Raw genomic sequence first — 57,489 nt, 5'->3', positions numbered from 1 at the left:
TTGTTTTTCCGGGTGTTTCTTCTCCTGTCGGAAAGTTCGGGTGCTAATTTTTTAAAGAATTTTTTCATGTGAAAATAACTTGTTTTTTAATGGTCACATGGAATTCGCATATGGAGGTTTTCATGCCGTTTGATATAGTTTTCTTTATACTCATTTCATACATTCTACCACTTTCGGCTTTCGAGCGAGATCTTAGTAAACAGGATAAAAACGGTGATAATACTCAGGAAATACAATACATCGCGGGTGTCAATCACACCGCGGCTCATTGAAGAATAATGTGCCGAAATGCCCAGCGATTTAATGAAAAGGTCAAATTTTCCAAAGAAATTGAAGGAGTAAATAAACTCGAATCCCAAATAGGAAAAGCCACACAAAAGTAGGGCAAGTATAAACGAAACTATCTGATTATCAGTAAGAGAAGATGAAAACAGACCAATTGCAACGAAAGCAGCTCCCAAAAATAACAAACCGATATATGAGCCCCAGATGCTTCCTGAATCGAGATTGCCGACAGGAGATCCGAGAAGATACACTGAAAGGTAATAAACCAAGGTGGGGAGAAGGGAAAAAACTACCAGTATCAACCCTGCAAAATACTTTGCCAGTACCAACTGAAGGTCGGTAAGGGGTTTAGTAAGCAGCAGTTCAATAGTTCCGCTCTTTTTTTCGTCGGCAAACATACGCATGGTAATAGCCGGGATGAGAAACAAAAAAACAAAAGGAGCCAGCAGAAACAGTCCATCCAGGTTGGCGTACCCGTTGTCGGGAATGTTGAAGTCGAGTGGGAAAAACCAGAGAAATAGTCCGTTAACCAACAGAAAAACAATGATAACTATATAGCCGATAAACGAACTTAAAAAACTCCTTACTTCTTTACGCAGAAGTGTAAACATAGGAAAATGTATGATGGGTTTGCGAGCGCAAAAGTAATTATTTTTTATCAAACTCTATTCGTACCGGATCATTGATTTCCATTCCTAATAATCCTGCTGCATTGCCTTTATTCAGTGCTATTTCAAGATATCCGCCCGAATTAAACAATGCCACCATTTCTCCTTCTTTTTTTACATCGTCGTAGGTTTCGTGAATGGTAGTAAGGGTATAGGATGGATTGCGAAGGTAAATAGTAAAGGGACTATTCTGCCCCACAGTCCTGAATAAATCTGCTCCGATATTGGTTATCAGGTTTTCGTAAGCATCAATATAAATGATATGTCCTTTGATGATGCTGTTTTCCAACACTACAGGCTTAAATGGAAGCAGCTCCTGCGAAAAATCTTTAATTTCAAAACCCAATTCTTCGGCAGGCTTGCCTGAAGCGAGGTGTACTGCCACTTTGGCAAACACATCACGGGCTGAAAAGGTATAAAAACCGGTATCGGCAAAAACCCGGAGTTCAATTACCAGATCTGGTTTTTTATCAAAAATAAGTGAAAAAATACCCGTGTCGGCACTGATAAAATATTGATCCTCGGCTTTAACAACCAGATGAGAAATTTTTTTCGATTCTTCGGTATTGATTCCGATAATGTGTACCGTTCCTTTCGGAAAATCGCGATACACATTGCGGATAACAAAAGCCGCCTGTGATAGGTCGAAAGGAGTAACAGAATGGGTAATGTCAACAATACAGGCATCAGGCATATGCTTAAGTATATTGCCCTTTACAGCACCCACATAATGGTCATTAAGCCCCCAATCGCTTGTTAATGTGATAATTGACATGAATAAAACGGGTTAAAATCTGTTTTTATTTTCCACAAAAACACCTATTTTTGCACTTTCAAAAGTATAAAGAAATAGAAACACACTAAACGCAGCAATAAACTTTTTCAAATTTTACTGAAGATGGAGGAAATTATCAATTTGAGTGCATATAATCCCATTGATATTTACGGGGTTAATGATAAACACCTGCATCTGCTGAAATCTTTTTTCCCTAAACTGAAAATTGTAGCCCGAGGCGAAGAACTTAAAATTTGGGGCGAGGAAGAGGAAATAAAAGTATTTGTTGCCAAATTTAGCCTTCTTTTGTTGCATTTTGATAAATTTGGAAAACTCAGTGATGAAGATATTTTTCAGGTTTTACACAGTAATGGCGAAGAAACCATAGCAACTGCTGCCGAGGATAACCATATTTTGTTACATGGCAAAAATGGAATGCAAATCCGGTCGCGCACGCCTAATCAGCAAAAAATGGTGGAAAGTTGCACCGTCTGCGATTTGGTATTTGCCATAGGACCTGCCGGCACAGGAAAAACGTACACCGCAGTGGCATTGGCTGTAAAAGCTTTAAAAAACAGAGAAGTAAAACGGATTATCCTTACCCGTCCTGCAGTGGAGGCTGGCGAAAACCTTGGTTTTCTTCCCGGCGACCTGAAAGAGAAACTCGATCCTTACCTCCAGCCTTTGTACGATGCCTTGCGCGATATGCTTCCTACACAAAAATTGCTTACCTACCTTGAAGAAGGAACCATTGAAATTGCCCCTCTTGCTTTTATGCGGGGTCGCACACTCGATAATGCCTTCGTAATACTCGATGAAGCTCAAAATACTACTGAAAGTCAGTTGAAAATGTTCCTTACCCGTATGGGAAAATCTTCCCGTTTTGTGGTTACAGGAGATATTACCCAGATTGACCTTCCCAAAAACCAGTCGTCGGGGCTCATCCATGCCATGCAGATACTGAAAAATGTTGACGGTATTGCGTTTATCATGTTAGACGAAGGGGACGTGATCCGGCATAAATTAGTTACCCGAATCATTAAAGCCTATAATACAGAAACCCGTTAAAACCCGTAACCTATGCCCAATGCCATTGTAGATACCTGTTATAATTTTCCCGGACAAACCCATGTGTATCATGGAAAAGTACGCGATGTATATTCTATTCACGATGACTTGTTAGTAATGATAGCCACTGACAGGATTTCGGCATTCGATGTGGTACTGCCTGAAGGAATTCCTTACAAAGGGCAGGTACTGAATCAAATAGCGGCTAAATTTCTGGATATCACCAGCGATATCGTACCTAACTGGAAAATAGCTGTGCCTGACCCTATGGTTACTGTAGGCAGACTCTGCGAACCCTTTAAGGTAGAAATGGTAATACGTGGTTACCTTTCGGGGCATGCCTGGCGCGAATACAAAGCCGGTAAACGCAGAATTTGTGGCGAAATAATGCCCGAGGGGATGAAAGAAAATGACAAATTTCCGTCGCCGATCATCACACCTACCACCAAGGCATCCGTGGGACACGACGAGGACATCTCCAAAGAAGATATTATTAAACAAGGACTGGCAACAGTTGAGGATTACGAACAACTGGAAAAATACACGCAGGCACTTTTTAAAAGAGGAAGTGAAATTGCTGCTACTATGGGGCTTATTTTGGTGGATACCAAATATGAATTTGGAAAAACCCGTGGCGAAATCTTTCTCATAGATGAAATTCATACACCCGATTCGTCCCGGTATTTTTATCAGGATGGATATGCTGAACGCCAGAAAAACAACCATCCGCAACGCCAGCTTTCAAAAGAATTTGTGCGCGAATGGCTTATGAAAAACGGATTCGAAGGAAAAGAAGGACAAGCAGTTCCGGAAATGACCCCGGAATTTGTGCAATCGGTTTCCGAACGCTATATTGAATTGTTCGAAAATATTACGGGAGAAAATTTTGTAAAATCGGATGTAAGCAATGTTCCCGCACGGGTTGAAAAAAACATCCGTACATTTTTATCAGCATATTACCGCTAATCGAGTATTTTTTGTAAATCCTCAAGCTCTTCTACCTTGTCGGGGGCTTCCAATTGGATGTAAGATGCTATCAGGCTTTGTATCATTATCTTTACTATCTGCAGGTCATTGCTGGGATAAAAATACTTCCTTTTCGGAACAATATCTAGTTGCTTCAGATAAGTGTTCACCTCGTTGCGTGTAAACATTTCGCCCCTGTTGAAAGGGTTGATGTAAAAAAGTATCTCTCCGCTACCTTCTTCCATCATCCTGGAGGTAATTTCTCCTTTGGCACAGGCAAGTATGAAGTGTTCGGGTAACATCACTCCATATACCGGTATTTTAAGACTTCGGGCGATGATGCTGTATAAAATGCCCAGCGAAAGGGGGTTTCCTTTCCGTGTTTCGAGTAGGCGGTTGAGGTAAAGGCTATCGGGTGTTAACAGGTTTTCTAAGTTCCCGCTGAAATGGTGAAAGTCGTAAAATATTTTATTGAACACCTTGATTTTTTCGAAGGCAGTAAGATTATCGTTTAGTTCGAGCCAGACATCCTGTGTGATACGTCCTAATTGCCGGGTGATGTCAAATTCATCCAAATGTGGGTACTGGAAACGGGTAATCAACAGGTAAGCCTGCAACAGATTGTTTTCAGGGTTTTCTTTCCAAGTTTGAAAATCACTGAAAAGGGTGTTGTGCTGTATCTGCTTGATGATATCTTCTATACGATTCTGCAGGGTTTCATCGAAATTGTTTTCCCACGATTTTTCAAGATAAGGAATCACATCTTTTCCCAAAGAAACCACCTTTTCCATGATTTGCTCATAGACGATGGCATCAGGCTCGTCCAGCAGACTTACCAGTGCTTCAAATTCCTTATTTTCGGGGAGACTTGCCATACATCATTCAGTTAATCTTTCTAATACCAGGGTTATTAATTCATCCACTGCTTTATCATGGTGTGTACTAAACTGCATGGAAACCCGGTTTGCAACTACGGCACAAACTGTAAGTGCCTGGTGTCCTAAAATAGCCGACAAACCGTATAATGCGGAAGTCTCCATTTCAAAGTTAACAATACGTTGCCCTTTGTAAGAAAAGTTTTCAATATTGCGGTTCATTTCGGGGTAGGCAAGCGGGATGCGCAACACCCTTCCCTGCGGACCATAAAATCCGGAAGCCGTTGCAGTGATTCCGCTAATAAGTCCTTTGCCAATTTTTCTTTCAAGAAAAGTGGAGGCTTTTACAACATAGGGATAGGGCAGGTTTTCGTTCCAGCCGGTTTGCGCTGCAAAAGCATCGGCTATAGCTTTGTCGTTGATATTTTCGTTGTAATTGTAAAAGTTCAGTAAGCCGTCGAGCCCCAGCCCGTAGGAGGAGACGATAAACGAATCCACAGGGATGTCTGCCTGCAAAGCACCTGAAGTACCCAGCCTAATGATGTTCAGCGAAGTATGTGTTGCTTTGGGAATACGTTTTTTCAAATCAATATTCACGAGTGCATCCAGTTCGTTTATCACGATGTCCAAATTATCGGTCCCCATTCCGGTGGAAAGAACACTCAGGCGTTTGCCGTTATAACAACCGGTATGGGTAAGTAATTCACGGTTTTGTTTTTTAAATTCTATTTTTTGAAAGTGGCTGGAAATTTTTTCTACCCGTCCGGGATCGCCTACCACGATGATAGTATCGGCAATATTTTCAGGATGAATGGATAAATGGTATATGCTGCCGTCGGTATTGATAATTAATTCCGATTCTTTTATTTTTTCCATGTATTAATTATAATTTTGTTCACGTAAATAAAACGCAAAGCTACGCAATATTAAACATTCAAACGTTTATCTATGTTCAAAAAACTCATCAATTTACAAATTATTGTAAAGAAGTGATAACCCGGACAAAGAATTTTTTTTACTCATAATATGGAAGCAGAAATCATTAGTATAGGCGACGAATTGCTCATAGGGCAGGTGGTAAACACCAATGCCGCCTGGATGGCAGAACAACTTAACCTTATCGGAATAAAGGTAAAGCAGGTTACGGTGATAGCCGATGTGCGGCAGGCAATTTTGCAAACCCTTGCCGAAGCAACTAAAAGGGTTAGCATCGTGATGCTTACCGGCGGATTGGGTCCCACTAACGACGATATTACCAAACAAACCCTTTGCGAATATTTCGATACTCATCTTGTCGCTGATGAGGCTTCCTATAAAAATGTGGAAACTATATTTGCCATGCGTGGTTTTAGGGTTACGGAACTCAATCGCAAACAGGCGGAAGTACCTGCAAATTGTATTCCTATTGCCAATCTTAACGGCACTGCGCCCGGAATGTGGTTTGAAAAGAATGGAATTATTTATGTTTCCATGCCGGGAGTTCCTTTTGAAATGAAACTTATGATGAGTGATTACATTTTGCCCGAGCTGGCTAAACGGTTCACAAGCGGGGCTATAGTGCATAAAACCATTCTAACGCAGGGAATGGGCGAAAGTTTCCTTGCTGTTAAAATCCGACACTGGGAGGCAGCCTTGCCTTCTTACATCAAACTGGCATATCTTCCCCAGCCCGGTTTGGTCCGTTTGCGACTTACCGCAACCGGAAATGACAAAGAATCTCTTACCCGTGAAATAGAAAAACAAACATCCACATTGTTACAACTGATTCCCGACCTGGTTTTTGGCTTCGACGATGATACCCTCGAACATGTGGTTGGCAAATTATTAATGCAAAAGGGGAAAACCATTTCTACTGCCGAAAGCTGTACTGGTGGTTATGTAGCACACATGATTACAGGTGTTCCGGGAAGCTCTGCTTATTTTAAAGGTTCCGTAGTGGCGTATGCCAACGAGGTAAAGGAGCAACTTTTGGGTGTGCAACATCAAACCCTGTTACAATTTGGTGCCGTTAGCCAGCAATGCGTTATCGAAATGGCGGAAGGCGCAAGACACATATTTAACACTGATTATGCCATAGCTACCAGCGGCATATCCGGACCCGACGGAGGTACCATCGAAAAGCCTGTTGGAACTACCTGGATTGCTATTGCTACTCCGAAGACCACAATCAGCGAAAAATTTCTTTTCGGAGAACACCGCCAGCGTAATATCCACAAAACGGCTCTTCAGGCTCTCCAGATACTGAGAAAAGAGGTGGAGAAAGATTAAACCGTCGTCGTTTTTTTGTGCAATTCGGAATTTTTAGTTTTTGTTACTTCATCGCCAACGGCGAAATGTAACATACTGAAATATTGCAAGGATGGTTTGCAACCTTAGCCCGGACTCAGGTTATTAATGCGATAAAAATACAAACATTGATTTTGATACCATCTGAGTTTTATTGATTTTTGTTTTCGTATCCGCTTTTAAATACATAATTTTTATTCCCGCTTGCGGAATTACACCACGATTTAATCAGGGAGGGGCATTGTGCTCCGGGTGGAGTCTTACGAAGTGCGGGCACGGACGGTATTAAAGCCCTGTTTATTCGTTTTGTTTTTTATCTGTTGCAACATAATCATAGTTGGGTTCCCATAGTTCTATTTTGTTTCCTTCGATATCCATAATGTGAACAAATTTGCCATATTCATAGGTCTCAATTGTGTCAATAATGGTTATTCCTTCTTTTTTAAGTTGTTCAACAAGGCTAACCAAATTCTCGACTCTGTAATTAATCATAAAGTCTTTGGTTGAAGGGTCAAAATAATTATCCGTTTCTGAAAACGGACTCCATTGGGTAGAACCTTTTTGGGTTGGGTTGGTGCTTTCCTGCCATTCAAAACGTGCACCGTATGGGTCGGTGTCGAAGCCCAAATGTGTTTTATACCATTCTTTAATTTTACCAGGATCTTTACATTTAAAAAAGATACCGCCAATCCCTGTTACTTTTTTCATTTTGATGTTGTTGTCAGGTTGTTTTGTATTAATGTTGATGCTGGGTTGCTTTGTAATGATAGCCTTGAAATAGAAACCAGAACAAAATGATATTGCAAACCCCAAAATAATCAATGCCGTTTTTTTCATTGTAGTTAAGGGTTTAAGCTTGCTGTGTTTGTTGTCCCTGTTTGCAAGTAAATAGTATATATCACTGAAAAACTCAGGTTTCATTTGCAAAAATAAATTAATTCTGCATAAAGACTATCAAATGGCGATTTATTCCTTTGTAATCATGTTTGTTTTGCATTTATATCTCGATAGAAGTAACCATTTGCCGGTATTTTACGAACAGAAGTGTAAATTGCTCTTAGCCGCGACTTATTCAACAAATCATTCCGCATGAGTTAGCCCCGAAAGGGCGGAATAGTTTTTTATTGACGGAATTACAAATTCCGCTATGTTCCGAGCGGGATTGCAAATTCAGCCTGACGGGAAGATTTTAATTAGCTAATTAGTTAATTTGAAAATTTGGTGATTTGAAGATTTGAAAATGCTGCGGGAAGCAGAATTTAAAAACTAAGAAATAAGAAAGCAAAAATTTAAAAATTTTCTAAAGTTTAGAGTGGGGGTATCTGTTAAAATCATGGGAAAAGAGAGTGTATTAAAGTTTTGTTTTAAAAAAATGAAATTTCAGAATTTTTTGAAAGTATTTTAAAATAAAATTTGGTTATTAAAAAAATTATTATATTTGAAACGAAAATAAAATAAGAAGAAGCGTTACATAGATTATAGATCAACAAAAAAAAAGTAAGCCAGCCTGTTAAAGTAGCCCCTGGTAAGTTTGCAGGGAGAATCGTTTTTTGTTCTTTGTATTATTGTAAAGCTATTGGAAACGCTGATAAAGCTTACAGTAAGCCTGTGAAAACGTCCGGTACGCACCGTAAAACGCAAAGTATGCCATAAAAACATCCGGTAAGGGGTGTAAAACGTCCGGTAAGCGCTCAAAAGTCAACATACACGCCGAAAAACGTCCAGTGAGTACTGTAAATCTTCCATTGAGCACTGAAAAACATCCAGTAAGCACTGAAATTCTTCCAGAGACTACCGTAAAACATAATTTATGAGGTGTAAAACACTCCGTAAGCCCCCGGAGGGTCGCAAACAAAGGTTTTCGTGTCGCTGACAAAGGTTTTCGAGTGGCAAACAAAGGTTAGCGAGCGGTTAACTAAGGTTTTCATGTTTCCGGATAAGGTTTTCGTATTGCCGGCTAAAGTCGTGATGTCATCAGGAAAGCATTATCGTAAGCAAACAAAGGTTTTTGTTTACCCTGCTAATGTTTCCGGATGAACGGTAAACCGGTAAAATTCCCGAATCATCAGCTTAAATTCCCAATGCTTTACAAAAAATTTGAAAACTAATTGATTAGTACGATAATTATACATTAAAAACTATAAAAAATGAAGGCTATTACTATTGACAAGTGCCGTATGTTTATGGCAACTAACGGCGTTGCCGACGAAAACAGCGAGGTATTAAATACTATACCGGGCTTCCAGGACAAACATACCCAATTCAAAGGTATCCTTACGGAGATAAACGTAAAGTTGGATGCGGCAGATATAAAAATTATACCTGTAGGTCCCGACAAAAAAAGGCTGAAAGGCGAAATAACCGATGATGTATGCGAATATATGTCGTTTGCCGAAGGCTGGGCTACCATTAATAACGATGATGACCTGATAAACAGAATTCACTTTACACCCAGCGCTTTGCGGGAAACTGCCGATACCCTTTTTGTCAGTCGTTGCCGCCAGATAATTGGCATCATCGAAGAAATTACAGATAAACTGAAGGATTTTGGACTTACCTTAGAAATGCTTACCGCATTAAAAGAAAAGATCAAAACATTCGAAAAACTGATACCCAAAAGCCGCGAGAATATTGGCATCAAAAAGGTGGCTAACGTAAACTTAGATGCAGAAACCGATGCAGCGGATACCATACTGACAAAAATGGATGCACTGGTAGAAACCATCCGCCGCAAAAACCCGGATGTTTACACCAAATACAAAACGGCAAGGGTGATAGTGAATTCGGCAACAAGGAAACCGAAGAAGAAGGGTGAACCAGAAACGAAATAAGAAATTGCAGATTTTTAATTAGCTAATTAGTAAATTAGTTAATGTGCTAATGTGAAAATTTGAAGATTTGGAAAAAGCCAGTTAGAGAATTTAGGTATTTATAAAATTTGTGAGAGAAAAAACAATAGCTAAGTACGAAATAACTGGCTGGGGGTTACACAATCGTTATGCACCATTTAACAAGACAATAAAATAAGTAAAAAGTATGGAAGAGAATCCTTGGATAAATTTAATTCATTCAGAAGGAAATTATTATCTAGATATTGACCATGATAATATAATCCAGAATAATGATGACTATGAAAATGATTCGGAAAATGAGAATTATGTTGATTTAAGATATATACCTGAACCATTTATTGGAAATATTGAGGCACAAATTTATTTTTTATTAGCAAATCCTGGGAGAACAGCTGATAATGAAGAATTAGAATTAAATAATCTTGGAGAACATTTTATTGATGCCTCTATTAATAATTTAAACCACAATCTTAATAATTATCCATTTCTTTATTTGAATCCAGATTTTGAACATACAGAAGGCTATAGATGGTGGAATAGATGTTTAAATCCAATTATTACGCATTTAAACATTGATAGGCAATTATTTGCTTCAAGTTTCTTTGCAATTGAAATTTATGGATACCATACAAGACAATTTAACAGTAGATTTATTAATAATAATCTTTGGTTGACCTCCATTGATTATACAGTTAATCTCATTCGAAATGCGATTCATAAAAATAAACTGATTTTAATTAGTCGATCAGTTCGTAATTGGTTTAATTTAGTTGAAGATTTAAGGAATTATCAAAACTGCTATTTTGTTGCAAATAATAGACAAATGGAGATTAGCCAATATACTATTCCTCCAATAGTGATAAATGGAATAATGAATAGAATAAACGGTGCATAACAAACGCCGATATGCCAAGCGGGCAGCAGCAAGTCGCCAACAGTCTACCACGCAAGTTGGTTTTATCTCCGCTGAGCAGAATTTGTAATTTTGCAGAATAATAAAGCAAAAAGCATTGAGGGCAACATAAAATAAATGAAAACTAAAAATTACAAACTTTATTAAGTACCGAATGGGATTGAGAATTCTGATAAGCGGGGCGAACCGGAACCGAATTAAGAGATTGCAGATTTTGATTAGCTAATTTGAAAATGCGGTGATTTGAAGATTTGGAAAAAGCCAGTTAGAGAATTTAGGTATTTATAAAATTTGTGAGAGAAAAAACAATAGCTAAGTACGAAATAACTGGCATATGGGGGTTACACAATCGTTATGGGAAAGTTTAAAACCAAAACGGTCTGCGAAAGCCAAGGGGCTGACCACCCGGCTGAGCAGAATTTGTAATTCTGCTCGGAACAATGCGGAATTTGCAATTCCGCAGAATAATAAAGTAAAAAGCATTGAAGGCAATATAAAATAAATGAAAACTAAAAATTACAAACTTTATAAAGTACCGAATGGGATTGGGAATTCTGATAAGCGGGGCGGTGTGGCTCGACAGGAAAGCAACCCGCAATCCCGCTTATGAAACTGACATCAACCAGATAAGTACAAACACATGTACTTTGAGTACGCGGATAAAATTTCAACTTCTTATCTGTTTTTAATATGCTGATATTATTTTAACTTAATAAATTGTTTACGGATGAAAAAATTTTTGATTTTTTTTATTTTAACAGTATTGTTTTTCCCTGCCATTTCACAAAATGAAATTTATTTAGCCCGAAAGGATACTGTAATTAAATTTTATAAAATTAAAATTAAAAAAGCTGAGTTGAAATATACCGTTAAGAAAAAAGACAGACGCTATAAATCAATGCTGACCGATGAAGTAGATTACGTAAAAATGTATGGTAACATTTATGGCGTTTCGGATAAATATTTTTTGAAAATTGATAAGAAATTTTTTGAAAACGATACCAGCAAACATGCCGCAATTGATGCCTGTAAACATTACAATATGTACAAAAAAGCTGCTAAAGGAACTTTCTGGACATCTTTTGTTGCCGGTCCGGCTTTTGGGTTGATACCTGCTATAATAATAACAAAAAAAAGTCCTTTGGAAATAAATTTGAATATGCCTGATAATTCATATAAAAATAGTAAGTTATATCAGGAAACTTATAAGCTTCAGGCAAAAAGAATTAAAAACAGCAAGGTGTGGGAGTCGTATGGAAATGGGCTACTGATGGATTTGGAATTAGCCTCAGCCGTTATAGCATTATCCTATTTCGGATTATATCTGGCGACCACTGCTTTCTGATAGCGTATCGAAATAATGTTTTTATAAATAAGGTTTGAAATTCTCCGCTGAGCAGAATTTGCAATTCCGCAGAATAATAAAGTAAAAAGCATTGAAGGCAATATAAAATAAATGAAAACTAAAAATTACAAACTTTATAAAGTACCGAATGGGATTGGGAATTCTGATAAGCGGGGTGGTGTGGCTCGGCAGGAAAGCAACCCGCAATTCATTACGGCATATACACTCAAACGTTAGTCAGAATTTTAGTAAAACAGACAATTTTAAATAATAACCTAAAAACAGAGAGAAAATGAAAAAATTAGTAGCAGAATTTATCGGAACCTTATGGTTAGTACTTGGAGGTTGCGGAAGTGCCGTTTTAGCGGCAGCATATCCTGAATTGGGAATTGGATTTGTAGGTGTTGCAATAGCTTTTGGCTTAACTGTAGTGACAATGGCATATGCTATCGGACACATTTCAGGTTGCCACCTTAACCCCGCTGTTTCTATCGGACTTTGGATTGGTGGTCGTTTTGACAAGAAAGAGGTTCTTCCCTACATTGCGGCCCAAGTATTGGGAGCTATTGCCGGAGCTGGCATCCTTTACATTATTGCAAGTGGAAAGACAGGGTTTGAAATTGGTGGATTTGCCGCAAATGGCTATGGAGAACATTCACCTGGAGGATATAGTATGCTTGCTGCATTAGTAACAGAAATTGTAATGACTTTTATGTTTTTGATAATTATTCTAGGTGCGACACATTCAAAAGCGCCTAAAGGATTAGCGGGATTGGCAATCGGTTTAGGATTAACTCTTATTCACTTAATAAGCATTCCTGTAACAAATACTTCTGTAAATCCTGCAAGAAGTACTAGTCAAGCATTATTTGCAGGTGACTGGGCGTTAAGTCAATTATGGTTGTTTTGGGTTGCTCCAATTGTTGGTGCAATATTAGCTGGAATCGTTTATAAAATAATATCACCAGAAAAAGAATAAAAACAATGGCTAACAAGCGGTCAAGTGTAATTGGCAAATAGGCAGTCGCAAGCCGAAAAAGCACAACAATTGCCAACTACACTTACCGCCGGAACGTTATGCCATTTAAATGACAAAAACAAATGAAATGAATAAATCAACTGAAACTTCCCAAAAATTACCTGTGTGGTGGATATTCATTTTAGTCCCGATGGGTATAGTCCTGACAACAATTGCTTACGAATTTATTAGACCTGAAATTCTGGAATTTAAAAACTTTTTAGGAATTTCTCAGGGTCGAATATTTTCTTTATTGTTATATACATTTTCAACTGGAATTGCAGTATCCATATATTTTCTTTTGCTAAAGCATAAAGGATTGAACTTTCATAAGGCAGGTTACAGATACTCAATTTCTGGGAAAGGATTGATTTATTCTCTGGTTTGTGTATCAATTGCAATCTTCTGCTATCCATTAATAGAAAGTTTCCTCAAGTTGCTGCATATTTCTATGTATTGGGGGGGGGAAATTTCCTTTCCAGTACAACAAAAAGAAAATCAAGATATTTATTGGGGTGTTTTGACGGCAGTAATTCTTGCTCCGCTAACTGAAGACACTATTTTTCGCGGATATGTTGTAGAGATGTTTAAAGAGCGAATGGGTAAATGGGTTACAATTACTTTAAGTTCACTTATTTTTGCATTAGTTCATTTACAATTTTTTGGGCCTGGGCTGACAATTTATATGTTAGTTTGGTCAATTTTGACATGCTTTCTTTATGTAAAATTTAACAATATTTATCCAAGTTTGATTTTTCACGCTTTGAATAATATTTGGGCATATATATTTGTGCCAATGATTTTTAAATAAAAACAAACGGCATACAACAGCATCTACCCGGCTGAGCGGTACCGGTTTAACCAGGATTCTGCTCATCCCTTCCAATCAAACCAAAATTTTCCTATTTTTTTATGACCAAACCCGATCAACTAAAACAACTTCAGCAAATCCCCGGTGTAGGCCGATCCATTGCCAGCGACCTGTGGAATATCAATATCCGCAGTATTGACGATTTGAAAGGTAAATCGCCGGAAAAACTATACGAACTATCGAACCAAAAGGCAGGGATGGTACAGGACCGATGCCTGTTGTATGCGTTTCGCTGTGCCGTTTACTATGCAGAAACAGAGGAACACCAGCGGGAGAAGGAGAAACTGCTTTGGTGGAATTGGAAAGAGAAAAAATAAGCGCCTAAAGATTGAATCTACCCCATGTAAAACTAAAATAGGGACTGAAATTCAGCCCCTGTTGTGTTATAATTTAATTAAAAATCGTGTTCTATTGAAAACATTCCCGCACAGCCTCGGCAATGCCTTCGGCATCGAAACCACATTCGTGGTAAAGTTGTTCGGGAGTTCCCTGTTCGATAAAACGATCGGGGATGCCGAGGCGCCGAACCGGGACAGAATAGTGGTTACCGGCAGCAAATTCCATCACTGCGCTTCCCAGCCCGCCAATGATTGCGCCGTCTTCAATGGTTATCACCTTACTGAAATTTTGAAATACTTCGTGTAGCAATGCTTCGTCTATGGGCTTCAGGAAACGAATGTCGTAATGTGCCGGACGAATATTTTCTTTTTCAAGAGACTTCAGTGCTTCAGTAACGAAATTTCCGGGATGTCCTATGGATATTATGGCTGTTTTTTCTCCGTTTATCAGCTTTCTTCCTTTCCCGGTTTCTATTTCTTTAAAAGGAGTTTTCCATTCGGGCATTACGCCTCTTCCGCGCGGATAACGTATCACAAAGGTGCCTTTCCCATCCGTTTGGGCAGTAAATAGCATGTTGCGTAGTTCCTCTTCATTCATCGGAGCCGCTATTATCAGGTTGGGGATGGGGCGAAGGTAAGCCAAATCGAAACAGCCATGGTGAGTGGCTCCGTCTTCGCCTACCAGTCCTCCACGGTCGAGACAGAACACTACATGCAGTTTCTGCAAGGCTACGTCGTGTATCAACTGGTCGTAGCTCCGCTGCATAAATGTGGAATAGATATTGCAAAAAGGAACGAATCCCTGTGTTGCCAGCCCGGCAGAGAAGGTAACGGCGTGTTGTTCGGCAATGCCTACATCAAAAACACGCTCGGGCATCTTTTCCATCATCAGGTTAAGCGAACATCCCGTAGGCATAGCCGGTGTTATGGCGACAATTTTCGGATTTTTCTCAGCCAGTTCAATTATCGTCAGTCCGAATACGGTTTGATATTTGGGCGAAAGTTTACCAAGACATTGCGATTCGATGATTTCGCCGGTATCTTTATCAAAAATACCCGGGGCATGGTAGGTTGTCTGGTTTTTTTCGGCTAATTCCAATCCTTTTCCCTTGGTGGTTATGCAATGTAGGAGCTTGGGCCCCTGTATACGTTTCATGTCGTTTAGTACTTCGGTCATACGCAACACGTCGTTGCCATCAACAGGGCCAAAGTACCGGAATTTCAAAGCTTCGAAAAGGTTACTTTTTTTAAAAATGGTAGATTTTATCGCATTCCCCATTTGTTTTACGATGTCGCGTGTGTTTTCGCCGTATTTGCTTCCGCCACCCAGTATTTGCCAAATCTTGTTACGGATGCGGTTATAAGTTCGTGAGGTAACAATATCGGTGAGGTATTCTTTCAGTGCTCCTACGCTTTCATCAATGGAAATGCCATTATCATTCAGGATAACGAGGATGTTGGTGTTGGAAACGCCTGCATTATTCAATGCTTCCATCGCCATGCCTCCCGTCATGGAACCATCGCCTATCACTGCAATATGCTGGCGCTTTGTGTTTCCTTCCAGTTTGGAAGCTATAGCCATTCCCAGCACTGCCGAAATGGAAGTGGAGGAGTGTCCGACGCCGAAAGCATCGTATTCGCTCTCGCTCATCCGCGGAAAACCGGAAATTCCCTGGTAAGTACGGTTGGTTACAAAGGCATCGCGCCTGCCGGTAATTATTTTATGTGCATACGCCTGATGACCTACGTCCCAAACCAGTTTGTCGTCAGGTGTATTAAATACGTAATGTAATGCAACTGCCAGTTCCACAGTGCCAAGGTTCGCACCAAGATGTCCCGGATTCTTAGAAATGACTTCAATAATATACGTACGTATTTCTTCACATAAAGCAGGTAGTTCGCTCTTTTTCAGCTTTCGCAGTTGGTAGGGAGAATCAATGGCAGAAAGAATTTTACCGGGTTCTGCAGTCATAGTGAGGGCGTATTCTGTCTGCAAAAATAATAAAAATGCAATGTAAGCGGTTGTTTACAGCAAACCGAGTTCCAGTTTTGCTTCTTCCGAAATCATATCGGAATCCCAGGGCGGGTCGAAAACCAATTCTATTTCAGCATCTTTCAGTCCTTCGATGCTTTTTACCCGTTCGCGAACTTCTTCGGGCAGGCTGTCGGCAACCGGACAATTAGGAGCAGTAACGGTCATTTTAATATAAACAGAATTGTCGTCGTTTACTTTTATCTCGTAAATTAGCCCCATGTCGTAGATGTTTACCGGTATTTCCGGATCGTGTATGGTTTTAAGAGCAGAAATTACTAAGGATTTTAAGATTTGCTTGTCCATGATGCGGAATTTATTTTTAGTTATTTCTGTTTTGCCTGGTATTTTGTTTTAAAAGCTAAAGCATACAGTTTTATTTGTTTTACCATGGAAAGCAATCCGTTGGAACGGGTTGGCGAAAGATGTTCATTCAACCCGATGCTCTCCACAAAATGTAATGGAGCGTTCAGAATGTCTTCTGGTGTTTGCCCGGAAAGAACCCGTATCAGCAGGCTAATAATGCCTTTGGTGATCACGGCATCGCTGTCGGCGGTGAAAAAGATTTTCCCGTCGCGGTATTCTGCCTGCAACCATACCCTCGATTGGCATCCTACTATCAGGTTACTGTCCATTTTGTATTTTTCTTCTATCAATGGTAAACTTTTCCCTAATTCTATCAGGTAATTATACCGGTCCATCCAATCGTCGAAATTGGAAAATTCCTGTATGATTTGTTGCTCAATTTCGTTTATTGTCATTTTTTTATTGATTCAAATTTTACCAAGCATCAGCCAAGCATTTCCTTTACTTTTTGTACTCCTTCCACCAAACAGTCAATTTCTTCTTTTGTATTGTAAAGAGAAAAAGAAGCACGTATTGTTCCCGGAATTTCAAAACGGTCCATCAGCGGCTGGGTGCAATGGTGGCCGGTGCGTACGGCTATTCCCATACGGTCGAGGATCATTCCTGCATCATAAGGGTGAATTTTATCCATCACAAAAGAAATTACCGCAGCTTTATGATTTGAAGTTCCTATTATTTTCAAACCTATTATTTGCAACAGTTTTTCGGTAGCATATCTGAGCAATTCATTTTCGTATGCACCTATGTTTTCCAATCCCGTTTCCGTAAGATAGTCAATGGCAGCACCAAAGCCAACGGTATCGGCTACATTGGGCGTTCCTGCTTCAAATTTGTAGGGTAATTCGTTGTAGGTAGTCTTATCAAAAGTTACCGTTTGTATCATTTCGCCACCAAACTGGTAAGGGGGCAAGGCATTCAGCCATTTCTCCTTTCCGTAAAGGCAACCAATGCCCATCGGCCCGTACATTTTATGCCCGGACAGGGTGTAGAAATCGCAGTCTAAATCCTGAACATCCACTTTCATGTGAGCCACAGCCTGTGCTCCATCAACTAAAACCGGGATGTTTTGTAAATGACATTTTGCAACGATTTCCTTCACCGGGTTAATGGTTCCCAGTGTATTGGAAACGTGGGCAATTGCAACCAACCTGGTTTTTTGCGTAAGCAATCTTTCAAAAGCTTGCATGTCCAGTTCGCCTGCATCGGTAATCGGGATTACCCGCAGTTTTGCCTGTTTTTCTTCGCAGATATTTTGCCAGGGAACGAGGTTGGAATGATGTTCCATCTCCGAAACCAGGATTTCATCGCCTTTATTTAAAAACTTTTTACCAAAAGAAGAAGCTACCAGGTTTATTGCTTCGGTAGTTCCCCGGGTGAAAATTATCTCGCAGTTGCTGCCGGCATTAACAAAACGGGCTGTCTTTTCCCGAACTTTTTCAAAAGAACGAGTTGCCTGCTGGCTGAGATAATGTACACCGCGATGTACGTTAGCATTTTCCGTTTCATAATATTTCACAATGGCTTCAATAACCTCTTTCGGTTTTTGTGTGGTAGCGGCATTATCGAAGTAAACCAATGGTTTCCCGTAAACCTGTCGTTGCAGGATGGGAAAGTTGGATCTGATTTTTTCTATGTCTGGTGTCAATGGATTTTTTTTGTACAAATTTCTAAATTTTGGACAGATCAATATCAAATTTTACGGGCTTTCTTCCGCTGCAATCGAGTATGCACTGGTCGCAGATGGAAAGTTCTCCTTTCAGGCGTTTAATAATCAGTTCGTCCATTCTTTCACGCAAAGGTTCGATGGCAATTTTGTCAATCACCTCTTCGGCAAAAGCATTCATCAGCAACATTCGTGCGCTATCTTCCGAAATGCCGCGCGAACGCAGATAAAACATGGCTTCCGGATTCAATTGCCCTACAGTAGCTCCGTGGCTGCATTTTACATCGTCGGCATAAATCTCCAGATGTGGCTCAGAGTGGACATTGGCTTTATCCGTAAGAAGAATATTCCGGTTGGTTTGAAAAGCATTCGTTTTCTGGGCATCCTGCCTTACCAGCACTTTCCCGTTAAATACGCCTTGTGCCTGGTCGTCCAAAATTCCTTTGAATAGTTGGTTACTGACGCAATTGGGCACGGCATGGTCAACAAAAATATGATTGTCAACATGCTGGTCTTTGTCGGCAAGGTACAATCCGTACAAATTGGCTTCTGCCCCTTCGCCTGCAAAGGTTACGTTTGAATTGTTCCGTACGATTCCTCCGTTTAGCGTAATGATGTTGGAGTTTAAAGTGCTGTTTGCTTCCAGATGGAAATAAATGGAGGCAAGCAGGGTGGATTCGCTGTCCTTGTTCTGCAGCTTGTAATGATCAAAATGGGCATTTTCACCTACGTAAATCTCACCTACCGAACTTATCAGACTTGCTTTGTGCAAAAGAGAATGATCACAGTAAACCAGTTGCAGGCTGCTGTTTTTCCCCATCACCAAAAGGTGCCGTGGCTGGATAAAAATGTTTTCCTTCAGATTGATGATGTTGATGATCTGAATAGGTTTGTCCACTATCACATTATCAGGCACGTAAATAAAGATTCCGTCTTGAGCAAAGGCGGTGTTCAGCGCATCGAAACCATTGTTTTTTATATCTGCATAGTGTGCAAAATGTTTTTCAAAAATCTGCGGATACACCTTCATGGCTTTCGCCATGCTTCCAACTACCACGCCTCCACTGATGGTGGTAAGTGGTTGGTTATCGGAAATAAACCAGCCATTCAGTTGGCTGAAGAGATAAGTATCAAGATTATAAACATCGCAATGGAAAATCTTTTCCAAATCCACCTTTTCTTCCGATGGCTCAAGATGCTGAATATATTCCAAAGCAAGAGGTTTTGCAAGGTTGGTTTGCCGCCATGCTTCCATTTTGGGATTGGGGAATCCCAATTTTACAAAGCTTTGCAGAGCTTCCTCCCGCAGATTATGCATGAAATCCGGCTCACTTTTCCAGCGAAAGCGTTTGTTTTCTTCAAACAATGCTACCAGCTTGTCTTTAAATGTATTTTCGGTTAATATTCCTTCCATTTTCGTCAGTTTCTGATTATTAGTTTCAAGTTTTGAATAATGAACTTGAAACTACAAACCGTTTTTAATCCATTCGTAACCTTTTTCTTCCAGTTCCAGTGCAAGTTCTTTACCGCCGGTTTTCACAATTTTTCCGTCGTAAAGTACATGTACTACATCCGGAACGATATATTCGAGCAGTCGCTGGTAATGCGTAATGACGATGAATGCGTTGTCCTTGCGACGGAGTTTGTTTACGCCATTGGCTACAATGCGCAGTGCATCAATGTCGAGTCCGGAGTCGGTTTCGTCAAGGATGGCAAGCGTAGGTTCGAGCATCGCCATCTGGAAGATTTCATTTTTCTTCTTTTCTCCACCCGAAAAACCTTCGTTTACCGAACGGTTAGTGAGTTTGCTCTGAATTTCCACCAGTTTTTTTCTATCTTCCATCATGGCAAGAAATTCACTGGCAGGAAGCGGATCCAATCCTCTGTATTTTCGTTGTTCGTTCACGGCTGTACGCATGAAATTGGTGATGCTTACTCCCGGAATTTCCACAGGATACTGAAAACCAAGGAAAATTCCCTCACATGCTCGCTCTTCCGGCGAAAGATGCAGCAAGTCTTTTCCTTTGTAGAGAACTTCGCCTGATGTTACCTCAAAAACATTCCTTCCGGCAATCACGGATGCAAGGGTGCTTTTCCCGGTTCCGTTGGGTCCCATAATGGCATGTACTTCTCCGGCATTTATATCGAGGTTTACTCCTTTTAAGATTTCTTTATTATTGATCGAAACTTTTAAATTCTTTATATTCAGCATAACAGTAAAGTTATTTTTTATTTTCTATTGATTATTTTTATGGATAAACTGGCTATTAGCCTACGCTGCCCTCCAGGCTGATAGAAAGCAATTTTTGTGCTTCCACGGCAAATTCCATTGGCAGTTTATTTAGAACTTCTTTGGCATAGCCGTTTACAATCAGCCCGATAGCGCTTTCAGTGCTGATACCTCGCTGGTTACAATAAAACAACTGATCGTCGGATATTTTACTGGTAGTTGCTTCGTGCTCCACCACGGAAGACTTATTTTCCGTTTTGATATATGGATAAGTGTGCGCACCGCATTTGCTGCCAAGTAGTAGTGAATCGCACTGCGAAAAATTTCTGGAATTTTCGGCACGTTTGGTCATCTTTACCAGCCCGCGGTAGCTGTTGTTGCTGTGTCCGGCAGAAATACCTTTGGAAATGATGGTACTTTTGGTGTTTTTCCCAAGATGTATCATTTTGGTTCCCGTGTCTGCCTGCTGGTAATTGTTGGTTACGGCTACCGAGTAAAATTCGCCTATGGAATTGTCGCCCATGAGCACCACGCTGGGATATTTCCAGGTGATAGCCGAGCCGGTTTCCACCTGCGTCCACGAAATTTTGGAATTGTTGCCTTTGCAAATCCCTCGTTTGGTAACAAAATTGTAGATTCCGCCTTCTCCCTTTTTGTTTCCTGGATACCAGTTTTGTACGGTGGAGTATTTTACCTCAGCATCTTTCATCGTAATGATTTCCACGATGGCAGCATGTAACTGGTTTTCATCACGCATGGGAGCAGTGCAGCCTTCCATGTAGCTTACGTAAGCGCCTTCGTCGGCAACAATCAATGTGCGTTCAAACTGTCCTGTGTTGGCAGCATTGATTCGGAAATAGGTGGAAAGTTCTACCGGGCAACGAACGCCTTTGGGTATATAACAGAATGATCCATCAGTAAATACAGCAGAATTGAGTGCCGCAAAGAAGTTATCATTGGTAGGAACCACCGTTCCGAGGTGTTGTTTCACCAGATCGGGATGTTTTTGCACTGCTTCGCTAAACGAGCAAAAGACGATTCCCAGCTTTGCCAGCGTATCGCTGAAGGTTGTCTTTACCGAAACACTGTCAATAACAGCATCCACAGCCATTCCGGTAAGTCTTTTCTGTTCTTCCAGCGATATACCTAGTTTATTAAAAGTAGCAACTAATTCAGGGTCTACTTCCTCGAAGCCGGCATTTTGTTCTTTCTTTTTAGGAGCAGCGTAATAAATAATACTTTGGTAATCAATGGGTGGATGATGGATGTGTGCCCAAGTGGGTTCGGTAAGGGTAAGCCAGTGCTTGTATGCTTGTAGCCGGAATTCGAGCAGCCACTCCGGTTCATTTTTTTTGGCAGAAATAAACCGGATTATGTCTTCACTGAGACCGCGGGGTGCTGTTTCCATCTGAATATCTGTGTAAAAGCCCCATTTATATTCGTTTTGGGTTACTTTTTCCAGTATATTGTTGGATTCTTTGGTCATTATTTGGATTAAATTAAAATAAGCACGCAAAAATAGTAATTAAAGTATAAAAAATAACAATAGTGTGGGATAAAAGTTTGGTACTGACGCTGTGCAAAAGATTTTATCTTTATAACGGTTAAAGCTACTGTTTCTTGCAATTGTAAATATTTTTTATTTTTGAAAAAATATTCAATGGAAAACGAGATAAAGGAAAACATATGTCCCAATTGCAATGAATCAATGGGGGCGAAGGATCGTTTTTGTTCCCATTGCGGACAGAAGTGGCTCAATGAGAAAGATTTTTCGGTGAAGAAATTTTTTGTGGAATCGGTTGGCGACTTCTTTCATTTCGATTCAAAATTTGTACATACCATCGTTCCATTATTGTTTAAACCGGGACTTCTTACCAAGGAATATCTGGAAGGCAAACGGCAGCGGTTTTTCCATCCCTTTAAAATGTTCTTGTTTATCAGTGTAGTTTATTTTTTTGTTGCAGGAATGTTGTCTGAAAAAAAAGATTCGGAATTTGAGCCAACGGTTACGAATAAAAATACCGGAATTCAAGAAGGTAAATCGCCAAATACTTTCCAAATTACAACCAATAATCCTTCTCTTCAGAAACTGAATTCGATGAATCCGGATACTTTACGTGAAAAAGTAAAAAAAGAAGGCATTGATAAGTTTATCAAAAAAGAATTTCCGGATGCAAGCAGGATACGTCAGTTTACTGCAAAACAATATATTAAAATTAATTTATCTGGACCAGAATTATTTATAGAAGAGTTGAACCATGTCATTTCTAAAATGGTCTTTCTGATCATTCCCTTTTTTGCCGGTTTGTTAAAGATTTTTTATATCCGGCGAAAAACAAATTATTTCAACCATCTAATTTTCTCTTTTAATTTTCATAGCTTTATTTTTATGCTTTTTCTGATTAGGGAATTTTTTTCGCCGATAACGGAAATTTCTTTCCTGCTTATTTTACCTATTATATCTGTTTACCTTTACCTTGCATTAAAAAAAGTTTACTCTCAAAGCCTGGGAAAGACATTTATTAAAATATTTTTATTACATCTTGGCTATCTTTTCGTTCTATTGGTGTTTCTTATAATTGTTATAGGCTATTCTGTTATAGTATTTTAGTTGTCTGTTTTTATATTTTGTTATTTAGGACTGCAAAGCAAGGCAGAAAAACACTTAACAAAACATGTTAAAATTTTTTTGTGGGAAAGTTGTATTTTTACTGTTGGTAATAAAAATAATTATATATTTACATCCTTAATTACTTTAATGCTTAAATGAATTTTTTTAAAAAAATATTTTACTTTTATTACGATGGTTTTCGCAGCATGACCGTTGGGAGAAAGCTGTGGTTAATTATATTCATTAAGCTTTTTGTCATGTTTGTAGTATTAAAATTATTTTTCTTTAAGGATTTTCTTAAAACAAAATTTGACAATGATGCCCAGAGAAGCGAATACGTAATTGAACAACTCACCAAAACACAATAAAATATGACAGAATTGATTGACCCATCATTAGTGGAATGGTCGCGGGGGCAATTTGCACTTACTGCCATGTATCACTGGTTATTTGTACCTCTCACGCTTGGTATTTCATTCATCATCGCTATCATGGAGACGATATATGTACGAACCGGCAATCCTGAATGGAAAAAAATTACCAAATTTTGGATGACTCTTTTCGGTATCAATTTTGCCATAGGTATAGCTACCGGAATCATTCTTGAATTTGAATTTGGCACCAATTGGTCGAATTATTCTTGGTTTGTGGGGGATATATTTGGCGCACCGCTTGCCATAGAAGGCATTATGGCATTTTTTATCGAGTCTACATTTATAGCGGTTATGTTTTTCGGTTGGCAAAAGGTATCTCCGAAATTTCATCTGATGTCAACCTGGCTGGTAGCCGTAGGTGCTAATTTATCTGCCTTATGGATACTCGTTGCCAATGCATGGATGCAATTGCCGGTAGGTATGCATTTTAATCCAGATACCGCCCGCAATGAAATGTTAAATTTTGGGGATGTGCTTTTTTCGCCTATGGCGGTGCATAAATTTTTACATACCGTAACTTCCTCTTATTTGCTTTCGTCGGTATTTGTTGTTGGGGTAAGCTCTTGGTTCCTGCTTCGGAAGCGGCATCAGTTGTTCGCACGTCGCAGCATTTTGATAGCTTCTGTTTTTGGATTGATTATGTCCATTTACACAATTGTCTCAGGCGATAGTTCTGCCAAAACTATAGCCAAACATCAGCCAATGAAATTTGCTGCTTTCGAAGGATTATACAAAGGGCAGGAGGGAGCCGGACTGGTAGCCATAGGCTTAATGTCTGAATCGAAAATTGATCCCACAAACAAAAATATGAAAGATTTTGCCTTTAAAATAGAAATTCCAAATTTTCTTTCCTATCTGGCATTCGGAGATTTAAATGCATATGTTCCCGGGATCAACGATTTACTGAATGGCAACAGCGAAAGGGGGATTATTTCGGCAACAGAAAAAATGGAAAAGGGAAAACTGGCTATAAATGCCCTTGCAGGGTATAAAAAAGCTATGAAAGTCAATAATGTTGTTGCGGCTGACAGTTGTAAAAAAGTTCTGGAAGCTAATTACAAGTATTTTGGTTACGGCTATTTTACGCAAGTAAATGATCTTGTACCAAGTATCCCGCTGACATTTTACAGTTTTCATCTAATGGTCGGAATCGGCTTCTTTTTTGTACTGTTATTCCTGATTTTTTTGTACAAATTATACAGAAATACTCTCGATACTTCCAAAAGCTGGCTCAGAATGGCTGTAATTAGCATCCCGCTGGCTTACATTGCCTCACAGGCAGGGTGGATTACAGCCGAAATGGGGCGGCAACCCTGGGTGATACAGGATTTGATGCCGACTCTTTCGGCAATTTCGCAAATAGACGCCATGTCGGTTAAAATTACTTTCTGGTTGTTTGCGGTTGTTTTCACAGCTTTGATGATAGCAGAAATCAAAATTTTATCTCATCAAATCAAAATAGGACCTAAAGAATAGGAGAATATAGCCATGTTTGAAACTTTATCATTATTAGCTTTGCAGCAGTACTGGTGGGTAATCATCTCATTTTTAGCTGGCATTCTTGTTTTTCTAATGTTTGTGCAGGGTGGAGGTACCCTTATCTATATTTTGGGGAAAAATGAAAATGAGCGTACTCTTCTGGTAAATTCTTTGGGAAGAAAATGGGAATTTACCTTTACCACCCTTGTTACTTTTGGAGGTGCTTTTTTTGCTTCCTTTCCTTTGTTTTATGCAACAAGTTTTGGCGGAGCTTATTGGGTGTGGATGCTTATTCTTTTCAGTTTTGTAATCCAGGCGATATCCTATGAATACCGCACAAAACCACATAATTTTTTGGGGCAGAAAACCTATGAAACTTTTCTGTTTATTAACGGATTATTGGGAACCATCCTTATCGGAACTGCCGTATCCACTTTTTTCACCGGTTCACAATTTTCGGTAAACGAACTCAACCAGTCGCGTTGGGAAACTCCACTTCACGGAATAGAAGCGGCTTTCAATTTTCAGAATCTTTTGCTGGGACTTGCCATCTTTTTTTTGGCACGTATGCTTGGACTTCAGTATTTTATGAACAATATAAAAAACAAAGCAATTTATTTGCGAGTGCACCGGCAACTGGCTTATGCCATTGTTCCGTTTCTGGTTTTTTTCCTTTTGTTTATTGGATTGTTGTTTACCCAAAAAGGTTTTGCTTACCAGGCAGACACGCGTGAAGTGGTAATGGAACCCTACAAATATCTTCATAACTTATTGGAAATGCCGATTGTATCGCTTCTGTTTTTGGGAGGAGTAGCGTTTGTACTGGTGTCGGTATATTTGTCATTTTTTAAAAAGTCTACTTCCAGCATCTGGTATTCAAGCATAGGAACCATCCTTACGGTGTTTTCGCTTTTCCTGATAGCAGGGTTCAATAACACTGCTTTTTATCCTTCTACATTTGACTTACAGGATTCGTTAACCATTGAAAATGCTTCCTCGAGTCATTATACCCTTACTGTAATGGCTTACGTGTCGTTGCTTGTGCCATTTGTACTTGCTTATATTTACTGGGCATGGAAATCCATCAATAAAAAACCCATTGACCTTGCCGAGTTGGATGAAGAAGAACACTTGTATTAACTTAAAAAAGAAAAAAATGTATGTAATATCTATTTGTTGGTTTTTCAGTTTACCTTTAGTTATTTATTTGTCATACAGAGCGATATTGCTGGCGCTGAAAAAATTTGAGAAATAAAATTTTCAAAAACTTCCGGGCACGTAGTTAAGGTAAGTATTTTTTCCATTTCCAACGCATAATTGAGCCGAAAGTTATTATGAACAAAGTTACAAAGACACCTAAAACTGCAGAGAGAAAAGCGGATTTTTCTCCAAAAAAGGTCATTGCTGTTACAGATGAAAATGCAGAATTTTTTGTTACCAACATAAGGGTAGAACTTACTGTAAAGCCCCAGCCTGATTTGAAATAGTTAAGAAAAATAACGTAAACAAAACCCAAAACAAACATCGCCGCAAAACATACCAGCGAAACGTGTAACAATAACCCCGGCTGGTGAATAAAATTATCCCTGCTTAGTCCTATGATGGGCATAATTACGAAAAAGAATCCCCAGTTGATGACTCTTCCCCTGTATTTTTCTACTATTGGCTGTATTTTTTTGTGTCGTAAAAACCTTGAAATTACAAGAGGAATAATGATTAATAATGTCATCATCCCAAAAATTTTTGCGGGAGGAATCAGTGATTTCCCAAGAAAGAGATAAAGTATTGCTGGTGTAAGAAATATTGCTGCAAGGTGTGTCCCAAACACTCCAGTAATTGAAAAATGAATATCTCCTTTCATTGATGCCGAAAAAGGAATTACCGATGGTCCCGGCGGGGCGGCTGCAATGAGTATAAAACCTGTAAACAAAGCCGTTTCAGGTGTAAAGATGGATGCAAATCCAATGATTACTGTGCTGAAAACAACAAAATTAAGCAGTATTGAAACCAAAAGAGGTTTGATAGCATTTTTTACAGGCATCCATGATTAAAAACTAAATCCGGAAGTGGCAGCTACCATCACTATTCCGAGTGTAATCATTGAAATTTGTGATAAAAATCGGATTTTTTCACCCAATAATAACCCGGCAATGAATGATAATAATATTATAAAGTCGCGGTGATTCAATAGCTTGACAAGTTTTCCCATTAGAACTAAATAATTGTATTTTTGTAAACTTTTTTCGTTAAAATAATAAAACCATGAATAAATTTAACTTATTAGTAGCCTTTTTGTTCGCTTCCATAGTGGGCTTTTCGCAGCAGAGCAATACACTACCACCCCAGGATACCAGCAACTACCCTTACTGGATAGAGATGATGCAGGATCCGTCAGTAAACTTTTTTTCGGTACAGTCGGCTTTCAATAAATATTGGGAAAACCGTCCTGTAACCCGCTCCAAAGGATGGAAACCCTTTAAACGTTGGGAATATATGATGCAAAATCGAGTTTCTCCCACCGGCGAGCGACCGGCAAACAATGCTGTTTTAAAAGCATATCAAAAGTACCTGGGAAATGCTGATGGAGCCAAATCGTTAAGTGGTAACTGGGTTAGCCTTGGTCCATCACAGATTCCTTTGGGCAAAGGTTATAAAGGACTTGGAAGGGTAAATGCTGTCGCTTTTCATCCGAACGATCCACAAACTATTTACATCGGAGCCCCTTCGGGAGGGCTTTGGGTATCAACAGATGCTGGTTCAACATGGAGTGTGTTGACTGACCATTTGCTTACCCTCGGAGTTTCGGCTATTGCAGTTGATTATACTAATCCTCAGACTATTTACATTGGAACCGGTGACCGTGATGCCGGCGATGCCCCAGGTTTAGGTGTGTGGAAAAGTGTTGACGGAGGCATAAACTGGCTTCCTTATAATTTGGGAATGGAAGATGCAACTATTGGCAAATTGCTTATTCATCCTACAAATCATTCAATAATATTTGCTGCTGCAAGCAACGGGTTTTACAAGTCAACTGATGGCGGATTTACCTGGACTTTAACTTCAATGGGAAATTATAAAGACCTTGTTATAAAACCTGGAAATCCCTCAGTTTTATATGCCGGAGTGGGCGGAAAATTTTACCGTTCGGAAGACGAAGGTGAAACATGGACATGGATTCACAATGGCATTCCTGCCGGTAGCAGGGCGGCAGTTGCAATTACACCTGCAAACCCTGAAGTAGTTTATGTTTTGTTAGCCAGTGCAGACGATGGATTCAAAGGATTGTACAAATCAACCGATAGCGGTTTGAATTTTACCGTCCAATCTACCAGTCCGAATATTATGGACTGGTCGTGCGATGGAAGCGGAAGTGGAGGCCAAGGTTGGTACGACCTTGCTCTTGCCGCCGACCCCAATGACGAATCTTTGATTTACGTAGGAGGTGTTGATATTTGGAAATCATACAATAGCGGTATAGATTGGCAGATTACAGCCCATTGGTACGGGGGGTGTGATGTTACTTCTGTACATGCCGACCATCACGTCTTTGAATATTCTCCAGTGGACGGAAAATTATACATTGGTTGCGATGGTGGAGTGTACTGGACTAATAACGAAGGTGTTAACTGGACTGAAATAAGTAGTGGACTGATTATCAGCCAGGCTTACAAAATAGGACAAAGTGCTACAAAAACCAATTTGTGTATTAATGGATATCAGGATAACGGAACTTCCGCTTACGATGGTGGAAACTGGTATGCTATAAATGGAGGCGATGGAATGGAATGTGCCGTTGATCCCGTTGATTCCCATTATCGTTATTCAACTTTATATTATGGAAGTATTTACCGACATTTTAACAATGGCGGGGGAGAGTATATCACTGATGTACAAAATGGGGTAAACGAAACAGGTGGCTGGGTAACGCCTTTTATCATTGATAAAAATGATGCAAACACGATGTTTGTTGGCTACAAAAGTGTTCACCGTAGCAATAATATTAAAGCTTCACCGGCTTCGAGTGTAGAGTTTGTAAAAATTTCTGAAAGCATGGCTGGCGGAGATTTAACTATTCTTTGCCAATCGTATGCAAATACTGACGTTTTGTATGTTGCAAGCGGAAATAACCTTTTCCGTACCGATAATTGCCATGCCGATTCTCCGGCTTGGTTAAATATGTCGGAAAGCCTTCCTGCAACCAATACCATTACTGCAATTGAAACCAACCTGCTTGATGAAAATATTGTGTACATGGCACAGCAGACAAAACTCTTTCGTTCTTCAGACAAAGGTCTTACCTGGGTTGAAATTACAGGAGCTTTGCCGGAAGTAAATATCAATACTATTATTGCTTACAGGCACAGTCTGAATGGAATATATGTCGGAACAGATGCAGGAGTTTATTATAAGGATGGTACCTTCTGCGGATGGGTTAATTTTACTAACGGTTTGCCTCTTGCTGCAAGAATTACTGAGCTTGAAATTTACCACGATGATGCCAATCCCGTTAACGACAGAATTAAAGCAGGAACTTATGGCAGAGGATTGTGGGAATCGGATATGTACCGCACTTCACCCATGGCAGATTTTATAGCTGATCAATCATTAATTCCGCCGGGTTGCAGTATCAACTTTACCGATTTATCATCGGGAGTTCCTTTTGCATGGCAATGGAATTTTGATGGGGGGACTCCATCTGTATCAACTGCCCGGAGCCCGCAGCAAATTTTTTACAACACACCGGGTGTTTACAATGTACAACTTATTGTAAGCAACGATCAGGGTATTGATACCTTGTTCTTGAAGAATTACATCCATGTAAGCGATACCCTGTTACCTGAAGCTGGTTTTTATGCTGACAAAACAGCTTTTTGTGCAGGCGACAATGCCGTTGTAAGTTTTACCGACACCACAAAATTCTGCCCTTCAGTTTGGAACTGGCAATTCGATCCCGCAACGGTAACATTTGTAAATAATACTTCTTCTGGTTCGCAAAATCCCCAGGTGCAATTTGATCAGGTGGGAAATTATGATGTTACTCTTATCGCTTCCAATGCAAACGGAAGCAATTCGCAGATACAAACTCGGTGCATTAATGTAGGTGGATACACTATTCCCTTTAGCGAAAACTTTGATCAAGGTTTGAACATTCGTTCGTGGACTGTGGAAAACCCTGATAATAATATTACTTGGAGCAGTTATGCCAACGTTAATACTTATCCGGGTGATTTATCTGCTTTTATGAATTTCTTTAACTATCACTCTCCTCCGGGCAAACGCGACAGGCTTATTTCTCCGGTTTTAGACCTTACAGGCGAAGCCAATGTACACCTTAATTTTAAACATGCGTATGCCAAACAATATGAATCTATTACTGATTCTCTGATTGTTTATATTTCTACAGATTGCGGAACAAACTGGACAAGGATTTTTGCTGCTGGTGATGATAATTCCGGAAGTTTTGCAACGCATCCCTTAACTACCGAGGAGTTTATTCCATTAGGTACTGATGACTGGTGTGATGGTGCTTATGGAAGTGCCTGTAATACGATTGATATAACTCCCTGGTCAGGTGGTAATAATGTGAAAATAGCTTTTGAATCATTTAACTATTACGGGAATAATCTCTTTTTGGATGAAGTAAGCATTACAAACGGAGTGGGTATTGGCACAATTGTTCCGCAAAATGCATTTGTAATCTATCCCAATCCGGCTTCTGGATTATTTACCCTGCAGATACAGCAACCCGATGTTGCAGAAGTTCACATTTATAACATTCAGGGTCAGGAGGTAAAACGGCTGAACTTTTCAGGTACTGGTGTTACTTTCAACCTAAGCGAAATGCCAAAAGGTGTTTATGTCGTAAAGTGTACAACCTCTCAGTCTCTTGTAGTGAAAAGAATTATTGTAGAATAGTTGGTAAGCAGGGTTTTCTACTAAGAGTAGATACCCTGTTTTTTCAGATGGTACTTTTTTATACTCCCGATATCAACGCTGAGAATTATATCCTGAATGAGGATGACTCTAACCATTGTATCAAGGTGCTAAGATTAAAAATTGGCGAAAAGGTTACTCTTACCAACGGGAAAGGATGTTTTTTTCATTCTATAATTTCTGATGCTCATTCCAGACATTGCCAGGTAAAAGTTGAAAATGTTGAGGTTGTGAATAATCCAAGAACATATAAGTTACATATTGCCATTGCACCCACGAAAAACATTGCACGCTTCGAATGGTTTCTTGAAAAAGCCACAGAAATGGGTATTGACGAAATTACCCCGCTGATTTGCGAACATTCGGAAAGACACTCGGTTAATTTTGAACGACTTAGTAGAATAGTTACTTCGGCTGTAAAGCAGTCGCTCAGTGCATTTCATCCCCGGCTTGGCGAAGCAGTTTCTTTCAGAGAATTCATTGAGAGAAAATTCGATGCCGACAGGTTTATTGCATATTGCTCTGTGGAAAATTCTGTTTTATTGCAACATAGCTACAGGAGGGGCAGTAATGCAGTGATTTTAATAGGTCCCGAAGGAGATTTTTCATCTAAAGAAGTACTTGCTTCACAAAAAGCTGGTTTTTTACCTGTGAGTCTTGGAAACAGTCGGCTACGTACCGAAACGGCAGCCCTGTTTGCCTGCGCATCTATTCATTGCACGAACCTTATGCAATAACAGCAGGGGAATTATTTGATAAAAAATCAGTCATGTTTCTTATTTCCTGATACTTAGAAGTGTCATCGGAAAAAACAGGAACCAAGTTGCGAAGTTCGTGGTACCATTTGGCAGAAACGGGAGAAAGCTTATTTTCAATTTTCAGGTAATCAATAGCCTGCAAAATGGTAATGTATTCAATTGCCATTATTTCAAAGGTGTTTTCAATAACCTTTTTGGTAAACAATGCCGCATTGGTACCCATACTCACTATGTCCTGGTTATCACGATTATTTGGAATACTATGAATGTACATAGAAGTGGACAATGCCTGATTTTCGGCGGTGGTGGAAGTAGCAGTAAACTGTGCTCCCTGCATTCCCAGATTGAGTCCGGGTATTCCCAGGTTTACAAAAGGAGGGAGCTTCTGGTTTAACGAATCATTGAGTAGAAAATTCAACTGCCTTTCACTCAACATTGAAAGCTTGGTAATTGCCAAACGTAATTTATCCATTTCAAAAGAAATGTAATCACCATGGAAATTACCGCCGTGAAACACCTCTCTGCGTTCGGAATCTACTATCGGATTGTCGTTGGCAGAATTAAATTCGTTAACCAAGGTATTCTGGCAATGGTCTATGGTTTCTAAAATAGCACCCACAATTTGGGGAACACAACGCAATGAGTAGTATTCTTGTACCTTATCGTCCGTCGAGCCGGGAGCCGTTTTAAAGTTGTTCAGCGAACGGTTTTTAATTAAGTTACTTTGATGTAATATGTTGCTGATAGATTTTGCTACTTTTTGCTGTCCAATGTGGTACTTAACCCCATTGAGAGCTTCTGAGAAATAATCATCATAGGATTCCATTATCTCGTTAAGAATAGCCGAAGCAAGAGTAATCCAGTTGAGAAGGTGATTGGCATACATTGTATTGATAAGCCCTATGCCGGTCATGCACGAAGTTCCATTGATAAGGGCAAGTCCTTCGCGACTTTTTATTTCTATGGGATTCAAACCGCAAATGTCCATCGCTTTCCGTGTGGATACAATTTTATCCCGGAAAATTACGTCCCCTTCCCCTATCAGAGCAAGTGCAAGGTGCGAAAGTTGCACAAGATCGCCGCTGGCTCCAACACCTCCATGCGAAAATATTACGGGATAAATTTCATAGTTTATAAAATCACGTAACAATTCAACCACAGAGCGGTTTATGCCCGAATAGCCTCTCATCAAGCTGTTAAGTCGTGCCAGCATCACCGTTTTTACATAAAAACAGGGGAGTATGTCCCCCGAGCCGGAAGCATGGCTACGGATAAGGTTATATTGTAGGCTTATCTGGTCTGCTTGCGATATTTTAACTTTTGCCATGGGACCAAAACCCGTGTTTAACCCGTAAATAATCTTATCACGGGAAAAATCCAGCAAAAATTGAAAATTTGTATCTAAATGATTTAAAGCAACTTCCTCCAACTCAACTTTTGAAGTATGCCTAATAAACTCCTGTAACTCAGAAAATTCCAAAAAACGATTTCCTATATTCACAATAATTTCCTGTTTTAAGCGGCAAATATAAATTTAATGTTTGAAAAAAATGGGATAAACATTTATAAATTTATCTTCCAAAAGCTGTGATTCGTTTTACAAGGTTTAAGACTATTTTGTGTGAATCAATTTTTATCGGATATTTGTTTCATAAAAAAAAGTCAATGAGCGAAAAATACATTCGCCCTTCGTGGGATGAATATTTTATGGAAGTGGCACAAACAATAGCCAAAAGAGCAACCTGCGACAGGGGACGCAGTGGTTGTGTAATAGCCCGTAATAAACAAATTTTGGTTACCGGCTATGTGGGATCTCCTACCCGTTTGCCGCATTGCGACGAGGTGGGGCATTTAATGAAAAAAGTAATACACGATAACGATACCATTACCCAGCATTGTATGCGAACGGTACATGCCGAGCAAAATGCCATATGCCAGGCAGCAAAATTGGGAGTTGCCCTTGAAGGTGCTATCCTTTATTGCCGGATGACACCCTGTCGTACCTGCGCAATGCTCATTATCAATTGTGGTATAGTCCGGGTGGTTTGCGAATTTCGCTACCATGCCGGCGAAGAGTCGGAAAAAATGTTCGAACAGGCGGGAATTCAGTTGGATTATATTAATAACGAGGTGTTGAAATATAAAAATCAACAGGGTTAAATACAGTGGCTTATCCAGCTTTTGAAATCAATAAGCCCGAGTAACTGGGCTGAAAAAATGATGATAATGGCAACCATAAACCATCTGATGAAATTGGCTCCTTTGTTTACTGCTATTTTTGATGCAACATACGCCCCGATAACGTTGCCTATGGCATGAATTAGTCCGTATGTATAATTCACCTGTCCGTTCCACATGAAAATTACGAGGGTAAAAGGTACGTAAGCCAACACAATCAGAACTTTCAGCGCATTGGCTTTCACCAGGTCGTAACCAGCCCCAAGCACTACACCGGCAAGAATGAAATAACCTACCCCTACATGTACAAAACCTCCGTAAATACCAATGAAAAAAAATAATATAACCTGCCAAGGTTTCATTTTTCCGGAAACCACTTTTTCACTGCCTTTCAACCATAGCTGGGGCTTGTAGAGCACAAAAAATAACATCACCAGCATTATTACGGCAAAAGCCCTTTCAATAATCTTTTCATTCATCTCAATGGCTATTCGGGCGCCTATAACCGAACCTATTACAGTTGGAATTGATAAAATTAATCCTTTACGGGTATCCAGTACCTTTTGCTTTTTAAAGCTACCAACCGAAACGAGTGTTTGAAAAAAAACAGCTATCCGGTTGGTACCGTTGGCAACATTGGCAGGTAGCCCCAATAGCATAAATAGTGATAGCGAAATGATAGTAGCTCCCCCCGCCAGAGTATTGATAAAACCCACTACCAAGCCCGAACCAATAAGCGCTGCAATGACTATCCACGACATAAAGTTTTTTTTTGAAGGATCGGCAAAGGTAAAAATTATGCCCAATGGCTGCTATAGGTAGCCTGCAATTCGATGCCGATAGATTTTTCTAAAATTCAATTATAATTTTCATATTTTTATGGCGAGCAATTATTTACTATCCACGCACCCTGAGAAATGAGAACAGATTATTTTAAAAATAGTTTACCTGCTGAAAAAGTGTATGTTAATGCTGAAAATAATATTTCGCCAGGCAAAGAGGAAACTTCCACAGCTTCTATAATTAACAAGCTGGCTAACGAAATCTTTACCGATAACGAAAACTTACTTGCCACACTTATCAATGCCATGTCTGACATTGTTTGTTTTAAAGATGGAGAAGGCAAATGGCTTGTTGCGAATGATTATGATTTGCGGCTTTTTCAACTTGAAGGTGTGGACTATAAAGGTAAAAAAGATAGCGAACAAGCTCATTTCAGCCCTTTTTTTAAAGAAGCTTTTCTTGCTTGTGAACTTACTGATGAAAGGGCGTGGCAGTCAGGAGTTCCTACCCGTAGCGATGAAAGCATCACACAACCCGATGGCTCTGTTAAAATGTTTGATATTGTTAAGATACCAACCTTTACCCCGGAAGGGAAAAGGAAAGAACTGATTGTTATCGGGCGTGATATTACCGAACGTAAAAGAGCCGAGATGGCTATGCGGCAAAGTGAAGCCCGTCTGGCTGCTTTTATGCAGTTTACACCGGCACAGATACTTATTAAAGACAACACATTGCGTCCTGTTTTTGCCAATGAACAATGTCGTGCATCATTTCCCATTGAGGAATGGATGGGAAAAACTCCTCATGAATGTTTCCCCAAGCCCATAGCTGATAAAATGGTGGAAGTGGATACCAAAGCCCTGGAAAAAGGTTTTGTTTCGTATGAAGAAAACTGGACAGATAAACATGGCAAAGAACTGGTTTACTACACCGAGAAATTCAGAATTAACATTCCGGAAGACTTGCCTCTTGTAGGCACCATCAAAACCGACATAACGGAACGTAAAAAAGCAGAAAATGAAATTAAACTCCTGAATGCCACACTTGAAAATCGTGTGGAGGAACGTACTGCTGAGCTTATGTTTGCCAACAAGGAATTAGAATCATTTGCCTATACCGTTTCACACGACCTCATATCTCCTTTAAGAGCAATTGAAGGATTTACACGTATTCTTTTGGAAGATTACAGAGAAAATCTTGATGAGCAGGGGAAAAAAGTTTGCGATACCATAATCGCCAACACCCTGCGGATGGGACAACTCATTGATGACCTTCTGGCATTTTCGCGCCTCAGCCGATCAGATATGAATCATAGAGATGTGGACATGAACCTGTTGGTCGAAACTTGTTTTTCTGAACTTACTTCGACGGAAAAACCCGGGAAAATTATTTTTCACAAAGACAATCTTCCCATCGTAAAAGCCGACCATTCCATGATGAAGCAGGTGTGGATAAATCTGCTGTCGAATGCCATTAAATTTTCTTCCCCGAAAGTAACTTCTGAAATTACCGTTTCGTGCAAAAAAGAAAATAAAAAATGGATTTTTTCAATTAGCGACAATGGTGTCGGTTTCGATATGAAATTTGCCGAAAAAATATTCGGTGTGTTCCAGCGTTTGCATTCCACACAGGAATTTGAAGGTACCGGAGTGGGGCTTGCCATTGTACAACGTATTATCCAGCGTCACGAAGGAGAAATATGGACACAATCCAAAGTAAATAATGGTGCTACCTTTTACTTTTCATTATCTGTTTTTTAAAAATTAATTTTAATACCAAAGTCAAAAATATGAAAACTTTGCTAATTGTTGAAGATGAAGAAAGTAACTTTATGTTGCTTATCAACATCCTGAAAAATAAAAATTTCAGAATGTTGCATGCTAAAAACGGAAAAGAGGCAGTAGAAGTCTGTACATCAGACTCTTCAATTGATTTGGTACTTATGGATATTAAAATGCCTGTTATGGATGGTTATGAAGCCACGCAACACATTAAACATCAACGACCCAATCTGCCGGTAATTGCACAAACAGCCTATGCGCTAAATGGAGATAAAGAAATGACACTTTCGGCGGGTTGCGACGATTATATTTCAAAGCCTATCAAGAGACAGGAATTGCTATTACTAATTGATAAGTATCTTAAACCTTAATCTTTTATTTTCAAAACCTCCGGCTTATAGCGACGACAGGAACCGTTCGGCTTCGATGGCAGCCATACAACCGGTTCCGGCGGCGGTGATTGCCTGGCGGAAGTGATGATCCTGCACATCTCCGGCGGCAAAAATACCTTCTACGCTGGTACGTGTAGAACCAGGAACTGTTCTGATGTAACCGTCTTCGTACAAATCTATCTGTCCTTTAAAAATATCAGAATTTGGGATATGACCGATGGCTACAAAGAAACCATCCACATCTATCTTCACATCTTGTCCGGTCTTCAGGTTTTGGAGCAAAACGCCGTTTACACCCTTTTCGTCGCCAAGGATTTCTTTGGGAGTATGGCTCCACCTTACTTCAAGGTTGGGAGTACTCAGAACTTTGGCTTGCATGGCTTTGGAAGCACGCAGTTCGTCGCGGCGATGGATGAGATATACCTTACGGCAAAGTTTGGCAAGATAGGTAGCTTCTTCGGCAGCGGTGTCGCCTCCGCCTACGATGGCTACATCTTTGCCACGGTAGAAGAATCCGTCGCAGGTGGCGCAGGCAGAAACGCCATAACCACGAAATTTCTCTTCCGAAGGTATTTCCAACCACTTGGCAGTGGCTCCGGTAGCAATAATTACGGTTTCGGCTTCCAGTATTTTTCCATCGTCCGATTTGAGGATAAATGGACGTTTGGAAAAGTCCACTTCCGTGATAATCCCAAAACGTACATCTGTTCCGAAACGTAAGGCTTGCTTTTTCATATCCTCCATCATCCCGGTACCGGTAGTTCCTTCCGGGTATCCCGGAAAATTATCTATTTCGGTGGTAGTGGTAAGCTGTCCGCCGGGTTGTAGTCCTTCATATAAAATAGGTTTCAAATCGGCACGGGCAGCATAAATAGCTGCGGTGTAGCCGGCAGGTCCTGAGCCAATGATCAGGCATCGTACTTTTTCAGTGTCTTGTTGCATATGTTCATGTGTTTTTTACAAAATTAATGGATTTTACAGAACGGCATAAGAAGTTACGAAAAATATGCCAAAGATTAAAACATTGGCTATTAACAAAGCAACTGCTGACAAATTGACTTATGTAAAAATGTTGTTATTTTGAAAAAGGCTTGTATATTTGCAGCCGCAAAATCAAGCAGGATAAATTCCGTAGGTTAGCATATCCCGATTAAATCGGGAAGGTCATTAGCTGAATCGAAAGTTCTTTAAAATAAATAAATCGGGGTGTGGCGCAGTTGGCTAGCGTACTTGCATGGGGTGCAAGTGGTCGTCAGTTCGAGTCTGACCACTCCGACACAGAGGAGGTTCCAAACGGAGCCTCCTCTTTTATTTTAACGAAAGCCCGATATTACAGGAATGGTTTGCAACCGCCGGCCTCAGATTGCTTCAAAAAAAGGAACGCCGATAAAAATCACAAAGGGAAAAATCCTTAGTGTTCCTTTGTGCCCTTAGTGGTTTATAAAAACTGAAATATTAAGGAATTGTTTGTAACCTTCACCCGAACTCAGGTTATTATCTTTTCAGCATACCCTAAATTAAAAAATAAAAAAACAACGCCCAAATTGTTGGACGTTGCCTAACCCGGGGAAGTATTAAAACCCGGTTAAATTAAACCCAGATTTGCCGTTAGCATTTTTTTCAAATAACAATCATTAGAAAAATACAATAGTAATGAACTATTATTGATATTTTTGTAACGGCAAAACGATTAAGAAAAACTAAGAATTTATCTTTTTTATTGGTAAGGAAATCTTATTATTCAAGTTTTTCTAAATCGGGGTTAAACCCAACTAATTCATTAGCTCGCTTCGCTTCTAATGAATAATTTGGGTTAAAATTATCGCTATGAATGTATCAGGTGGTAGTTTTTTCTTTTTTGCGTATGTCGTAAACTTTTTTTGCACCGAAAGCTGCAGCTAAAGCCAGCAGAATACTCAATCCACCATCAATAGGTGCACCGCCACCACCACTTGGAGGTGTAGCATTTCCACTGTTTCCATGTCCGCTTGGTGGAGGTGGAGGTCCGTCGGCAAATGCCGGATTAAAAAGTAAACAAAATAAACCTATTCCTATTATTGATACTAATTTCTTCGTTTTCATTTGTATCTTCTCCTTATGTTAAAAAACAACTTTATCTGAATATGAATCATTATTGGTAACAACATTTACTATATAGCATCCCTTTACATTGCCGACAGAAATTTTGTTCAGCAATTGGTTCAGTAAAGGTGTTTTCAGTACCAATCTTCCGGTAATATCATACACTTCGATGGTTCCGTTATGTGCTTTGCCGGTAGAATTATTAATATAAATAGTATTGTCGTAAGCATAAATGTTGAAATCGTTTTGCGTGGATTCGCTGATGCCGGTAGCTCCATAGAAATGCAGTTTAAAGCGTTGCGGATCGTCGTTTGGGTTTGCCGTAAAGGTATAAGAAGGAACCTGCCATAAGTTAATGATGGCGTTGGTTTTCACATCTTCAAGCAAAATACCTACCAATGGATTAAAGGTATTCTCTTTTACACTAATGGTATAAGAAGTTTCCTGCCCTACCTTCAGTGCTACCGGGACAATAATTTCCTGAGCCGAATGAGGAAGAACATTGATGGATAGCTCGCTATTAGATGCCAGGCTGTACATTTGGGGTGCTTCCTGAAGCCCGTACATTTTGAAAACATCGTATTCGTTATCGTAACCTGTGGTTGCATCGTTATTCATATTGATAACTATACCGTCGCAGTAGTCATTGCCCTCAACCTTCAGTTGTAGCATGTCCTGAACGCTTTCTTTGTAATATGAATGAGATAATAATGTTCGTGCACTATTGGGAATGGTTAAGGAGGGGTCGCTGCCATTGGCTTTTATCCAGAATCCCTGCATTGCAGGAATGATACCTTCGGCTAAATCTCCTATGCTGCCATTCCAGGTAAGATAGTTTCCATTATCGTAAACCCAGATAGAATTGTCAACGTTGTTTTTAGTCCATGTATCTATGCTACCGATGATAGCAGAAGGATAAGGATTTCCGATAAGGTTGTATCCCTCACCTTTTCCCGTGGTGAACGACAAAGCCGGAACCGAGCCTGTACCAGTAGCATAATCGCCGCTGTTGATTGTGCCAGCGAAGTCTTTTGTTGCCCCCGATGTCCACGAAACGAGATAACCTTTACCGGGCAGATAAGAAATTTCCCCAGCGCCCCATGTACCGCCATTGTGGTTAATCCATAAATTGTTTGTTTCGTCATAATAATACATATCGGTATATCCGGTAAAAATATTTTGAGAGCTAACCGGTGGCGACATAAGGTGCCATGCAGGACCGGTAAAGGTACGCTTTACCGTAGCCCCGCCACTCACCGTTCCATTGGTAATCAGCGATGCGCCATCTTCGATGACTAATCCTGAATTGTCGAAGTTACTAGTGAGAGTGCCGGAGACGGTAAGGGATTGACTTGAAGCTACAGTAAGGCTGCCGGAAATAATTGTTAATTTACCTGATATTATTGTATTTCCAGATAAAGTAACATTAGGTGATGAACCGGAAAGAACGATATCTGCAGGATAAGAGGATAAAGGTAGTATATAGACAGTAGGAATACATAATGAATTATGATTTCTTAAATAGATGTCAGCATTAGCAACATTTGCAAAATCCACACTGTTTGTGTTATTATCAACTCCATCATAAATTCTTTTAAGTCCATCTTTTGCCGTAGTAGGGGTTGGAGCAGGATTGCCTTCACCAAGTTTATTTGAGCTAATTGAACCATAAGCAACCCCATCAATTTTTACATTTTCAAGAGTTTCTACTGCAATTTGACCAGATGTTGCAGCCATTCCTGCTGTAAAAGAGCCATCTCTTGCAAGAGCAGTCGTTAACCCGACAGTTATTGTTGCATCTGGTGAAAGTAACCAGAAACTATAAGGTGGTAATGTTCCACTTAAAGTGCCCATTGAACTTGGACCAGAACCACCACTAGATGAATACATGATTTTTAATTGTGACAAATCAAATGTTTTGTTTGTTTTATTTATTAATTCAATGTATTCATTAGATGCTCCATTGTATGCAGGATTAAATTGATTTATAACGATCTCTCCTTCTGCTGGTAATAAAATTACATTAAATGCATTACTTGATACTCCGGTTAAAGAACCAGAAGTAACATCCAAAGTTGCTCCAGTGGCTGCTGTAGAAAATGATAATGTACTAAATGTAGCCAATCCACCTACCGCTGCTACTGATACCGGAGAACCATTTAATGTAGCTCCGGTTGCTGTAATTGATACATTTGTTGTATAATCTAAATCCCTATTCCCATTTGCATCATTTGCACTAACAGTAACACTAGGTGTAATATTCGCTGAAGTGCCAACATTTGTTGGTTGCTGTACAAAACTTAATTTCGTAGCAATTACATCAATTAAAATTTGGTTTGAAGTTGTAGCACTGGCAAAGGTTGTTAAAAAGGTAGAACCTGTTGCATCCGCAGTAAACCCATGAGAAGTAATGGGAATATCAAATTCGAGAACCTGGTTATCTGTTAAGCCAGTGTTTTTTAAATAAACGTACAACGAAACTGTTAAAACATTACCATTGGGAATATTCAAATTACCGGAAGTAATAGGAATAACAATGGAAGAAGTAGTTATTGTCGGGGTTCCAATCGTTACAAATGAACTCCCGGCATCTGTTGATAATTTAACGCCTTGAATAGTAGTTGACCAGTCTGCAGTATTGTTGGTGCCTGCTTTAATGGTTACCTGAGTAATTTTAGTGGGCTGTGTATCTGTAGAACCATAATCATAAATATCCATATCTAAAACACGAATAGCCGCACTCTCAGTTGTAACTAATGAAGAAATAAGCGTAGGATTGGGTTGGCTTACCAAAACAGGACCTGATACTTCAGAGGTTGCATCTAATGGTAGCTGGGTAGTGCCATTTGTATTAGGTATTGTACCATCAGTTTTATAATTATAGGTGGCTGCGTCCGTTGCATTCCAGTTATAAGGAATCAAGGTAAAATAATAATTTGTTCCGGCTGATAAGCCGGTTACATTCGCGGAAGTAGCTGACGTGTTAGCAACAATGGCAGCTACGGTAGCATCTCCAATGGTGTTTCCTACGCTGTAAGCATTTCCATCAGTAGGAGTTCCTGTCGGGGCGGAGCCTGTCTTTTGAAGTATAATATAACCATCGGCATTGGTAACGGTACTTGCCGCATCAAACGAAAGATCAATTTGTGTTTGCGAAATTACAGAATTAGCAAAAGTAGTTGAGTGAGTAGAAGGTTCTGTTGACAATGTCCAGAAATTAACAGCCGAACCATAACCCGTACCCACACTGTTGGTCGCATAGGCTACGGCATTGTACCGTGTTTCGGGACTTAATAAAGTCATAGTCCCGGTAAACGCACCGGTACCAAAATCGCCTGACTCTGTGCTATGGCTATCCGTAATATCCGGGTCTGGATTGGCATATACATCCCAGCATATTCCTCTTGTCGAGGCATTCACTCCTCCGGTAGCCGTAATATTACCATTACCGGTGGCAGTAGTTGTCCCTATAGAACTAACAGCCTGAGTAGTAACAGTTGGAGCGGCATTGCCTGTAGAAGCAGTAGATCCATTAAGCTGGACATTTACCACATTAGAAGACACATCAAATCCACCCGTTCCACCAGTGGCAGTGGCTCCATATCCGTAAAGTCGAAAAGTAGTTGCACTAGTAAGCGCTGTTAGTCCTGTTATTGTTATGGTATTCAGAGTACCCATTGCAGCAACCGGAGCGACAGTTCCTAAGTCCGTCGCATAACTATCAACTGACGATCTTAGTGTTACATTTTTGGGACCAGTGCCAGATTTATCCCATTGAAAAACAAATGAAGTAGGAGTAAAACTATAACCCGAATTAGGTGTGACTATAAATTGAATATAATCATTTCCTGCAATTGCTTCTGTTAAAGTGTTACCAGATGCAGTATTCCCAGTATCAAACCATCCAGAACCGCCAAATCGATTTCCATTTGCCGCTGCAGTAATACTGCCTTGGGTAAGGTTGACCGATGAAATATTTGGGTCATTGTAAACACTTGGTTCTGTAGTTTCTGTTCCTACATTTCCATAAGTATTCCATTGAAGTAGTGTCTGTCCCCACCCCAAATACCCGAGGCTTAGCATAATAAATAAGAGTAAAAGTTTTCGTTTCATATGTTATGTATTTTTAATTATTTTTTATTAATTATTCAGGCATAAAAAGCCTACGGAAGCCCACGGGCTTTTGAACAAAAGCCGGGCAGCTTTTAAGTAAAAGCCCGCCAGTAAAAATTATTTACCTGCGGGCTTTCCGTTAAACAATTTTATTGAATACAAGATGCTCTAATGCATTGGTGAATTCCTTACCCGGGCGGAAATTAACAGCTACCTTACGGATGTTTGCCGAAGTTAGTTTGTTTATATCTTCGGTTCCATCGCTTTTAATACTTAGGTTAAAGCTGCCAAAATCGCCAAGACGCACTATTTTGCCGTCGGCTAATGCCATAGGAAGTACATCCAACAGGGCTTCCAACACCGCCATGGTATCGGCAGACTTAACGCTTGCTACTTCGGTTATCATTTTTGCCAATTGGCGCAGCGATAAATCACCCGTACTTACTGCCTGGGCATAATACTTGGGGTGTTCATCCTGCTTTGCGGGGTTTTTTTTGGGAACCGGTTTGTAATTTACTGCCATACCTCGTTATGTTTAAGTTTTTGCAAATGTTTTTTATTACTGTTTTCCAGGTGTTTCACTAAAAAAGCATTAAAGAATAGTCATTTCTCAAATAAGAATGATACCCATAAATTGCAATAAAACAATACAATGATTATCTCTTGTTTCAATAAAAATATCTTCAGTAAAATAAATATAAAAAAATGAATTAAAAAGAAAAAATATGTCCGGATTCACGAATCCGGACAAGATTTAACAGTAAGTTAATATAACATTCAGGAATTAAAAATATGGTTTCTCATAAACACCGTTACAAAAATTGCATTAATGGTTATAATATATTTTATTCTAAATGTATAGGAAATTAATGCAATTTATCAAAACGGATGCAAAACATATAATAGCTGGCAAATATTACCATGATAAAACAAAGTTTAAGCTGTTAGAATTTTTGTGTTTAATATTTTCAAAAAACATCGTATGTTTGACCTTCCTGAGAAAGACACAAATCTATGGAAAACGAAAGACGCCGCCATAATCGTCCCGGACATTTGGAGATACTGAAAATGATACTGACCGACAGAAAGCTGCAGCGAAAAGAACGGCACGAAAGGAAATTAAAACAAAAAGCTCATCAACGACATTATCGCAAGAAAAACAAAACAAGTTTTCTTAAACGTATGGGCAAAGTATTTTCTTCAAAAGACAAACCCGATCTCGAAATCCGTATCATCCGCCGGAAAATTCGTGCCGACCGGCAACAGATGTTTATTAAGAAATTAAAAACTTTTTTCAAAAATCCATTCAGGTTTTTTTTCCCTAAGCCCGAGTGGGATTTGGAACAACAAATTATACGAAAAAAGATAAAACACGACAGAAGGATGAATTTCAAAATACTGCTGATTAAATATCTCAGAAATCCTTTTCTTTTGTTCTACACCCCACGTTACTATGATGTCGAAGAACTGATAATACGCCGCAAAATCAAACAAGACCGTCGGAACAATGTTAAACGAAGGATAATCTCGTTTTTAAAAAATCCCATTAAAACTTTGTTCAAACACGAACAACCCGACGACGAACTGCTTGCAATAAAAGGGATGATTCGTCGTGACAAGCGTGAAAATATAAGTAAACGATTCAGGGAGAACATTTCATCCTTAAAACAAATAATAAAAACCCCTGATTTACGAATTCGTTTCTCAGCCTCAATGCTTCAGTCAACAGGCTTTTATCTATTGTCGTTCCTGTTTCTTTATGTTATTTATCAGATTACGACAATTTTGATAACCCGGTCGTTCGACATCCCTTGTATCTGGTATTATTATCGTATAAAATGGCCACTTTATACTTATTCTTCCATTTATTCCCGTATGGCAATGGTAAGTATTTTCTCAGCCGGACCCATTGCTATACTATTCCTTACATTAGTTTTTTTCAGAATGTTCTTTTCTGAAAACAAAATGATTGTTGGAATAAGACTGTTTTTACTTTGGTGTACGATAAACGGAATCAATTTGTTTTTTGGTTCGTATATAGTTGGGTTTATTACCCGCACAGAATTCATTTATTCCACTGAATGGCTGTTTATGAACAAAATGTTTGCAGTGGAAGAGATATTATTTGTGTTGATAGCCTTGATAGTAATGTTATTGACAGGTAGATTTGCCACGAGATTATTTTTACTTACATCTGGTTCGGCTACCATAATCAAGAGGCAATTCAGATTATTTTTCATTTTTGCTTATGTGTTTATCCCCTGGCTTGTGGGTGTAATAGTATTTTACATTATAACAATACCAGAGCATTATCTACCATTTACGCTAAAAACAATTACCCCGGTGCTAATGATAATTCCAATGCTTTTAACTGCACGTTCCGAAAAACACGACGAGATTCTGAATGCAGGAATGTTAAGGAGATCTTATACACGTAAAAGTGTTATCATTATGATAGTGGTAATTTTATTTCTTTACCGTATTTTATTGAACAGTGGTTTGCATTTCGGCAATTAGAACAAAAGAAAACCCGCTTTGTAGGCGGGTTTTCAATAAAATTCATAAGCATTCAGTTATTGTTCACTACGGCGAAGAGCGGCAATTTTCCTTGCGCCATATAATGCACCGAAAGCTATCAGCATAACTAAACCACTGTCAACTGGGGCTCCCCCGCCAACAGGTCCTGGTGCACCGCTGCCTGGATCGGATGGATTGCCTCCCGGATGAGGTGGCTCTTGTGCCTGTACAGTCGTTGATGCTATTGCAATTATTGCCGATAAAACTAATATCTTTAAGGCTCTTTTCATATTGTTGATTTTTTTAACGTTTACGTATTAAAATATTTTTTATTCCATAAGATTTCTGAAACTAACAGAAAGCTATGGATGATATTGTTATTTTAAAACAACCTTTTCACTAAGGGTTTTCCCTGCCGAAGTAACTTTTACTACATAAACTCCTCTTTGAGTAATGCTGTTAATGCTACTTAGCGATGAAGCCTTTAATATTTTGCTGGCAACCAATTGCCCGCTAACAGTATAAACTTCTGTTTGGCAAGGTTGGGCAGATTGATTATTTACATAAATAGTATTGCCAAAGGCATAAATATTAAATGGATTGGAAGAACCAGGATTTTGAATTCCAGTGGCACCGAGAATATGTACTTTGAACCTTGCAACATCGTCGCCGGTTTGAGCAGCAAAGGTATAAGTGTTATTCTGACGAAGGTCGAGGGTTTGTCCGGCAAGTACATCTTCGAGTAGAATAGTTATAGATGGATCAAAATAGAGTTCTTTTACCGATAAGGTATAGTCCGTATTTACTCCTGCTTTGAAACTCATCGGAACAATTATTTCATTTGCTGAATATGGTAAAACATTAATCGAAAAGTTCTGTTCGGAATTTGTAGTGTATAATTGAGGAGCTTCGTCAGAACCCATTAATTTGTAAGCATCGTATTGATTGTCGAAACCAATAGTTGCTGAATTGTTTAAATTAATGTAGGTTGCATCTTCATATCCGGCACCTGTAACTTTAAGTGATAGTAAGTCATAAACAGCCTCTTTGTAGAAGTTCGTTGAGCTATAAAGACGTGATGCTGTAGGGATAACGAGTTCGGGGTTGGCTGCATTGGCATGGACAAAGAATCCTTGCATAGCGGGGATTATACCGTCTGTTAAACCACCTATGGTACCATTCCAGCCTTTGTAATTTCCGGCAGTGCCATCCCAAACATACACAGATGCATCAATATTGGTTTTTGTAAGAAGGTCGCCATCAATAGCACTCATAAAAGGATTTCCTACAAGGTTAAAGCCATAAGGATCACTGTTGGTAAACGATAGAGCCGGTGTTGAAGCTGTATTTAGGGTAATGTCTGAAGTAGAAAGTGTACCGGTAAAAATAGCAGTATTATCAGCAGTAGCCCAAAGTTGATAACCCTGGCAAACATTCAAAACAGTAGTTGGGTCAACAATATAAGTATAATTGTTAGCGGGTTCGTTGAAGGTACGCAGATAAATGTTGCCAGAAATTGCGGGATTGGTTGTAGAAAACACAAGTGCAGTGTTGCCAGTAAGCGGTGGAGTCATAAAATGCCATTTGTTTGAGCTAAGGAATTGTTCGGCAACTACATTTGTACCCGATTGGCCATTAATAGTCCCATTATCGAGAAGTGTAGCAGTGCCTGCGGCATTTGATTTGAGAGTGAGGGTGCAATAGTTAAGGTCTATTTTTGCATTAGGTACTTCTAATTTTTTACCTGCATTTACTGTAATATTGAAAGTAGTAGTAGTTCCTGCACCATTATATAAAGCTGAAGCGGTACCGGAAACATATCTTAGAGCAACATCCATATTTATAACAACATTTGTAGTGAGGTTGTCAGTGGTGAATTTCGACATACGTCCACAATCGAATATACCCGAGCCGCTTATATTACAGTTAGTTCCCTCTATGTCGAAGCCAAGCAAATCTTTGGTTGTAGCGCCAACATCAGTACCAATAATTCCGTCATTTGTAATATTTCCATAAACGTAAAGGTATTTGCCTGAAGTGGTACTGTTTGCCCATAATTTACCGCCGTTATTAACGTTAAGGTCTTTACATTTACCAAGATTATCAGTAAGAAGGATGGTGTGTCCATTTTGAATAGTTGCATTGGTGGTAGCATCCTTAGGGTAATCGAGTGCATCGTACCAATTAGTTCCATCAGTTTCTTCCCATGTAGCAGCTACATTCCATGTACCGCTTGATTTTGTTCTGAAAGATGTTGGAACAAAAATATCAATGTCGGTGCTTGTACCCTGAGTAAGTAAGCCAGAATTTGCATTAACAGAGTAAATACCTGCAATGTCGAATTGTATGTCATTAAAAGTAGATATCCCTGCCGAAGCAGCTTTTGACAAAGTACCTGAAAGGGTTCCGGCACCTGAATTTTTGCTAATTATAATATTGGAAGTGAAGTTGGCATCAACGGAATTGTCGGCTCTTCTTGCTTCCACAGTGAATGCGGATATGTTGGTATTAACTCTGCCATGAATAGGGAAACTTAAAACTACAAGATGGTTGGCGGCATCCAACACATTAAACGAACTGCTGTTTCCCGAAGTGAGACCTGCCGCACCGGCGGTGATTACCACTCCGTTTTCAGCAGTATTATAAGTAACACCCGAAATGGTGGTGCTACCGTTGCCTGTTGATATTGTACCTGTTAATACACCTCCCAATGAGCCTGTTCCGGTATTTAATGATAAAGTAATATCAATATCAGATGCGGCAACAGCAGGATTATCTGAAGCATCGCGACCTTCAACAACTACTGAAAAAGGAGTGTTGGCTGAAGGAGAATTGCCTCCGTTTACTGAAGTAATTACAAGTTTTGTTATTGCCCCACCTCCACTTGTTGTTCCTGATGCTGAAGATTCGGTTGAATAATTAAAGGCTTTGTCAACGGTGAAAACTTTATACCAGTACTGAGTAGCAGCAACAATGTCAACATTATCAGTAAAAGAAGTTGAAGTGCCTATATAACGAACTGTTCCACCGGTAGGAACGGCGTTTCCAATGGCATAAATACCATTCTGATTGGGGTCGTTACCTGCTCCTGGGTCGGATGAATATCTTACTACTACGTAGCCACCGCCATCAACACCACCTGTTGCAGCATCCCAGCTCACATCGAGCGAAGTTCCAGTAGCATTGCTGATGGTTACGGTGCCTGGCGAATCGGGTGCAGTATTATCGGCTGCTCCGGCATACATTACGAAGTCGTCAATATTAAATTGAGCTGTATTATTAACACTTATGACACCAATCCCAATATTTGCTGCATATGTCCCAGGATTAACAACAGCCGTATATTTTGTCCAATTACTTCCTGTATTAGCACCAGTAATATACGTTCCATACGAAGGACTTGAAGTACCATTACAAGATACAGCCCCACGAATGTTTCCATAAGTGCCGCCATCCAAATCTCCTTGATAGTAAAATTGGACAATATAGCTACCAGTTGCAATATCTGATGTTGGACTTTGAAGTCGTTTATGCGAACTTCCAGACTGAGTATAGGTAACATATTTAGGCCCAGATCGCCCACCGGTAGTACTTATTATTCCTGCTGCTGCAACTTGAGTTGTCCAATAAGTCTGTACACTTGAAATTGAGCTAGCTGTTGTTAGTGTGCCTGATTGGTTTTCAAATCCACCATCTGTATTAGGAAAAGAGCCAATAACCTGTTGCCCCCATCCCCAGTAACTAAGAAAGAGTGCAAATAAAAGGAGTAAAAGTTTTGGTTTCATACGTTTTGTGTTTTTAGTTATTTTTTAATAGTTTTTCATGTTTAACATTTCTTTCCTTGGAAAAGGTATACTTATATTATAATATTTCATAAACCTGGAAATTTGCCATTCAAGGAAGAAATCTTTTTAATAACCCGAGTTCGGCATAATGTTACAAACCATTCCTGTAATATTTCAGCAGGATATTAAAACCTTAACGGGTAGTTATCGGGCAAATATAAAACATATTTTATCCCAAATTCAGGTTAATTAAGTTTTCTCAAAGAACAGTAAATTTTACGTATATAAAAATCAAATGCTTGACTTAACAAGACACCTGAAATGTTTTAAGCAAAAAAACTACAAAGTTTGGCAAATATACAAAAAACATAATCAGATTAAGACCCCAGTTTGTGTTTTTGTGGTTTTTTAAAGCAAAAATATAATTTTTTTTGATATACGACACTCTATTTGTCCAATTACCTATAAGGTGGGAAATATTGCCTATTTGATGATTATTGTTTTCTTAAAAGTAAGACGCAAACTTAAAGTTTTGGGATTGCAATATTATCACAACAATGTAGTATAGTAAAAAAGTAATACAATTGAAAACCCCGGAATATTATATTTCATTGGTATGTATATTGCTTTAATAACAGTAAAAAAATAGTCTTTGGTATTTTAATTTTTATAATGTATGTTTGACTTCTGATTTTTTGGGGAAATATGAAACATAAAAAAAGAAAAAGAAATCCTTTTTATAAGGTCTATAGGAAGATACAACGAAGAATAAAAGATTGGCTGCGGACAAGGCAGGGACAAAAGAAGATAAATCGCAGGAAAAAAAGGTATTATAAAAAAGTAAGGAAACAGGACTGGAACGATTTGAAAAAAAGTATCCGTTCTTTTTTTAAACATACTTTATCGTATAATCTCAGTCATGAGCAAAGATACCTTCGAGCAAAAGCCCGAAAAGAAAATCAAAAGAATTTAAAAAAACGATTTCTTGTTTTTCTTAAAAATCCCCTGAGTTTTAGGAAAAAAGTTACAAGGGAACAAAAATATTTGCAAAAACGATACAGAAGAGAACAGAAGAGGCTTTTCAATCAAAAAGTTATCCGTTTTTTTAAAGATCCTTTTTCTTCATTTCGCACGCCTGATGACATTAAATTTATCAGAAAAAAAATTAAAAAGGAGCGAATACGAAAAATGAATTCCAACTTCATCCATTTTTTCCGTTTGCTGAAAGAGAGTGTAGTAAATTATAACCTTAGGAAAAAGCACATTACATCTTTTGTGGTTTCAACATCTTATTTTGTATTGTCTTTTTTGCTGTTTTTTATTATCAACCAACTTTTAACAATATTATCAGCCCACTCTTTTACAATACCATCTACTTGGAATTACTTTGAAGTAAAATTTCCTATCAGTGATCTTTCGAATTTATGGACACGAAAAGCTTTGGTTACTATTTTTGCGGTAGGGCCCATAGTGTGTATTTTGCTGGCATTACTTGCTTTACGATTATTTCTCATTGAGAAGGCATCAGCACATTATCTCCGTTTATTCTTTTCATGGTGCATTTTACAAGGGGCGAATTTCTTTTTTGGAGCATATATAGTGGGAATGGTTACACGTAGTGGCTTTATTTATTCGTCGGAATGGATATTTATGAGCAATATGTTTGATGTGGAGGAAATTATTTTTTCCGTTATTGCATTCTTTTTTATGCTTATTACCGGAAAGTATATAATAAGGGCTTTCCTGATGTCGTCATTGTCGGCAACCCTTATCCGACCACAAAACAGGGTTTATTATGTTATTAGTACTATTTTCTTACCATGGCTTACCGGAAGTATAATACTGTTTTTCCTTATGGCACCTAAATATCCTATTACTGTTTCTTTGATGTTACTGGCAATGCTTATTCCCATTGTTAATATTTTTGTGCATTATAATGATCCCACTTCAAAAAATATTGTAATACAAGTGAAGACAAAATTCCGGTATCGTAAGTTATTGTTATTTTTACCTGTAGCTGTACTTATTATTTACAGGCTGGTATTGAATTCTTATATTCATATAGGCTGATTTTTTGATAAACTAAGACCGTTGCAAGGTAAAAAAGCACATAAAATATTAGAGTATTGTTGTTTATAACGATAAAGATGTTGTATTTGTAGCATAAAAAATAAGAAACACATAGGCTTTGCTGATTTAGCAGCAGAAAGAAGGAAAATAAAGACTGGGCTTTTTTGATCAGGTAAATACACTGATAAACTGGCGACTCAATACAAATATCATTAATAACCTGAGTTCGGGTTAAGGTTGCAAACCATTCTTATAATATTTCAGCATGCCATATTTCACCATAGGCGATGAATGTTAATTTATTTCGGTAAATCTACCTGCATTATGAATCCTGAATTGTTTTGCCCAGCATAAAAAATTTTATAAACTTTACAAGATATGAACAAAATTTTTTTTACATTTGCGGGTAACTATTTTCTTAATAGATATTTTAGGGAATTTGTTTAAAGGGGAAGCTTAGAAAATAGTTGATTTGTAAGATTATTTCCTTCAAAAATACCCCGCATTATGAGAAAACTATTACTTTTTCTGGTTTTTACGGCAGTGATTTCCTGCAATCTGAGAGCACAGAATCCGCCGCAGAATGTAACATCCACAGTTAACTGCAACATTGTAACCCTAAGTTGGCAATCGCCTTTGCCCGATCCGGGCGGTACGGTTTCCGGTTATAAAATTTACCGGAACAATCTTCTGATTGACTCTACATTGGCAAATGACACGGTGTTTTCCTTTGAATGGGCGTATATCGGTAACGTTAACATTTGTATTACGGCAATTTGGAATCCGTTTGGTGAATCTGTTCCCTCCTGCACATCGGAGATTATAAATCCAGCGATGCCACCAACTGGCTTTATTGGGTTTCCGCCACTCGTTAATGATATCATTATGTGTTGGAATGCTCCGGAGATAACCACACCAATGGGTTACAACCTTTACCGGAACGAGATATTACGCAACAGCGAACTTATTACCGATACATTTTATTACGATCCTTATATAATGCCTTGTCAATGGGAATATACATTAGCAGCCGTTTATCCTGATTGTGATTCAGTTTTCGGTGGGACATGGATACTTGCATGGGGCTGTACCTTTAATCCTGAAAATTTTCAGGTAGTAGCTGATGGCTATGATGTTCATCTTACCTGGACTTCTCCGGTTAATATTAACCGCTGTGATGCAGGAGTGGATTTCTATTACAATGTTTATCGTAACAACGAGAAAATAAATCAAGATCCTGTTTATGTGCTACAGTTTGACGACCTGGGATTGTCGCCAGGTACTTATGTTTATGAAGTAGCTGCAGTGTATCCTGAATGTGAACAAGGAACTTATTCTAGTCCTATTACCATTTTAACATGTCCCCCCCCAACTGGTTTTACCGGAACCGACTCCATACCCGGCATTGTTACTTTTAACTGGAATGCGCCTTACGATACAACTCTGCTGGGTTACAATATTTACGAAAGCGGGATATTGCAAAATGATTCGTTGATTACCAATACTTATTTCAGCGATACAACATATTCTCCATGTTCCTCGGTTTATGTGCTTACGGCTGTTTATCCTGCTTGTGATTCGGTGTATGGTGGTAGTGTTGCTTTTTTCCCTACAGGAAATTATGCACCGCAATCGGTTGATGCTTTTCAGCATTGTAATAATGCTGTTATTGGCTGGGGGTCTCCTTCCGGAAAAGATGACAACCGCGATTATCAGTATAACGTTTACCGAAACGGTCAACTGCTTACCAATGTGCCAATAGCGGATTTAACTTTTATTGATGCAGAACCAGATACAGGAATGTATTATTACCGGGTATCTACAATATATGCAGGTTGCGAGTTTTTTATGGAAGATTCTGTTTACCTGCATATGTATTACCGCGGTGCGCCAAAGAATTTCGATGGATATGGATTTCAATATGGATTTAATGTATGGTGGTCGCCGGTTCCGGTTCCCTTTGCTAATTCTTTCCAAACCGAATTACGATATGATAATGGAATAAATTATGATGGGATAGGCCTTGATGAAGGAGGAACGTTTACTGCTGCCATACGTTTTGAACCAGAACAACTAATTCCCTATGGTGGTTTTTTGCTTAATAGAGTGAAAATATTTCCAAGAGGAAATAATACCAACTATACTCTGAAAATATGGACAGGAGAAAATGCAGGCAGCCTGATAAGAGAACAACCACTTTCGGGGCTTGCCATAGAACAATGGAATACCATTAATTTGAATGTTCCGGTAGTAATAGATTCTTCTCATGAACTTTGGATTGGATATTCTATTGTTCAACCTATGGGAGAATTTCCTGCAGGTGTAGATGAAGGACCTGCCGTTGCAGGTTATGGAGATATGATTAGTTTAAATGACAGCGAATGGGAAGCCTTATCTGGCTATGGGTATAATTATAACTGGAATATTTGCGGATTAGTGGACTATGATGGAAAAGAAATTACTTTAAAACCTGTTTCTTCCCTGCAAAAAGAACACTATACAAATACATGCCCATATACAATCGGGAAACTTCCGAAAGCACTGAAATTTAAAGATAATAAGGATAATTCGGTAAGAGGTGGATTGTTAGGATATAATGTTTACTTATATCCTGATCCTTTTGGTTTTCAGCCTTTTTTCACTCAAGATACTTTTCTTAAGGTCATAGTAACCAAGCCCTCTGATTTTCTTTGTGATTTCTGGGTAACCGCACTTTACTCTGATTGCGAATCGGAACCATCCAATATCATTACATTATTATTTTGGTTAGATGTAAATGAAGTGAATGGAAAAAGTTTAACGCTTACACCCAATCCAGCCAAAGACTATGTTACCATAGAATCGGATAAACAGATGCAAACGCTCACGCTGTTTAGCATGCAGGGACAGGCTGTGTTTACGAGGCAACTAACAGAAAAGAAAACTACTGTTTCTTTATCCGGTATCCCACATGGATTATACATGCTGAAGTTGGTTAGTGGGCAGGAAGTGATTTGCAAAAAGCTATTAATAGAATAAATAGTTATGTGCTAATTAATTATTTAAAATTCTATCCTTATTAGAATTACAAGTATTGATATAATTTTAAAACGAATATGAACGTATAGATGCAGAAAGTAATGAAATCTATACGAGTTTTAATATTATAGATTAACAAAATATTAACTTTAAAATAAAAAAAAAGATGAAAAAGATGTTTTTACTAATGGTAATAGCTTTAAACAGCATTGCTTCCTTTGGACAGGCAGGATGGGAAAAAATATATCAAAATGAAGCTGCAACTACTTTTACGCAGACCCTTTCGAAGAAATATATTCTTGCAGGTGCTGAATATGAATCAATGATGCAAAGATGGGACGTTTTTCAAACAGATTCACTGGGAATTATAGAATGGGATACTTCTTTTTATCGCGAAGCAGAAGGAATGCCCGAATGCATCAAAGCAACTGCAGACTCAGGATACATAATTGCCGGATATTATTACACAAATCCATATCTGCTGAAATTTAATAAATATAATCAACTTCAATGGGAATCTGAATTCAATACCAGTTATGGCGAAATATACATCAAGGATGTATTAAACTTAAATGATAACAGTTATTTATGCGTTGGAGGGGCCGTTTATTCCAACGATAATGGATTGTTTATTACTAAACTTAATGAAAATGGAGATACACTGTGGACAAAAAATTATGCGGAATTTGCAACCGGGATGTCTATCATTCCATCATTCGACAATGGGTATTATTGTCTTTCTAATGCAGGTACTTTATTAAAGATCAACGATAGCGGAGACACTTTATGGACAAAAAACATACTTGATAATTTTGCCTCTTCCTCTATGATTAAAACACCGGACGACTACTTGCTTATTGCAGGAAATGAATTTGTTGAAGGACAACTGATTTTTTTAAAAGTAAATCAATACGGAGAAGAAATATGGAAAAAAATATATGCAAGCAATTATTTTTATAACAGCTGTAATTCAATAGCAACAACTAATGATAATGGTTTTATTACTTCAAACTATATGGAAACTTCGCAAATGAATGTAGATGGTCTTTGGGTTATGAAATTAGATGAAGCCGGAGACAGTGTTTTTTCAATTTATGCTCCAGTAAAACTTGAACCAAAGGAAATATTTCAAACTGAAGATGGTTTATATTTGTTTCTTGCAAATAATATGTATGGCACTCCAAGATTAGTTAAAACGGACTCAACAGGGGATGTTATAACACACATTCCAAAACTTCAACCTTCTGTTGAAACGATTTATTGTTACCCCAATCCGTTTGATGATGAATTAAACATATGCTTAGATAAATCTTTGGAAAAAGAAGGATTGATTAATATTTACAATGTTGTTGGGACTTTAGTTTATAGTCAAAATATTAGTTTTGATGAGAAGATAGATACAAGGATGTTGAATAATGGAATCTATTTTATAGAATTAAAAATTGACGATAAAATATTCACAAATAAATTAATAAAAGAATAAATTTATGTAGCTGCTGAATGGAATTTGCAATTACTAAGTTGAATAAAGAAGATATAAAAATCATGAAAATAAACAGCATCAAAAATGTCCATTATGCTTTAATAATTTATTTCTGGTAGCGTTAAAAGCAACCTGGATTTTAGTTTTCATTGCAAAATAGTTCAGTCCTGATCTCTGCCTTAGCCATTCTAACTTTACATAGGGTTTGCTGAAAAGATAATAGCAGAATAATTGTTAATAAAATAAGGTGGAAAATAGAATAATAAGTGCAGGGGAAAGCTTTAATTTGGTGATTAAAGATTGCATTTATGATAGAGTATAATTCAGATAAGCAAATAAAAATAGAAAAGTTCAGCACACCGTTTGAGATGAAGATGGATGCTACGGTTGCTGCTGATGAATTTAACGAAAATGATGAGCTATTTTTTACTCAATTTTATTTTAATGATTTTTTGTTCTTTTTTCCCTTTTTCAATCTTACAAAATCAACTTTATATCCGCGACTCGCCTGATATTTTCAGCAAACCTTAAATATAATACCCTATGAGAAGCAAAATTATTACAAACGAAAGTGAAATACACGGTATTATAAGCAAGTGCCAGGTGTGTTACGTAGCCATGGTTGACCAAAACAATATGCCATACAACCTTGCACTTAATTTTGGATACAACAATGGCTATATTTATCTGCATTCGGCACAAACAGGAAAAAAAATTGACATCCTTCGCTACAATCCAAATGTTTGCATTGTGATGAGCACAGCTCACGAACTGAAGTTCCAGAGCGAACAGGTTGCCTGCAGCTACGGCATGAAATACAAAAGCGTGGTCGTTTCTGGTAAAGTGGAATTTATCAATGATTTTGATGAAAAAGTGCAAGCCCTGAACATGATTATGAGGCATTACACCGGAAAAGATTTCAACTATAATACCCCTGCGGTGAATGAAGTATGCTGCTATAAGGTGAAGATAGAAAACATTCAGGCAAGGCAGTTCGGATATTGACGATAAAATTTGATGCAACAGCATTTCTATCTGAAGCAGCAGTGAGTTTAGAGTCTGGAGCAATAGAAAAATAAAAAGTTATGAATGATATTCGATCTGCACAATCTGCACAATCGGTACAATCGGTACAATCCGCAAAAACGGTAAAACCATCGGCAAACAAAAACTCGTTATTAACAATTAATTAAAAGACCCCTCCCGATCCCTCCCCTAAAATTAGGGGAGGGCGCAGTAACCCTGAAAATCAGGAGAATGCCGGTTGGGTAGGGTCAAAAAAAGATAAAAATTTAAAAACTTTTAAAATTCAATAGTCATGAAAAAACTTTTACTTGTTATTTGCTTGTGTGGGATGTGCTCAATAGGAGTACAATCGCAAACCTGGGCACCGATGGGTGCCGTTTGGTATTATTCTTATACAAATTTTTGGATAGACGGCTATATTAAGATAGAAGCCGGTAAGGACACCACAATCATGGATAAACAATGTCGCGAACTTGTAAAAACATTGTTTTCTT

47 protein-coding genes and 1 tRNA gene are annotated in these 57,489 nt (G+C 38.8%); 26 read left to right on the top strand and 22 right to left on the bottom strand.

Features of this window, described 5'->3' with window-relative positions:
• Nucleotides 1-164: 164 nt before the first annotated feature.
• A complete protein-coding gene (gene gldF, locus M0R21_08480) occupies nucleotides 165-896 on the bottom strand; it encodes a gliding motility-associated ABC transporter permease subunit GldF (protein MCK9617860.1) in 732 nt (243 codons plus the stop codon).
• A gap of 37 nt (nucleotides 897-933) precedes the next feature.
• A complete protein-coding gene (locus tag M0R21_08475; GenBank protein MCK9617859.1) occupies nucleotides 934-1,728 on the bottom strand; it encodes an SAM-dependent chlorinase/fluorinase in 795 nt (264 codons plus the stop codon).
• Nucleotides 1,729-1,851: 123 nt separating this feature from the next.
• On the opposite strand from M0R21_08475, the gene M0R21_08470 reads away from it, so the two are divergent.
• Both M0R21_08470 and M0R21_08465 read left to right on the top strand, forming a co-directional pair.
• The gene (locus M0R21_08470; protein ID MCK9617858.1) at nucleotides 1,852-2,796 is read left to right on the top strand and encodes a PhoH family protein; all 945 of its coding nucleotides are present in this window, start codon (nucleotides 1,852-1,854) and stop codon (nucleotides 2,794-2,796) included.
• 12 nt (nucleotides 2,797-2,808) lie between these two features.
• A complete protein-coding gene (locus M0R21_08465) occupies nucleotides 2,809-3,762 on the top strand; it encodes a phosphoribosylaminoimidazolesuccinocarboxamide synthase (protein ID MCK9617857.1) in 954 nt (317 codons plus the stop codon).
• On the opposite strand, the gene M0R21_08460 is transcribed toward M0R21_08465, so the two are convergent.
• Together M0R21_08460 and M0R21_08455 are read right to left on the bottom strand one after the other, a co-directional pair.
• Nucleotides 3,759-4,637 carry a transglutaminase-like domain-containing protein gene (locus M0R21_08460; protein ID MCK9617856.1) on the bottom strand — a complete coding sequence of 293 codons (879 nt, stop codon included), beginning with the start codon at nucleotides 4,635-4,637 and terminating at the stop codon, nucleotides 3,759-3,761. The two genes, M0R21_08465 and M0R21_08460, sit on opposite strands and share 4 nt — an antisense overlap.
• Nucleotides 4,638-4,640: 3 nt before the next feature.
• On the bottom strand, nucleotides 4,641-5,513 hold the full coding sequence (locus tag M0R21_08455; GenBank protein MCK9617855.1) for a nucleoside phosphorylase: 873 nt from the start codon (nucleotides 5,511-5,513) through the stop codon (nucleotides 4,641-4,643).
• Nucleotides 5,514-5,663: 150 nt separating this feature from the next.
• Here M0R21_08455 and M0R21_08450 point away from each other — a divergent pair, with 150 nt between their 5' ends.
• Complete coding sequence (locus tag M0R21_08450) at nucleotides 5,664-6,905, top strand: competence/damage-inducible protein A (protein MCK9617854.1); 1,242 nt, start codon at nucleotides 5,664-5,666, stop codon at nucleotides 6,903-6,905.
• 315 nt (nucleotides 6,906-7,220) lie between these two features.
• Here the strand turns inward: M0R21_08450 and M0R21_08445 are convergent, their stop codons facing one another.
• Nucleotides 7,221-7,844, bottom strand: coding sequence for a VOC family protein (locus M0R21_08445; GenBank protein MCK9617853.1), 624 nt, complete (start codon nucleotides 7,842-7,844; stop codon nucleotides 7,221-7,223).
• 1,226 nt (nucleotides 7,845-9,070) lie between these two features.
• Between M0R21_08445 and M0R21_08440 the strand changes: the two genes are divergently transcribed.
• The 6 genes from M0R21_08440 to M0R21_08415 all read left to right on the top strand — a co-directional run bounded on the left by M0R21_08440 (nucleotide 9,071) and on the right by M0R21_08415 (nucleotide 14,239).
• Nucleotides 9,071-9,754: a hypothetical protein gene (locus M0R21_08440; protein MCK9617852.1), complete on the top strand. Its 684-nt coding sequence runs from the start codon at nucleotides 9,071-9,073 to the stop codon at nucleotides 9,752-9,754.
• Nucleotides 9,755-9,959: 205 nt separating this feature from the next.
• On the top strand, nucleotides 9,960-10,670 hold the full coding sequence (locus M0R21_08435; protein ID MCK9617851.1) for a hypothetical protein: 711 nt from the start codon (nucleotides 9,960-9,962) through the stop codon (nucleotides 10,668-10,670).
• 745 nt (nucleotides 10,671-11,415) lie between these two features.
• The gene (locus M0R21_08430; protein MCK9617850.1) at nucleotides 11,416-12,033 is read left to right on the top strand and encodes a hypothetical protein; all 618 of its coding nucleotides are present in this window, start codon (nucleotides 11,416-11,418) and stop codon (nucleotides 12,031-12,033) included.
• 292 nt (nucleotides 12,034-12,325) lie between these two features.
• The gene (aqpZ, locus tag M0R21_08425) at nucleotides 12,326-13,012 is read left to right on the top strand and encodes an aquaporin Z (protein MCK9617849.1); all 687 of its coding nucleotides are present in this window, start codon (nucleotides 12,326-12,328) and stop codon (nucleotides 13,010-13,012) included.
• A 127-nt stretch (nucleotides 13,013-13,139) separates the two neighbouring features.
• On the top strand, nucleotides 13,140-13,862 hold the full coding sequence (locus M0R21_08420) for a CPBP family intramembrane metalloprotease (GenBank protein MCK9617848.1): 723 nt from the start codon (nucleotides 13,140-13,142) through the stop codon (nucleotides 13,860-13,862).
• A gap of 101 nt (nucleotides 13,863-13,963) precedes the next feature.
• The gene (locus tag M0R21_08415) at nucleotides 13,964-14,239 is read left to right on the top strand and encodes a helix-hairpin-helix domain-containing protein (GenBank protein ID MCK9617847.1); all 276 of its coding nucleotides are present in this window, start codon (nucleotides 13,964-13,966) and stop codon (nucleotides 14,237-14,239) included.
• Nucleotides 14,240-14,330: 91 nt separating this feature from the next.
• Here M0R21_08415 and dxs read toward each other — a convergent pair whose 3' ends face one another.
• Genes dxs through sufB form a run of 7 tightly spaced genes read right to left on the bottom strand, consistent with a single transcriptional unit; the run spans nucleotide 14,331 to nucleotide 22,040 of the window.
• Entirely contained in the window at nucleotides 14,331-16,232 is a 1,902-nt protein-coding gene (gene dxs, locus M0R21_08410) for a 1-deoxy-D-xylulose-5-phosphate synthase (protein ID MCK9617846.1), read from the bottom strand.
• A 54-nt stretch (nucleotides 16,233-16,286) separates the two neighbouring features.
• Entirely contained in the window at nucleotides 16,287-16,598 is a 312-nt protein-coding gene (locus M0R21_08405) for an SUF system Fe-S cluster assembly protein (GenBank protein ID MCK9617845.1), read from the bottom strand.
• Nucleotides 16,599-16,618: 20 nt separating this feature from the next.
• Complete coding sequence (locus tag M0R21_08400) at nucleotides 16,619-17,053, bottom strand: SufE family protein (GenBank protein ID MCK9617844.1); 435 nt, start codon at nucleotides 17,051-17,053, stop codon at nucleotides 16,619-16,621.
• A gap of 29 nt (nucleotides 17,054-17,082) precedes the next feature.
• Nucleotides 17,083-18,321, bottom strand: coding sequence for a cysteine desulfurase (locus tag M0R21_08395; GenBank protein ID MCK9617843.1), 1,239 nt, complete (start codon nucleotides 18,319-18,321; stop codon nucleotides 17,083-17,085).
• Between the two features lie 4 nt (nucleotides 18,322-18,325).
• Nucleotides 18,326-19,735: a Fe-S cluster assembly protein SufD gene (gene sufD / locus M0R21_08390; protein ID MCK9617842.1), complete on the bottom strand. Its 1,410-nt coding sequence runs from the start codon at nucleotides 19,733-19,735 to the stop codon at nucleotides 18,326-18,328.
• Between the two features lie 51 nt (nucleotides 19,736-19,786).
• Nucleotides 19,787-20,533, bottom strand: a complete 747-nt coding sequence (gene sufC / locus M0R21_08385) for a Fe-S cluster assembly ATPase SufC (GenBank protein MCK9617841.1) — start codon at nucleotides 20,531-20,533, stop codon at nucleotides 19,787-19,789.
• A 55-nt stretch (nucleotides 20,534-20,588) separates the two neighbouring features.
• A complete protein-coding gene (gene sufB, locus M0R21_08380) occupies nucleotides 20,589-22,040 on the bottom strand; it encodes a Fe-S cluster assembly protein SufB (GenBank protein ID MCK9617840.1) in 1,452 nt (483 codons plus the stop codon).
• Nucleotides 22,041-22,211: 171 nt separating this feature from the next.
• On the opposite strand from sufB, the gene M0R21_08375 reads away from it, so the two are divergent.
• The 4 genes from M0R21_08375 to cydB all read left to right on the top strand — a co-directional run bounded on the left by M0R21_08375 (nucleotide 22,212) and on the right by cydB (nucleotide 26,215).
• Nucleotides 22,212-23,162, top strand: coding sequence for a DUF3667 domain-containing protein (locus M0R21_08375; GenBank protein MCK9617839.1), 951 nt, complete (start codon nucleotides 22,212-22,214; stop codon nucleotides 23,160-23,162).
• Nucleotides 23,163-23,317: 155 nt separating this feature from the next.
• Complete coding sequence (locus tag M0R21_08370) at nucleotides 23,318-23,530, top strand: DUF4492 domain-containing protein (protein ID MCK9617838.1); 213 nt, start codon at nucleotides 23,318-23,320, stop codon at nucleotides 23,528-23,530.
• Nucleotides 23,531-23,533: 3 nt separating this feature from the next.
• Nucleotides 23,534-25,072: a cytochrome ubiquinol oxidase subunit I gene (locus M0R21_08365; protein MCK9617837.1), complete on the top strand. Its 1,539-nt coding sequence runs from the start codon at nucleotides 23,534-23,536 to the stop codon at nucleotides 25,070-25,072.
• A gap of 12 nt (nucleotides 25,073-25,084) precedes the next feature.
• Complete coding sequence (cydB, locus tag M0R21_08360; protein MCK9617836.1) at nucleotides 25,085-26,215, top strand: cytochrome d ubiquinol oxidase subunit II; 1,131 nt, start codon at nucleotides 25,085-25,087, stop codon at nucleotides 26,213-26,215.
• 142 nt (nucleotides 26,216-26,357) lie between these two features.
• Here the strand turns inward: cydB and M0R21_08355 are convergent, their stop codons facing one another.
• Both M0R21_08355 and M0R21_08350 read right to left on the bottom strand, forming a co-directional pair.
• Nucleotides 26,358-27,116 carry a hypothetical protein gene (locus M0R21_08355; GenBank protein MCK9617835.1) on the bottom strand — a complete coding sequence of 253 codons (759 nt, stop codon included), beginning with the start codon at nucleotides 27,114-27,116 and terminating at the stop codon, nucleotides 26,358-26,360.
• A gap of 6 nt (nucleotides 27,117-27,122) precedes the next feature.
• Nucleotides 27,123-27,284 (bottom strand): hypothetical protein, encoded by a 162-nt coding sequence (locus M0R21_08350; GenBank protein ID MCK9617834.1) that lies wholly within the window; start codon nucleotides 27,282-27,284, stop codon nucleotides 27,123-27,125.
• A gap of 53 nt (nucleotides 27,285-27,337) precedes the next feature.
• On the opposite strand from M0R21_08350, the gene M0R21_08345 reads away from it, so the two are divergent.
• On the top strand, nucleotides 27,338-30,991 hold the full coding sequence (locus M0R21_08345; GenBank protein ID MCK9617833.1) for a PKD domain-containing protein: 3,654 nt from the start codon (nucleotides 27,338-27,340) through the stop codon (nucleotides 30,989-30,991).
• Between the two features lie 47 nt (nucleotides 30,992-31,038).
• Nucleotides 31,039-31,746 carry a 16S rRNA (uracil(1498)-N(3))-methyltransferase gene (locus M0R21_08340; GenBank protein MCK9617832.1) on the top strand — a complete coding sequence of 236 codons (708 nt, stop codon included), beginning with the start codon at nucleotides 31,039-31,041 and terminating at the stop codon, nucleotides 31,744-31,746.
• Here the strand turns inward: M0R21_08340 and M0R21_08335 are convergent.
• Nucleotides 31,736-33,262: an aromatic amino acid ammonia-lyase gene (locus M0R21_08335; GenBank protein MCK9617831.1), complete on the bottom strand. Its 1,527-nt coding sequence runs from the start codon at nucleotides 33,260-33,262 to the stop codon at nucleotides 31,736-31,738. The genes M0R21_08340 and M0R21_08335 overlap by 11 nt on opposite strands.
• 170 nt (nucleotides 33,263-33,432) lie before the next feature.
• Here M0R21_08335 and M0R21_08330 point away from each other — a divergent pair, with 170 nt between their 5' ends.
• Nucleotides 33,433-33,927, top strand: a complete 495-nt coding sequence (locus M0R21_08330; protein ID MCK9617830.1) for a cytidine/deoxycytidylate deaminase family protein — start codon at nucleotides 33,433-33,435, stop codon at nucleotides 33,925-33,927.
• Here the strand turns inward: M0R21_08330 and M0R21_08325 are convergent.
• Entirely contained in the window at nucleotides 33,924-34,706 is a 783-nt protein-coding gene (locus M0R21_08325) for a sulfite exporter TauE/SafE family protein (GenBank protein ID MCK9617829.1), read from the bottom strand. The genes M0R21_08330 and M0R21_08325 overlap by 4 nt on opposite strands.
• 156 nt (nucleotides 34,707-34,862) lie before the next feature.
• Between M0R21_08325 and M0R21_08320 the strand changes: the two genes are divergently transcribed.
• Nucleotides 34,863-36,488, top strand: coding sequence for an ATP-binding protein (locus M0R21_08320; protein MCK9617828.1), 1,626 nt, complete (start codon nucleotides 34,863-34,865; stop codon nucleotides 36,486-36,488).
• 29 nt (nucleotides 36,489-36,517) lie between these two features.
• Complete coding sequence (locus tag M0R21_08315; protein MCK9617827.1) at nucleotides 36,518-36,880, top strand: response regulator; 363 nt, start codon at nucleotides 36,518-36,520, stop codon at nucleotides 36,878-36,880.
• 24 nt (nucleotides 36,881-36,904) lie between these two features.
• On the opposite strand, the gene trxB is transcribed toward M0R21_08315, so the two are convergent.
• Nucleotides 36,905-37,843 carry a thioredoxin-disulfide reductase gene (trxB, locus tag M0R21_08310; protein MCK9617826.1) on the bottom strand — a complete coding sequence of 313 codons (939 nt, stop codon included), beginning with the start codon at nucleotides 37,841-37,843 and terminating at the stop codon, nucleotides 36,905-36,907.
• A gap of 260 nt (nucleotides 37,844-38,103) precedes the next feature.
• Here trxB and M0R21_08305 point away from each other — a divergent pair.
• Nucleotides 38,104-38,177, top strand: a tRNA-Pro gene (locus tag M0R21_08305).
• 560 nt (nucleotides 38,178-38,737) lie between these two features.
• On the opposite strand, the gene M0R21_08300 is transcribed toward M0R21_08305, so the two are convergent.
• The 3 genes from M0R21_08300 to M0R21_08290 all read right to left on the bottom strand — a co-directional run bounded on the left by M0R21_08300 (nucleotide 38,738) and on the right by M0R21_08290 (nucleotide 43,619).
• The gene (locus M0R21_08300; protein ID MCK9617825.1) at nucleotides 38,738-38,983 is read right to left on the bottom strand and encodes a hypothetical protein; all 246 of its coding nucleotides are present in this window, start codon (nucleotides 38,981-38,983) and stop codon (nucleotides 38,738-38,740) included.
• Between the two features lie 18 nt (nucleotides 38,984-39,001).
• A complete protein-coding gene (locus M0R21_08295) occupies nucleotides 39,002-43,096 on the bottom strand; it encodes a T9SS type A sorting domain-containing protein (protein MCK9617824.1) in 4,095 nt (1,364 codons plus the stop codon).
• 139 nt (nucleotides 43,097-43,235) lie between these two features.
• Complete coding sequence (locus tag M0R21_08290; protein ID MCK9617823.1) at nucleotides 43,236-43,619, bottom strand: HU family DNA-binding protein; 384 nt, start codon at nucleotides 43,617-43,619, stop codon at nucleotides 43,236-43,238.
• Between the two features lie 491 nt (nucleotides 43,620-44,110).
• Here M0R21_08290 and M0R21_08285 point away from each other — a divergent pair, with 491 nt between their 5' ends.
• Entirely contained in the window at nucleotides 44,111-45,613 is a 1,503-nt protein-coding gene (locus M0R21_08285) for a hypothetical protein (GenBank protein ID MCK9617822.1), read from the top strand.
• Between the two features lie 56 nt (nucleotides 45,614-45,669).
• On the opposite strand, the gene M0R21_08280 is transcribed toward M0R21_08285, so the two are convergent.
• Together M0R21_08280 and M0R21_08275 are read right to left on the bottom strand one after the other, a co-directional pair.
• Nucleotides 45,670-45,903, bottom strand: coding sequence for a hypothetical protein (locus M0R21_08280; protein MCK9617821.1), 234 nt, complete (start codon nucleotides 45,901-45,903; stop codon nucleotides 45,670-45,672).
• A gap of 87 nt (nucleotides 45,904-45,990) precedes the next feature.
• Nucleotides 45,991-49,398 (bottom strand): T9SS type A sorting domain-containing protein, encoded by a 3,408-nt coding sequence (locus M0R21_08275; protein ID MCK9617820.1) that lies wholly within the window; start codon nucleotides 49,396-49,398, stop codon nucleotides 45,991-45,993.
• 1,044 nt (nucleotides 49,399-50,442) lie between these two features.
• Here M0R21_08275 and M0R21_08270 point away from each other — a divergent pair.
• The 6 genes from M0R21_08270 to M0R21_08245 form a co-directional block, all read left to right on the top strand.
• On the top strand, nucleotides 50,443-51,468 hold the full coding sequence (locus M0R21_08270) for a hypothetical protein (protein MCK9617819.1): 1,026 nt from the start codon (nucleotides 50,443-50,445) through the stop codon (nucleotides 51,466-51,468).
• A 507-nt stretch (nucleotides 51,469-51,975) separates the two neighbouring features.
• Nucleotides 51,976-54,486 (top strand): T9SS type A sorting domain-containing protein, encoded by a 2,511-nt coding sequence (locus M0R21_08265; GenBank protein MCK9617818.1) that lies wholly within the window; start codon nucleotides 51,976-51,978, stop codon nucleotides 54,484-54,486.
• A 166-nt stretch (nucleotides 54,487-54,652) separates the two neighbouring features.
• The gene (locus tag M0R21_08260; protein MCK9617817.1) at nucleotides 54,653-55,969 is read left to right on the top strand and encodes a T9SS type A sorting domain-containing protein; all 1,317 of its coding nucleotides are present in this window, start codon (nucleotides 54,653-54,655) and stop codon (nucleotides 55,967-55,969) included.
• Nucleotides 55,970-56,277: 308 nt separating this feature from the next.
• Nucleotides 56,278-56,481: a hypothetical protein gene (locus tag M0R21_08255; GenBank protein MCK9617816.1), complete on the top strand. Its 204-nt coding sequence runs from the start codon at nucleotides 56,278-56,280 to the stop codon at nucleotides 56,479-56,481.
• 31 nt (nucleotides 56,482-56,512) lie between these two features.
• The gene (locus tag M0R21_08250; GenBank protein ID MCK9617815.1) at nucleotides 56,513-56,974 is read left to right on the top strand and encodes a pyridoxamine 5'-phosphate oxidase family protein; all 462 of its coding nucleotides are present in this window, start codon (nucleotides 56,513-56,515) and stop codon (nucleotides 56,972-56,974) included.
• A 313-nt stretch (nucleotides 56,975-57,287) separates the two neighbouring features.
• The coding region (locus M0R21_08245; GenBank protein ID MCK9617814.1) for a hypothetical protein at nucleotides 57,288-57,489 on the top strand (202 nt) is incomplete at its 3' end.

The organism is Lentimicrobiaceae bacterium (assembly GCA_023227965.1).
GTDB lineage: Bacteria > Bacteroidota > Bacteroidia > Bacteroidales > JALOCA01 > JALOCA01.
The sequence above is the reverse complement of the archived record's forward strand: the minus strand, read 5'-3'. Positions and strand labels throughout refer to the sequence as shown.

Bases quoted from the DNA above. Each gene is read 5' to 3' on its own strand.
- gldF (MCK9617860.1), bottom strand. From the start codon at position 896: ATGTTTACACTTCTGCGTAAAGAAGTAAGGAGTTTTTTAAGTTCGTTT.
- M0R21_08475 (MCK9617859.1), bottom strand. From the start codon at position 1,728: ATGTCAATTATCACATTAACAAGCGATTGGGGGCTTAATGACCATTAT.
- M0R21_08470 (MCK9617858.1), top strand. From the start codon at position 1,852: ATGGAGGAAATTATCAATTTGAGTGCATATAATCCCATTGATATTTAC.
- M0R21_08465 (MCK9617857.1), top strand. From the start codon at position 2,809: ATGCCCAATGCCATTGTAGATACCTGTTATAATTTTCCCGGACAAACC.
- M0R21_08460 (MCK9617856.1), bottom strand. From the start codon at position 4,637: ATGGCAAGTCTCCCCGAAAATAAGGAATTTGAAGCACTGGTAAGTCTG.
- M0R21_08455 (MCK9617855.1), bottom strand. From the start codon at position 5,513: ATGGAAAAAATAAAAGAATCGGAATTAATTATCAATACCGACGGCAGC.
- M0R21_08450 (MCK9617854.1), top strand. From the start codon at position 5,664: ATGGAAGCAGAAATCATTAGTATAGGCGACGAATTGCTCATAGGGCAG.
- M0R21_08445 (MCK9617853.1), bottom strand. From the start codon at position 7,844: ATGAAACCTGAGTTTTTCAGTGATATATACTATTTACTTGCAAACAGG.
- M0R21_08440 (MCK9617852.1), top strand. From the start codon at position 9,071: ATGAAGGCTATTACTATTGACAAGTGCCGTATGTTTATGGCAACTAAC.
- M0R21_08435 (MCK9617851.1), top strand. From the start codon at position 9,960: ATGGAAGAGAATCCTTGGATAAATTTAATTCATTCAGAAGGAAATTAT.
- M0R21_08430 (MCK9617850.1), top strand. From the start codon at position 11,416: ATGAAAAAATTTTTGATTTTTTTTATTTTAACAGTATTGTTTTTCCCT.
- aqpZ (MCK9617849.1), top strand. From the start codon at position 12,326: ATGAAAAAATTAGTAGCAGAATTTATCGGAACCTTATGGTTAGTACTT.
- M0R21_08420 (MCK9617848.1), top strand. From the start codon at position 13,140: ATGAATAAATCAACTGAAACTTCCCAAAAATTACCTGTGTGGTGGATA.
- M0R21_08415 (MCK9617847.1), top strand. From the start codon at position 13,964: ATGACCAAACCCGATCAACTAAAACAACTTCAGCAAATCCCCGGTGTA.
- dxs (MCK9617846.1), bottom strand. From the start codon at position 16,232: ATGACTGCAGAACCCGGTAAAATTCTTTCTGCCATTGATTCTCCCTAC.
- M0R21_08405 (MCK9617845.1), bottom strand. From the start codon at position 16,598: ATGGACAAGCAAATCTTAAAATCCTTAGTAATTTCTGCTCTTAAAACC.
- M0R21_08400 (MCK9617844.1), bottom strand. From the start codon at position 17,053: ATGACAATAAACGAAATTGAGCAACAAATCATACAGGAATTTTCCAAT.
- sufD (MCK9617842.1), bottom strand. From the start codon at position 19,735: ATGGAAGGAATATTAACCGAAAATACATTTAAAGACAAGCTGGTAGCA.
- sufC (MCK9617841.1), bottom strand. From the start codon at position 20,533: ATGCTGAATATAAAGAATTTAAAAGTTTCGATCAATAATAAAGAAATC.
- M0R21_08375 (MCK9617839.1), top strand. From the start codon at position 22,212: ATGGAAAACGAGATAAAGGAAAACATATGTCCCAATTGCAATGAATCA.
- M0R21_08370 (MCK9617838.1), top strand. From the start codon at position 23,318: ATGAATTTTTTTAAAAAAATATTTTACTTTTATTACGATGGTTTTCGC.
- M0R21_08365 (MCK9617837.1), top strand. From the start codon at position 23,534: ATGACAGAATTGATTGACCCATCATTAGTGGAATGGTCGCGGGGGCAA.
- cydB (MCK9617836.1), top strand. From the start codon at position 25,085: ATGTTTGAAACTTTATCATTATTAGCTTTGCAGCAGTACTGGTGGGTA.
- M0R21_08355 (MCK9617835.1), bottom strand. From the start codon at position 27,116: ATGCCTGTAAAAAATGCTATCAAACCTCTTTTGGTTTCAATACTGCTT.
- M0R21_08350 (MCK9617834.1), bottom strand. From the start codon at position 27,284: ATGGGAAAACTTGTCAAGCTATTGAATCACCGCGACTTTATAATATTA.
- M0R21_08345 (MCK9617833.1), top strand. From the start codon at position 27,338: ATGAATAAATTTAACTTATTAGTAGCCTTTTTGTTCGCTTCCATAGTG.
- M0R21_08340 (MCK9617832.1), top strand. From the start codon at position 31,039: ATGGTACTTTTTTATACTCCCGATATCAACGCTGAGAATTATATCCTG.
- M0R21_08330 (MCK9617830.1), top strand. From the start codon at position 33,433: ATGAGCGAAAAATACATTCGCCCTTCGTGGGATGAATATTTTATGGAA.
- M0R21_08325 (MCK9617829.1), bottom strand. From the start codon at position 34,706: ATGTCGTGGATAGTCATTGCAGCGCTTATTGGTTCGGGCTTGGTAGTG.
- M0R21_08320 (MCK9617828.1), top strand. From the start codon at position 34,863: ATGAGAACAGATTATTTTAAAAATAGTTTACCTGCTGAAAAAGTGTAT.
- M0R21_08315 (MCK9617827.1), top strand. From the start codon at position 36,518: ATGAAAACTTTGCTAATTGTTGAAGATGAAGAAAGTAACTTTATGTTG.
- trxB (MCK9617826.1), bottom strand. From the start codon at position 37,843: ATGCAACAAGACACTGAAAAAGTACGATGCCTGATCATTGGCTCAGGA.
- M0R21_08300 (MCK9617825.1), bottom strand. From the start codon at position 38,983: ATGAAAACGAAGAAATTAGTATCAATAATAGGAATAGGTTTATTTTGT.
- M0R21_08295 (MCK9617824.1), bottom strand. From the start codon at position 43,096: ATGAAACGAAAACTTTTACTCTTATTTATTATGCTAAGCCTCGGGTAT.
- M0R21_08290 (MCK9617823.1), bottom strand. From the start codon at position 43,619: ATGGCAGTAAATTACAAACCGGTTCCCAAAAAAAACCCCGCAAAGCAG.
- M0R21_08285 (MCK9617822.1), top strand. From the start codon at position 44,111: ATGGAAAACGAAAGACGCCGCCATAATCGTCCCGGACATTTGGAGATA.
- M0R21_08280 (MCK9617821.1), bottom strand. From the start codon at position 45,903: ATGAAAAGAGCCTTAAAGATATTAGTTTTATCGGCAATAATTGCAATA.
- M0R21_08275 (MCK9617820.1), bottom strand. From the start codon at position 49,398: ATGAAACCAAAACTTTTACTCCTTTTATTTGCACTCTTTCTTAGTTAC.
- M0R21_08265 (MCK9617818.1), top strand. From the start codon at position 51,976: ATGAGAAAACTATTACTTTTTCTGGTTTTTACGGCAGTGATTTCCTGC.
- M0R21_08260 (MCK9617817.1), top strand. From the start codon at position 54,653: ATGAAAAAGATGTTTTTACTAATGGTAATAGCTTTAAACAGCATTGCT.
- M0R21_08255 (MCK9617816.1), top strand. From the start codon at position 56,278: ATGATAGAGTATAATTCAGATAAGCAAATAAAAATAGAAAAGTTCAGC.
- M0R21_08250 (MCK9617815.1), top strand. From the start codon at position 56,513: ATGAGAAGCAAAATTATTACAAACGAAAGTGAAATACACGGTATTATA.